Origin of the sequence: Collinsella ihumii, from assembly GCF_030385545.1 — a bacterium.
Classification (GTDB): domain Bacteria; phylum Actinomycetota; class Coriobacteriia; order Coriobacteriales; family Coriobacteriaceae; genus Collinsella; species Collinsella ihumii.
The window spans coordinates 1-57,671 of sequence record NZ_JAUEIQ010000013.1 but is presented as its reverse complement, the minus strand read 5'-3'; the positions used below and the strand labels follow the sequence as shown (position 1 = coordinate 57,671).

Below are 57,671 nucleotides of genomic sequence, written 5' to 3'. Positions count from 1 at the left end.
CGCGCGTCGCAGGAGGACCACCATGAACATCTTCACCCGCTTCTCCCTGCGGTCGCTTTTCGGCAACCGCACCCGCACCATCGTCTCGATCATCGGCATCGCGCTGTCCTGCGCGCTCGTCTGCGCCGTGCTCACGAGCGTCGTGAGCATGTCGAACATGCTCTACGAGCGCACGGCGGCCGACGAGGGCTCCTGGCAGGTCGAGGCCGCGAACGTTCCCGCCGACGCCCACCGCGCGCTCGAGGGCGACGGGCGCGTCGCCGCGCGGCTGGACGTCGCCGAGCTCGGCGCGATCCAGATGGGCGACGACAACGCAGCCGACTACGGCAGCTACCTGTTCGCCAAGACCTGGCCCGTGAATCCCGAAGGCGAGCGCCTGGTCACCGGCCCCGAGATCACCGCCGGCCGCGCGCCCGAGGCCCCCGGGGAGATCGCCCTGCCCCACTACCTGGAGGGCGTGGAGCTCGCGCCCTGCGGGCTTTCCGTGCAGGGCGCCGACGACGCGTCCGCCATCGAGCTCGGCAGCACCGTCACGGCCGAGCTCGGCGAGCGCACGCTGCGCTATCTGGAGGACGACAGCGGCCTGACGGCAGCCGGCACCTCGCTTCGGGGCACCTACTTCCAGGATGACACGGTCGAAGAGACCTTCGACGCGGATCTCGGCCAGGTCAGCGGCACCGTGGTGGGCTTCTACCGCAGCTACGGCTTCTCGTCCACCCGCGCCCTGCAGGGCAACAGCGTCTACGTCTACCCCTCGGGCAACGAGGTCGAGGGCGCTCTCGCCGACGCATCGGACGCCACCTGCGTCTACTCGATCTTGACCACGCACGACCCGCAGGACGCCTTGTCGATCGCCGACGAGCTCTCCTCGGATATCGACCCCCAGGCTGGCGGGGTCGCCACCCACACGAGCCTGCTGCGCTGGCAGGGCGTCACCGGGAGCTCAGAGGTGTGGAACACGCTCTACATGATCGCCGGCGTGCTCGCCGTCGTCATCGCCGTGGCCGGGGTCTCGCTCGTGTACAACTCCTTCGCCATCTCGGTTGCCGAGCGCACGCGCCAGTTCGGGCTGCTGGCCTCCCTGGGAGCCAGCAAGCGCCAGCTCCGTCGCACCGTGCTCACCGAGGCGCTGCTGCTCTCCGCGGTCGGCATCCCCATCGGGCTCGTGCTCGGCCTTATCGGCTGCCTCGCCGTGTTCCAGCTCACTGGAAGCGGCCTTGCCGCCATGTTCGACGTGGACGCCTACGGCATCCAGGTGAGCGTGACCGTGAGCCCCGCCGTGCTCGGCATCTCCGCCGGCGTGGCGCTCGCGACCGTGCTCGTGAGCGCATGGATCCCTGCCCTGCGCGCCTCCCGCGTCTCGGCGGTGGACGCCATCCGCCAGACCCGCGACATCCACCTCACCCGCCGCGCGCGGCGCGCGCTCGCCCGTGCGGGAAAGAGCACGGCAGACGGCGGCACCGTCCACCTCCGCGGCCTTTCCGCGCGCCTCTTCGGCGTCCCCGGGTTCATCGCCCACCGCAACCTGACGCGCGCCACGAGCAAGGGCAGGGTCACGGTCGCCGCACTTGCCGTCTCGGTCGCCCTGCTCATCATCTCGGGTGTCATCGGCAGCGTCATGGACTACGCGAGCGGCACCGCGATCGACGCGGCGGACGGCACGGACCTGCAGGTGCGCATCGACGCCACGACGGCCGAGGGCAGCACGGGCACCATCGTGCGCGAGGACGGGAAGGTCGACAACGTCGCGCTGGCAGACGCGCTCGCACGCCTCTACGACGCCGCCGACGGCCTCGAGGGCACCACGCGCGCGGGCTACCATGCGAGCTACGTCGCCGACACCATCGTCCCCGCCTCCATGGTGTCCGACGGCTCCGATCACTTCTTCGGCACCCTGCTTGCCGACGGCTCGTGGTCTGGACCCATCTACGTCGACTTCATCGACACCGCGAGCTGGGAGACCTACGTCGACGGTCTCGGGCTGTCCCGCGAGGAGTTCTGCGACCCCGCGGGCCCGCAGGCGATCGCCCTGAACGAGTACACCTTGAACGAGGGCGGCACGTACGGGTACTACAGCCCGCTGTCGGGCACCGGCACCGTGGAGACCGTGTCGTTCGCGCCCCTTGAGGGCATGTACGTCGGGGGCGTGGTATCCGATACGAACGGCCAGCCGAGCGTCTGGTACAACGCGCCCGACGGGTCCGAGCGCTTCGTCCCGCTCGACGAGGGCATCACCGCGCGCAAGGAGATCGCCGTCGGAGCGCTCGCCGACACCGCGCCCACGGGCATCTCCACCAGAACGGGCACCCTGCACATCCTGTTGCCCGTCAGCGCCATGGCCGCGAACGAGACGCTGGGCTTCGCCGACGCCCAGATGAATTTCGATGCGGGCGGGTCGGCCGAGACCGCGGCGAACGCGCAGGACGCCCTCGAGCTCGTCGCCACCGACTTCCCAGAGCTCGATTGCACCTACACGAACTATGCCGACACCAAGATGCAGAACCGCATGATGTCCGATACGGTCCAGACGTTCATCTACTGCTTCACCGTCATCTGCGGCCTGATCGCCGTGGCGAACGTCTTCAACACGCTCACGAACTCGCTCATCCTGCGCCGTCGCGAGTTCGCGGTGCTCAAGAGCATCGGGATGGGCGAGTCGGCCTTCCGGCGCATGATCGCCTACGAGTGCGCGAGCTACGCGCTGCGCGGCTTTGCGATCGGCCTTGCGCTCGCAGCCATCGCGGCGGCCTTTTTGACCCAGGCGATGACGTACTCGTTCACCACCTTCACCCTGGAGCCCCCGATCGCCGAGGCCGCTGCCGCCGCCGGCATCGTGCTCGCGGTCATCGTGGTGAGCGCGGCCTACGCGCTGCGGCGCAGCCATGCCGCCAACGTGGTGGAAGCCCTGCGCGACGACGCGATCTAGAAGATATGGCCGATGAGCCATCGATCGTTCGAGGCGGCCGCGCGCCCCTCCTCGCCGCGACGGGGAGGGGCGCGCCCGCCAGGCACACCCATTCCCCACCGCTGGCCCGCTCGACCGCTTGCCAAAGTTTACAAAACCGCTGCCGGGCACACGACGCGCATAGAGTATCGTGTAGCCAGCGTTGAAGACACTGTTGGGATGACGAAACGAGGAAACCATGACCGACGATATCCGGAACGTCGCGGACCCGACGCCCCCTATCGAGCAGCCGGACACCGATCGGATGCCGGCTGAGGACACGGGCGAGCAGACGACCCAGTCCCCGATCCCCGTCCTTCCCGGCACCGAGGCACAGGATGCCTACGAGGGCCTCGACGCCTCGGATGCCGAGGCGTACGCCAAGCTCAAGGCGCGTCGCGCCGAGCGGCGACGCAAGAAGCTCATCAGGCGCGGCATCATCGCGGGAGCGATAGCCGCGGTCGCACTCGTGGGGGTCGTGGCGGTCAACCTGCTCACCCAGGAGCCCGAGGCCGTCTTCGAGCCCATAACCGATATCGCCATCGCAGGCACCTACACCGATTCGGTGGATGCGCGCGGCTCGCTCGAACCGCTGTCCTCCACCGTCGTGACGCCCGCCGTCTCGGGCACCATCGCAGAGGTGCGCGTCGCCGCCGGCCAGCAGGTTCAGGCGGGCGACGTCCTCATGATCATCGACAACCCCGAGCTCGACCTCGCGGTCAACGAGGCGCTGCGGTCGCTGCAGGCCGCCGAAGCCGACCTTGCCGCAGCCAAGCGCGCCCGCACCGACGCCTACAACGAGTGGTACGCCTACGACGAGGTCATCGACGAGGAGGGCAACGTCATCCCCTACGCCGGCGCCGACCCCGCCGCAGCCGAGGATTCCGTCGCGGCAGCCGAGCGGGCCGTGGCGAGCGCCCAGGCGAGCTACGACCAGGCCGTCGCCACCGCGGGCCAGCGCACCGTCACCGCGCCGAGCTCCGGCAGCATCGTCGCCATGAACGCCCAGGTGGGAGCCGACCCCAGCGAACCGGCCGCGAACTCGACGGGCGCCTCCGGGCCCCTCGTGCAGATCGCTGACCTGTCCCAGATGAAGGTCACCATCCAGGTGAGCGAGGAGGACATCGCGCGCGTGGCCGTGGGCCAGACCGCACAGGTGAGCTTCCCCGCCTTCGACGACATCATGCTCCAGGGCACCGTGCAGAACATCGCGTCGATCGCCTCGGGTTCGGGGGACATGATGTACATGGGTGACTCCTCGGTCTCCTTCGCCGTCGACATCCTGATCGACCAGCCCGACCCGCGCCTCAAGCCCGGCATGACCGCGCAGGTCACCCTCATCACCGAGCAGCTCGACAACGTCGTCATGGTGCCATCCATGGCGCTGTCCACCGATGACGGCATGAACTACTACGTCATGGTCGAGACCGACCCCGAGACGCATGAGGCGGAACGCCGCGACGTGACCGTCGTCACGCAGAACGACAGCTACGCGGTCGTCGGGCGCGTGGAGGGCGCGGGGCTGCAGACACCCGAAGACGGGCCGGAGATACCCCCGTCGCCTGTCGCCGACGGCGAGATCATCGTCATCTCGGGCGGCTCCATGAGCATGGGCGACGGAGCTGTCGGCTCAGGCGCCGCCTCTGCGGACGCGCTGTAGGGCGTGGCCATGAGACCCGTCATCGACATGCGCGGCATCCACCGCATCTTCGAGACCGAAGCCGGATTCGCGCATGTGCTCCACGACATCGACTTCACCGTCGATCCCGGCGAGTTCGTCGCCATCACCGGCCCGTCCGGATCGGGCAAGTCGACCCTCATGAACATACTCGGCTGCCTGGACACCCCCACCTCGGGCACCTATCTGCTCACGGGCCTCGATGTGGCCGAGCTCACCGACGACGAGCTCGCCGAGGTCCGCGCGACCCAGATCGGTTTCGTGTTCCAAAACTTCAACCTGCTGCCGCGCATGACCGTGCTCGAGAACGTCATGCTGCCGCTCGCCTACACCGATTGCCCGCGTGCCGAGCGCGAGCGCCGCGCCGTGCGCGCCCTGTACTCCGTCGCGCTCGCCGTGGACCATTACGACCACCGCGTGAACGAGCTATCCGGAGGCCAGATGCAGCGCGTGGCCATCGCCCGCGCGCTCGTGAACGACCCGGCCATCATCTTGGCCGACGAGCCAACCGGAAACCTCGACTCCCACACCGGCGCCATGGTCCTCGAGACGCTGCACGCCCTGCGGCGCGCCGGAAAGACCATCGTGCTGATCACCCACGACCCCGGCGTGGCCGCCCAGGCGGACCGCACCGTCACCATCCGCGACGGGCGGCTCTACCATGAAGATGAGCGGCATGGGACGAAAACGAGGCGCCGCGACGTGACCTCGCCCGCCGAGATCACGCAGGTGCTGGGCCGCCGCCCGATCGCCGATACGCCAGACCCCGGAGCGGGCAGGCCGGAAGCAGATCCTTCCGCGAGGCGCCCGCTTTTCGCCGTCCCGTCCCCTATGGGACACCCGCACCGGAAGACGGCCGCCGTCTTGGGAGGAGGTGCTCTCTCATGAGCCTGCGCGACCTGATCCGCGAGGCGCTCCGCTCGCTCGAGGCGAACCGAGGGCGCAGCCTGCTCACCATCCTCGGCATCGTCATCGGCATCGCGGCGGTCATCGCCATGACCTCGCTCATCGGCGGGGTCCGCAACATGCTCGTCGAGGGGCTGGGGCTCAACGCCGCGCGCGCCGTCTACATCTCCCCCATGTACCAGATGACCCAAGACGACGTGGACGACCTCAGGCGCCTCATGCCCGAGTACGAGCTGATCGAGGGGTCCGCGTACGGCTACGCCCAGGTCTCGTCCGACAGCGGGACCGTCGACGTGGGCATCACCGGCGCCAACGCGTCGTACCTCTCCATGACCGGTCAGGTCCGCCTGGCCGAGGGACGCCTGTTCACCACGCAGGAGGAGACGAGCGGCGCACGCGTCGTGATCCTTGACCGCGCCGGCGTGCAGGCGCTGTTCGGCAGCGCCGACGCCAGCGTCGTGGGCAAGACGGTGCGTCTCGACAACAAGGACTACACCGTCGTCGGCATCGACGAGAGCATGCCCATGACGGGCAGCGGGAGCGGCAGCACCTACATCACCGTGTACATGCCGCTCGCCACCGTGCTCGCCGACTTCAGCGGCGGATACGAGTACCTTTCGCAGGTGGTGGGCATCGCCTACGAGGGCGTGGACATCGATGCGCTCATGGAGACCACCAAGACGCAGGTCGCCGCCGTCATGGGCATCCCGGACGATCAGATCGACGAGGGCGTCTACGTCTACTCGATGAAGTCCCAGATCGACTCCATGAACGGCTTCATGAACTCCTTCTCGCTCATCATGGGCGCCGTCGCTGGCATCTCGCTGCTCGTGGGCGGTATCGGCATCATGAACATGATGCTCACGAACGTGACCGAGCGCATCCGCGAGATCGGCGTTCGCCGAGCCCTGGGCGCGACCCGACGCGACATCACGTCGCAGTTTCTCGTGGAATCGTCGGTGGTGTGCGTGACCGGGGGCATCATCGGTACGGTGCTGGGATACCTCATCTCCTGGGGACTTTCCATCGGCGCGTCATCGCTGGGGCTGGTGAGCGCCATGGGCGGCATGGAAGGGGCCTCCATCTCCCCCATGATCTCCCCCGAGGCAATCGCCGCGGCGGTGGGGCTAAGCATCGCCATCGGACTCGTCTTCGGGTTCTATCCGGCTCGCCGGGCGGCACGGCTCGATCCGGTCGAATGCCTGCGGTATCAGTAGGTTGCGTTGCCGCGTAGCGGTCGGCTTGCCGTGATTACGGGGCCGAACGGCTTGCTGCGGGGTCTCTGTGGAGACCCGGGCATGCCGTTCGGCCCCTCTTTGCGTTCTGCTCCCGCGCAACCATCGAGCCCCGCCCGGTTTGACTTCCCGCTCCGGTCGTGCTATTAGTTTGCATGCACACTGTTTGTATACAAACTGTTTGGAGCCACACGTGGAGCACCGTCGATCCGAAAGCCTTCCGGGGGATATCCGACCCATACACCATGAGCTGCTGCGCGCCTTCTCCCATTCGAATCGCGCCATGCTCTCCAGAACGCGCGCCCTCGGCCTCAAGCCGGGCCAGCCGAAGGTTCTTGAATACGTCGTCGATCACGAGGGGTGCACTCAGCGCGCCATCGCGGACGCCTGCGTGATGGACCGCTCGACCACGACCAGCATCCTCGCGCGCATGGAGGCGGAAGGCCTCATCGCGCGCAGATCGGACGAAGTCGATCGGCGCAGCTCGAGCGTCTATCTCACCGACGCCGGACGCGAGGCCGCACGACGCGTTCTCGCCATCTGCGACGAGGTGGATTCGCTCGCCTGGAACGGTTTCACCGACGAGGAGCGCTCATCGCTCTCCGACCTGCTCGCACGCGTCATCGACAACCTGTCACATGATGAGGAGTCCCTCTAGCATGAACGATTCAACTGCATCGACCGCAGGCGCGGCCTCCGGGCTGCGCGCCTCTCTTGGCGGCGACCGCCTGGCCCGCCGCTACCTCTGGTTCATCCTCGGCGTCGCCATCAACTCGTTCGGCGTCGCCTTCATCACCAAGGCCGCCCTCGGCACATCGCCGATCTCGAGCATCCCCTATGTCCTCGACCTTGCCTTCGCGCCCACCTTCGGTGAATTCACCTTCATCCTCAACACGGTCTATGTCGTGCTTCAGATCGTCCTGCTCCGTCGCGACTTCAAGCCCGTACAGCTCCTTCAGCTCGTCGTGAACCTCGTCTTCAGCGCGCTGATCGATGTCAGCATGTCGCTGCTGTTCTGGCTTGATCCGACCACCCTTCCCCTTCAGGTCGCATCCCTGCTCGGAGGATGCGCGATCCTCGGCTTCGGCATCGCGATGGAGGTCGCGCCGAACGTCATCGTCGTGCCGGGCGAGGGCATCGTCCGCACGATCTCGGCGGTCACGCGCAAGCCCTTCGGAACGTGCAAGGTTGCCTTTGACGTCACGCTCGTCACGATCGCCGCCATCTTATCCTTTGCGCTGTTCGGGCGGCTGAACGGACTCGGCGTGGGAACGATCGTGTCCGCCCTGCTCGTCGGGCGCCTGTGCAACCTCATCAACCTGCACGTGCCCCTCATCGCGCGCATCGCCCGCCTCACGCGCTCGGCACACGGCGCCCCGGAAGACGCGCTGTAGGAGTCCCGGTGCATCGCTTTCGAGGCGGACCATCGCACGGCAGATGCGCACAAGCGGATACGGTGACGCTTGCACGGCTCGGGCCCTCGCTCATTCATGAATGAGCGAGGGCCTGTTCTACGTTTCCGCAGGATACGTTTGTTTGACACCCCTGTTCATTCATGAATGAGCTGCAGGCGATACCCATAGCGAGCGCGGAACCTATGGGACTGAGTTCATCTCTGTGCCGAGGGTGCCCGCTTGCCCTGCCTCACAGGTAGCGTGTGAGGAAGTCGAACACGAGATTCCTGTAGCGGACGGGGTCTGCATAGCTGCACGCCCCGTGGCCCGCGCCCTCGAACACCGCCTTCTCCTTGATCGGGCTCGCGCAGGCGCTGTAGACCTCGTCGAGCATGCGGAAGGGCACGAACACATCGTCGGTGCCGTGGATGAACAGCATGGGAACGCGGGCACGCGCCAGGCGCTTGACGGCGCTCGCCTCCTTGAACCCGTAACCGGCGCGCACGCGGCACACCGCTTCGGCGGCATCGAGGAGCGGATGGATCGGCAGGTGCATCAAGTCGTTCATCTGGACGACGAACTCGTCCCAAACGCTCGTGTATCCGCAGTCGGCAACGATGCAGCGTACGTTGTCGGGGAGCTCGGCGCCCGAGGCCATCATGACCTCGGCGGCGCCCATCGAGACGCCGAAGAGACCGATGCGCGCCTGGGGGTCGAAGGCGACGAGCGCATCGATCCACCCCAAAAGGTCGCGCGCGTCGAGCCATCCCATGCCGACATACCGGTCGCGGTTGCGCTCGAAGCCGCGCGCCGCGGGAAGAAGGACCGAACACCCCATGCCGTGGGCCGCACGGGCCTCGCGCGCAAGATCGCTCGGCTTCCCGCTATATCCATGGCAAAGGACCAGGTAGCGGTGCGCGGTATCGGGGCTCGCGCTATCGCGCCGACCGTCATCGCCGGGTATGACGCCGGATCCCCAGATACGCCACCCGTGCAGCTCGCCCCCGTCGTGAGGGCGAATGGAAATATCGCGCTTGGACTGCTCGAACCACCGGCGCGCATCGGCCAGCGCGGGGTCGGAGCCCATGGCGGCGGCATCGACCCCGGTCACCTCGCCATCGTTGATGCGCGCCATGATGGAATGCTTGGCACGGGGATTGAGCGCAAAGTCGAACAGCGCGTTGCCGGCGACGGCGAGCCCGGCGCCACCTGCTGCGGCCGCACACGCTGTGATCACCCCAAGAGCTTGAATCATAACCATCCCTTCAATAAGGAAGCGCGCCCCGGGCGGAGCGCGCAGATCGTTCGTCTACGGTTGCGGATCGTGAGGACGCTGCTTCGCAAGCCTGGAAGGCGACACCGTGATGCCGTCGACCGCGCGGCGCACCTGCGTCCCTCGCTTGCGAGGCGCGCGTTTCGGCTGCCGTGCAGCGGGTGCGGCACCACCGGGGCGCCCGGACGCATCGGCACCCTTCACGGCAGCGGCCTCGACCTGCTCGATAGCCGCCGTCTCCGCGGCGGAAGCCGCGGCGGCGACAGCGGAGGGGGCGGACTTGACGTGCTTGTCGCGACCGAACCGGGCGATCGCGCGATCCCAGCGGTCATGGATGCTCGCGTTGTGCGAGCTCTTGAGACCGAGCAGCGGAGCGGCCAGGATCGTCGGCGCGATGAACGTGATCAGGCGCCACAGCAGATAGCCCGCCGTGGCGGCGCTGCCGTAGAAATGGCCCAGAAACAGCGCGAACCCGCCCTCGGCGCCACCCGTTCCGCCGGGCAGGGGCACGGCGGAAGAGAGCAGCTGCACAAAGGCGCTCGCCGCCATGACCGAGAAGAAGTCGACGTCGTGGTGCCCGAACGAAAGCATCAGGAAGTACGGCACCAGATAGAAGAACGCGAGCTGCAGCATGGTGATCACGACGGTGAGCGCCATGGAGCTCAGGTGGCCTGCGGCAAGCTTGAACTTATCGGAGAACGACATGACCTCGCTGTCGACGAACTCGTGCCAGCCTGCGGTCTTGTCCTTGGCCACGCCCACGCGCGCGAGCAGCGAGATGAGCCAATGCGCGACCCGCATCACCGTGCGGGGCAACAAGGCGATGGCGAAGATCGCGAGCAGGATGCAGATATGCCCGCCGAAGCTGAAGACGCTGATGAGCGTGATGTTGCCGTATTGCTCCGTGAAGAACGGCATACGGGCGATCAGCAGGATGGCGCCCCAGGCAACGAGGCCGAACTGATAGACGATGAAGCGCGTGAACTGGATGGCGCCCGCCTCGCCCACGTTCTGGCCCGCCTTGGTCAGGCGATAGATCTGGGCCGGCGTGGAACCCATCATCATGGGCGTCAGGTTTCCGAAGAAGATGCCGCTCGCCTCGACGGAGATGAGGTCTCGGATACCGACCGGAGAGGCCGGGTCGAGCCACACGGCGATCGCGTAGGCGGCGATTCCGAAGATGAGATAGAGCAGCATGCTGATGCACGCGACCACGAGCCACCCGGTCTGAACGCTGCCCATGGCGTCCAGGAACTGGGCGACCTGACCGGTCACGACAAGGTAGACGACGTAGGCGATCAAGACGATGCCGATGAAGATGGCACCGCGACGCGCACCCTTGTGATCGTCTCCCCCGGAAGCCTCGGCGGCTACCCTGGGCTTGGAAGCCAGCTTGTTAGAAGAATCCGACATGCGTCTCCTCAGATAAGCATCCGCGCGCATCGCGGACGAGAACTCTAACCCTTCTATTGTACGGTTCTTTTTCCTGCCCCTGAAGAAATCCAAAAGGCCCCCGACGGTCGTCATAGCTGTCGACAAGATAGTTGGGGGCGGGGCGAGGTATGAAAAAAGGCTCCGAAGAGCCTTTGAAGTTCTTGGTAGCCCGTACCAGATTCGAACTGGTGATCTCCGCCTTGAGAGGGCGGCGTCCTAAACCGCTAGACGAACGGGCCATATATAACGGACGAATGGCTGGGATGGAGGGAGTCGAACCCCCATTGACGGAACCAGAATCCGCTGTCCTGCCATTAGACGACATCCCATTGATGCATCCGTTGCGCTCGTGCGTTGCCGCCTTCGCGCAAGAAAGTATATTAGGGGACGATGACCAGAGGCGCAAGTACTTTTTTGAAAAAGTTTGCGGTCGTGGGGAAATCATGCAGACGCCAGGTCGGATGGGTTGGTTGGGGACGGGTTCATTTCAACCCACAGAGCAGCCTGCCACGCCAAGGGGTGTCCCCAGTATGCAAAAGTGCATACAAAAGGTACGTCCCCGATTTGCACTTAGGGCGAGGTGGGATTGGATTGGTATCGAGATATGAAAAAAGGCTCCGAAGAGCCTTTGAAGTTCTTGGTAGCCCGTACCAGATTCGAACTGGTGATCTCCGCCTTGAGAGGGCGGCGTCCTAAACCGCTAGACGAACGGGCCATGTGGTGTAGCGCCTTTGCGCAAAGAGAATATTACGGGATGACCGTCGCCGAGGCAAGAACAAATTTCAAGAATCTCAAAGTTGTGAAGCTCTTGCGAAGTGCGCAGGTCAGACGGCATGGCTCGAGCGCACATCAGGGGCGTCGACGTCCAGCCCCACCGATACGCGCCGCGTTGCGATGCGATCGAGAAGGGCCGGGGCGTGCGAGACCATGACGATCCCCATCCCCCGCTCCTCCGCGAGAGCCAGCAGAGCGCGCCACACCTCCGCCTGCGTCACCGCATCCAGCATGGCGCTCATCTCGTCGCAAATCAGATAACGCGGATGAGCGAGAAGGGCCCGCGCGATACAGAAGCGCATGAGCTCGCCGCCCGACAGCTCATGGGGCAGACGGCTCAACCACTCATCCCGAATCCCGAACGCATCCATGAGCCCCTCGTCGCGCGCAACCTTCACGGCACCGTCGACGCTGCGCGCGCACGCGCCCTCGGCGAGAGAACGGCCCATGCGCATGCGCGGATCGAACGCCTGCTCGGGATGCTGCCAGATCAGCTGAACCGGACGCGGCCCCCGTATGCGCCCTGATGCGACGGGCTCGCCATCGACCAGGACCTCCCCTGTTTGCGGCGCCAGATACCCCGCGAGGATGCGGCAAAGCGTCGTTTTGCCCGCACCCGAGGGAGCGCACAGCGCCACGCGCTCGGCGGGTTCGACGGAAAGCGACCAATCGCAATACAGGCTCCTGCCGCACGGATAGCCAAACGAGATGTTCCTCGCCTCAAGGCTCATCTTATCCCCTCCCGTCCTGAATCGAAGTCTTTCGCGCTCCCCCGGTCGCGCGGCACCGCAAAACCGTGCTGCGGCATCGCGCGCCACAGAGCGCGAGAGAAGGGGTGCACCAACAAATCCGGGTCATCAAAGCTCGACGACGCCGTCTCCTCCACGATCGTTCCGTCACGGAAGACCGCCACGCGGTCGGCGACCGACAGCGCCAAGTCGATATCGTGCGTGATGAGCACGACGCCTCCCCCGCGGTCGGCAAACGAGCGCAGATCGCCGAGCGCATGGACGGCAAGCTCGAGATCGAGGCCCGGCGTGGGCTCATCGGCCACGATCAGACGGGGCTCGTCCATGAGCGCGCACATCAGCAGCACGCGGCGCGCCATGCCGCCGGAGAGCTCATGCGGATACATCCGCTCGACCTCGGGGGCGAGACCGTAGGCGGAGAACAGCTCGCGCATGCGCTGCTCGCGGCGTGCCCGCTCCGATTTGGCGCACGCCCCGACCACCTGGCGCCCGATGCGCATGAGGGGATCGAGATGCTTCACGCTCTGCGGAACCAGCGAGATCCCGTGACCGCGCAGGCGCGCGAGCGAGGAGGCGTCCATGGCCTCGCCGTCGAACCAGATGCGCCCCGAAACCCTCGCGTTCGGCTCGTAGAGCCCCAAGATCGCATCGGCGAGCAGGGTCTTGCCCGATCCGCTCGCCCCCACGACGGCCACCACCTCGCCCTCGTGAACCGACAGCGACAGATGATGCAGCTGCTCGCGCATCACCCGCTCGGCGCGAAAGTACGGCTGAGTCTCGTCGTACATCGAAAACGAGACGGTCAGGTCCTCCACCGTCAGCAGATGATGGTTGCCGGGATGCCGCGAGCGGACGGCATGCGTATGGTGATGATGCCACTCTGCGTCCACATGGGGGCCGTGCGGCATCGCGGGGGGTTCCGCTCGCTCGATCATGACTGCACCCCCTGGGGCGAAACCAGGCGCCGAAGGCCCGAACCCATACGGTCGAACATGAGCACGACGAGCAGGAGCACGAGGCCGGGAAACACCGCGAGCCACCAGGAACCGGCCGTAAGGTAGCCCATGGCCTCGGATAGGATCACGCCAATCGCCGGCTGCTCCGGCGACAGGCCGAACCCCAAAAACGTGATGGACGCCTCATGAAGGATCGCATGGGGGAACAGCAGCACAAGCCCCACGAGGTACTGCGGAAGCACGTAGGGAACGGCATGGGTGAGGGCCATGCGCATCCCCGATATGCCGAGCGCACGGGAGCACGCCATGAACGGCTGGGCGCGCAGCTGCATGATCTCGGCGCGCAGCACGCGCGTGAGGCTCGGCCAATGCGTCAACGCCACGCCCACCGTGACACCCACCGCCCCACGGCCGAGCGCATAGCTCACCAGGATGATCAGGATCAGATGCGGAATGCCCATCACCAGGTCGATGAGCCAGCTCACGACGGCGTCCGCGCGAGGTCCGCCCAAGGCGGCGACCGTGGCGAGCGCGAGCGCGATGACCGAGGACACCGCGGCGGACAGCGTGCCGACGGCAAGCGAGGTGGCGATGCCCGCAAGCGTGCGGGCGAGCATGTCCCGACCCATCCAATCGGTTCCGAACAGGTGGGCGGCGCAAGGAGCCAGGTTCTTCTGGGCGAAGTCGGTCGCACCGGCAGCGGGCGCGAGCAGCATCCCCGCGACCGCCACGCACACCAGCGCGACGGCGGCAAGCACGCACCCGGCAAGCCACGCGCGACGACCGCCGCGCGCATACGGCCGCTCGACATCGTGGAAGAGCGTCAGGCCGTCCGCCTGGGCCCCAAGCGGCCCCGGTGCACTACCGAACATGGCGCACCTCCCGACGCATCCGGGGATCGATGACCCCGTAGAGCAGATTCGCCGCGAGGTTGCCCGCGAACACGACGGCTGCCGTGGCGAGCGCCAGTCCCACGAGCAGCGGGGCGTCTCCGCCCAAGCCCGCCGTCACCGTCGCCTGGCCGAGTCCGGGGTACGAAAACACCTGTTCCACGAGGACCGACCCTCCCACGATCTCGCTGATCGACGTGAACTGCAGCGTCACGGCGGGCAGCAGCAGGTTTCGCAGCACATGGCGCACAACCAGCGACATCCCTCCCTCGCCGCGCGTCCGCGCGAGGCGCACGCACTCGCTCGCCATGACGTCGATGGCCTTTTCACGCGTGTGCAGCGCGATGTTTGCCACCTCGGTCACCGACAGCGTGAGCGCCGGCAGTATCAGGTGATGCAGGCGCTCGGCCAGCGAGACGGTCGCCGCCGACGCGCCAATGGGAACGGAGAAGCCGACGGGAAACCATCCGAGCTGGACGGAGAACACCATCAGCAGCACGATCGCCAACCAAAACGTCGGCGTCGCCGACAGCACGTAGCAGTACAGGCACACGGCCCGGTCGAGCAGGCTCCCCTGCCGAACCCCCGCCGCGATGCCGAGTACGAGCCCGAGCGCACCCGAAATGAGCCACGCGGAGACAAGCAGCATCGCCGACCCGGCGAGGCGATCGGCGACTACCTCGGTCACGGGCGCGTTGAAGCGCAGGCTGTCACCGAAATCCCCCCGAATCGCATCCGAGGCCCACTGCCCGTAGCGCTCCCACAGCGGCTCTCCCACGCCCCAGCGCTCATCGAGCTGCTCGCGCTTCTCGGCGCTCATCGACAGCAGTGCGGCCTGTCCGGTATTCGCCTGGACGGGATCGATGGGCGACGCACTGACCAGCGCGAACGTAACGATGCTGACCGCAACCATCAGCAGGGCGAAACGCGCTATCTGGACCGCGGCGTACCTCAGCGCGCCGATCATGCCTCGCTCCAGCTCCAGCGGTCGACGTTGTTGACGAGCGACCAGCCGTGTCCGTGCGGGTGCGGCTTCTGGTCGGCCACGTCAAGACCCGTGCGCTTGAAATAGAGATGGTCGACGTTCGCGATCCAGCACCACGTCGCCGCCCCCTGTGGCGCGATCCCCTCGGTACCGTCCCACTGGGCGCGCTTCCAGTATTCGTACGAGGCCTCGATATCGGTCTGGGCGAGCGCCTGATCGAGATAGGCGTCGACCGTCTCGCTCTCATAGCACGCGTAGTTGCCCCAGCCGAAGGAGTAGTTGAGCTCGTAGACCTCGACGGGCGAATTGGAGCCCCATCCCCACAGGACGGGCTGCTCGAACTCATGCGGGTAGATCTCATCCCAGCTCCCGCCGCGCGGCGTGACCTCGAATCCCAGGTCGGCGAGCTGGTTGGCCATCTCGTTCGCAATGGCCTGGCGGACCGAGTCGTCAGACGAGTACCACAGGTCGAAGGCGGCCCGGACACCGTCCTTGCTGCGAACGCCGTCGTCCCCGAGCGTCCAGCCCGCCTCGTCGAGCAGGGCACTCGCGGCATCCGCATCGAAATCGACGCGCATGTCATCGCTCGACCACGGCATGCCGTCGCCCACGCTGTACGCGAGCCCGCCGAAGCCGTTGATCACGTGATCGATGACCGCTTGGCGGTCGATGCCCATGTTGATGGCGCGGCGCACGCTGACATCGCAGGTCACGTCGTTGCCCATGGGATACTCCGCGTCGCTGTCCATCTTGGTGCCGCCCGCGGGCACCGTCGGCAGCGACATGCCGCGCGAGTCGACCGTGTTGTAGGCCACGAGCTCGTAGCCGTCGAATGTCTGCTCGGAATGGGTTGCGTAGGTGTAGGCGATATCGACCTGGCCGGCGCGGACGGCGGCAAGGGCCGCATCCTCGTCCATGAAGACCACGACGACGCGCTCGATCAGGGGGGCGTCGCCGTAATAGTCGGGATTCGCCCGGAATATCGCCTGCTGGCCCCGGTCCCACTGCTCGAGCATATAGCGGCCCGACCCGATGGGGTTCGCGCCGTAGCCGTCGCCGTAGGCATGCTCCGGGACGATGCCCAGCACGGCAAGCGTGTAGAGCAGCGCGTTGTAGGGCTTGTTCAGGTGGATCTCGACGACCGTATCGGAGACCGCCGTCGCCTGGTCAACCATGGAAAGGTCCGCCTCGGACGTGGTTCCCTTCGCGACGGCGTTCACGGTGAAGGCAACGTCGTGCGCCGTCAGCGGCTCCCCATCGGTGAAGACCACGTCGTCTCGAATGGTGAACGTCCATACCAGGCCGTCATCCGAGCACAGGTACTCGGTGGCCAAGTCGTTGACGAAGTTCAGGTCCCGGTCGGTGGTGATGAGCGTCGACTGGATGAGCGGCTCGTGCACATGCTCGCCGCACCCCCAGGCAACAAGCGGGTCGAATCCCGCAGCCGGCTCGCTTCCTGCGTTCATGGCAACGATGACCTGCGATGTCGCTTGGGCGGCAGAGGACCCTGCCGCCGAACCGGAACCGCCCTGATCCGAGCAGCCGGACACAGCGCCCGTCACCGCGACCGTCGCGGCGATCGAGGCGCCCAGAAAGCCGCGGCGCGTCAAGATCGTGTCGGTTGAGCGCATGGCGTATCTCCTTGATAAGTGTTACGAGTAGGTCCATTCGTGTTACGGGCATATCCTACTACTGACACTTTGTCAGAACAAGGGTACACGAACCACGCCGATGCGACGTTCGTTCCCTATTGCACGCATTCGCTCCCGAAACGTCGTGCAGGCACCCGACACGCGGTAAGATGGGCGCGACCCGAGTAAGGAGCAGACCGTCATGAAAAACATCATCCCGTTTATGATCGCCCTCGTCATCTCCGCCTGCCTTTGCGCCGGCTGCACGATGACCGAAAACGAAGTGACGAGTACCGGCAGCGGCGTCAGCGCCCATATTGAATTCGAGTTCTAGACAGGCCCGTCATACAGCGATGCTGCGCCCGTCACCCGTAACGAGCGCAGCGTCGTATGCAGTCGGGATGGCCGGAGCCATCCTACAGATCGAGGAATGCCAGCAGGTCGTCGGTGCGGTTGGGCACCCTCCCCTGCATCGTCGCCTTCAGGGCCCGGCGCAGCAGCTCCCCGATACGCGGTCCGGGCTTGACGCCAGCGGCAATCAGGTCGCGCCCCGCAAGATGCAGCGTCGCCATGCTGTACGCCTCGTCGTTCGCGATGAGCTCTCGCACCATCTCGCGCATGCGCTCGATCTCCTCGACGTAATAGAAGCACGACGGAGCCTTGCCCAGCGCATCGGCGCGCTTGATGTCGAACAGCTCGCCCATGAGCCGCGGGGTGTCCATCCCCTCGCCCGAAAAGATGTGCATGACGCGCAGGAGGTCCTCCCGCTCGGCCATCATGGGAAGATCGTGATAGCGGATGAGCATGCATGCGTCGCGGATCACGTCGCCGGGCAGGGCGAGACGGCGCATAAGGTCCCGCGCCATATCGGCGCCGACCTCGGGATGACCGTAAAAGTGGCCGCGTCCCCTCTCATCAACCGTAAAGGTTTGGGGCTTGCCGATATCGTGCAGCAGCGCCGCCCACATGAGCGACGGCGAGGGCGGTTGGTCGGGATCTCCGCCGTCGATGCGGAAGCGGGAAAGCTCGCCGGCGACCGTCAGCACGCGCGCGATGTGCTCGTACACGTCAAAGGCGTGGTAGGGGCTCTGCTGGTCGAAACCGCGGCACGCGGCGAGCTCGGGCACAGCGGCGCACATGAGCTCGGGGTAGCGAAGCATCGCATCGCCGCCGTGGGCGGTGCGCAGGATGCCGTCGAGCTCGATGCCCACGCGCTCCCGCGCCACCGCATCGAGCAGGGGTGCGCACGCGGCGAGCGCCTCGGCCGTACGCTCCTCGATCCAGAAATCCAATCGGCATGCGAACCGGACGGCGCGCAGCATGCGCAAGGCGTCCTCCTCGAATCGACGGCGCGGATCTCCCACCGCACGGATGACCTTGCGCGCAAGATCGCCCTGGCCGTCGTACAGGTCGAGCAGGCCGCGCTCGGGATGCCACGCCATGGCGTTGACGGTGAAGTCGCGCCGCGCGAGATCGTCCTCGACGCAGGTGGCGCGCGTCACCTCTTCCGGATGCCGTCCGTCGGTATAGAACCCGTCGAGCCGGTAGGTCGTCACCTCGATGCGCTCACCGTCGATAACCGCCGTGATGCCGCCGAACTTGATGCCCGACTCCACGACCATGATGCCCGCGGCGCGCAGGGCCGCCTCGTTTTGCTGCCATGTTCCCGCGCAGCACAGGTCGACATCGTGGCCGGCGCCGCCCATGAGCGCATCGCGCACCCAGCCGCCCACAACCCAAGCCTCAAGCCCCGCCGCCTCAAGAACGCGCAGTGCACGCTCGCCCGCATACGAAAGCACGGTGCCGTTCAGCTGCGGTCGCACGCCGTTTTCCATGATGTCTGCCTCTCCCCATGGTCCCTCTCGACCAAAGTATACCGTTGACACGCTCCCGTAAGGCAACGGACGGTCCCTTCGGGACAAACTCGCCTGAGTTTTTCGGCTCGCAGGGGAACATCGGGGCCCCTCCCGCGTTACCTGTACATGGAGGGCAGCTTCATGATGGAGGTTGGTTGGGGACGGGTTCATTCCAACCCATCCCGATGAGCTGGAATGAACCCGTCCCAAACCAACCCCACTGGACATCTTCTTAGGCGCGGCGCATCGCCCCCCCCGCCGCCGGGAACGCATTCGCCTCCTCAGTCGTATAGGATGTATGGAGGTGATTCATATGACAATCCCGACTATGCGCACCGATGCGTTCATGAACCACGCCATCGATGCGCACGGAGACGCCGTCTTGCGGCTCGCGCTGAATCAGCTGCGCAACGTATCCGATGCGCAGGATGCGGTGCAGGAGACGTTCGTCCGCCTGCTGACGAGCGGAACATCTTTCGAGAGCGACGACCATCTGCGCGCATGGTTGCTGCGCGTTGCCATCAATATCTGCCATGACCACCAGAAAAGCGCGTGGAGCCGTCGCGTCGACGCGCTTGACGACAGCAAGGCCGGCGGCGATACCCGCGAGTTGTCCACGGTATCCGCCGAGGACATCGTGCTGCGCAACCTGCGCGACCACCCGGTGTGGCATGCGCTCGCAGACCTTCCCGAGGATCTGCGCCTTGTCATCCATCTTGCCTACGTCGAGCAGCGAGACACCGCCCAGATCGCACAGCTGCTCGGCATCAAGGCCGCGACGGTGCGAACGAGGCTGTTCCGAGCCCGCAAGCGGCTCCGTGACGCCCTGAGCGCGGACGGCGCCTCCCGCCCTGCCGCCGAGAATCAAGCGCGCGTCTCCGTCCAACCCGGCGACGCGTCGCCCCATGGACCTCCTGTTCGCTGACGGGCACTGCACGCGAACCAACAGAAGGAGCAACCATGGCATCCATCATGAACGACTATGCAACCAAGATGAACCAAATCGCACTTACGCCGCGGATGCGCTCAGCGCTGGCCGAGCGGATCGCTGCGGAGCGCGCCCGCGTCCAGCAGCAGCCCCGCACCGCTGCGAGCCAGCCGTCGGCCTCCACCGAGCGCAGGCGCGGCCGCGTCTTCACGCGCCGCCGCGCGATCGCCGTCGCCGCCTGCACAGCCGGCCTCGCCCTGGGCTGCACGGCGCTCGGCATCCTGTGGGCGCCCTCGGAAGATCCCGCATCCGCCCCATCCGCAACGCAATCGGACCAAACGGGCGGCAGCTCGAACTCGTCGGCCGCAGCGGCCGCACAAGCCTCGTTCGTGCTTGCTGCCTATGCAGACGGCACACCGGTCGAAGACCGCAGCGACACCGTGCTCGCCGGCCCCGGATTCTTGGATTCCGTCAGCAGCTGGGAGGCAGGCCCCGATGACGATGACAACAACGTCCTGCGCGCCCGAAGTGTCTTCAGCATCGACCTTACAGCCTATGGCGATGACATCACGCAGCTCGACTACCGTATCGACGGTGACGAAACCGTGCAGCTCTGTTATCTGGGCAGCCGCAACTATCGCACTCCCGATGGGAGCTTTGAGGACATGCACGGGCAGAGCATGACCATCACGCAGGACATGCTCGAACGAATCGGAACCATCGACGGTGGCACGTTCTCGGTCGAGCTGAACTACGCGCTTCCCGATGATTTTCGAGCCATCTACGAGCGAGCAAAACAAGAGTCTACGGACGAATTCCGGTTCGAATCCATCGCGTACGGAGCGCAGCTCCTCGCCGGACGCACCATCACCATCATGGCGACCTTCGTCGACGGCACGACCCTCACCCATGAGTACCGAATAGATCCCGTCGATACCTTCAAGGAAACGCTCATGGCAAACGACCAGGCGTTTCACGATAGCTTTGACGATGAGAGCACCGATGAGTTCGTTCCCGAGCCGCTCTTCACAATCGAGCAGGTCAGCTAGGGTCCGGCGCCGGCGGAATGGAATAGGGGTTGGTTGGGGACGGGTTCGTTCCAACCCATCGGGATGTGTTGGAACGAACCCGTCCCCAACCAACCCATTCAAAACGTGCCATTTGGGGTATGCTACGTCACGGACTGTTCAACCTACCGGATGCACCGGCAAATCGAAGGGAGCATACCGTGGATCGCACCCGTTCCATCACGCCCGACGCCATCGCCGCCGCACACGAGTCGTTTATCGGCTGCCGCAGCAACCAGATCGCGCGTAACGCGGTCGCGGCATCGGGGATTGCCGCCGCAGCGCGCAACCCGCAGGTCGCGGCGCTCGGCACCACCACGTTCGACATCCAGCTCGAGCAAGGCGAGATCACGAACCAGAAGCGCTCGGGACGCTGCTGGATGTTCGCCAGCCTGAACACCATGCGCTACCGCATCATGAAAAAGCTCGGCCTCAAGACGTTCGAGCTCTCCCAAGCCTATCCCCTGTTCTGGGACAAGTACGAGCGCTCCAACTGGTTCTTTGAGAACATCATCGCCACGGCCGACCAGCCGCTGACGGACCGCGAGATCGCCTACCTCCTGTCCGATCCGTTGTGCGACGGCGGCCAGTGGGACATGTTCCGCTCCCTGGTCAAGAAGTACGGCGTCGTGCCCAAGGAGGCCATGCCCGAGACGTTCCACTCCTCCAACACCGGGACGATGAACCAGTACCTCACGCGCTACCTGCGCGCCGGCGCCAAGCAGCTGCGCGACGCCCATGCCTCCGGTGCGGACGTCGCCGCCATGAAGGAGCTCAAGCAGCAGCTCATGGACGGCGTCTACCGCGTGCTCGCCATCTGCCTGGGCGAGCCGCCCGCGACGTTCGACGTCCGCATCCGCGACGAGAAGAACGAGCTCAAGGCCTCGGGCACCTATACCCCGCAGCGGTTCTTCGACGAGTTCGTCGACATGAATCTCGACGACTACATCTCGATCATCAACGCGCCCACCTCGGATAAGCCCTATATGCACAGCTACACGGTCAAGTATCTCGGCAACGTGGTCGAGGACGGCGGCGTGCGCTACGTCAACCTCCCGATCGAGTCGCTCAAGCGCGCCGCCGTGGCGCAGATGCGCGACAACCTCCCCGTGTGGTTCGGCTCGGACGTGGGGCAGAGCTTCCTGCGCGAAGACGGCGTGCTCGACCCGAGCGCCTTCGAGGTCGACACCCTGTTCGATCTGCCGATCGAGGCCGGCCTGGACAAGGCCGCGCGCCTGGATTACGGCGAGTCGCTCATGACGCACGCCATGACGCTGCAGGGCGTGAACCTCGACGCCGACGGGAACCCGACGCGCTGGCGCATCGAGAACAGCTGGGGCGAGGATGCCGGCAAGAAGGGCTACGAGATCGCGTCCGACGCCTGGTTCAGCGAGTACGTCTACCAGGTCGTCGTTGACAAGAAGTACCTGACGGAAGAGGAGCTGGCCGCCTACGAGAGCGAGCCGATCGAGCTTGCCCCCTGGGACCCCATGGGTGCGCTCGCGCGCTAGAAACGCCGCGATTCCCACCTGCGCCCCGCGCCCCGTGCTCCGCATCCGCGGGCGCGGGGCGCATCCGTACGGGAGCTCGACCCTGTCACTGGGGCAGAGCTCCCCTCATTTTCGGCCTATCGGATCTGGCGAATCTCGACGTGGCCTCGGTACTCCTCGACCCGGGCGAAATCACCCTGACCGGCGCATTCGACGACATTGGCTCCGGTTGCCATGGCCAGGCGCAGACCGTCTTCCACCCGGGAGCGATCGCGGTACCAGACGGACAGAAACGCACCGAGCGTCGAGTCGCCGGCGCAGACCGTCGAAAGCACCCGCACCGGATACGTGCAGCGCGCAAACCACGCATGCCGCCCGTCGCTGAAGTACGCCCCCGCGCCGCCCATGGTGAGCAAGACCGCCTGCGCGCCCTCCTCATGCAGATGCTCCAAGGCGCACAGAGCCCCTGCATCGTCGTTCGCGCTCACCTCGAGCCCGAAGATGTCGCGCAGCTCGTCATCGTTAGGCTTGATCAGCAGCGGCCTCTGAGCAAGAAGCCGGCGCAGAAGCGGCGAGGAGATGTCCACAACCACCTCTCCCCCGCGCTCGCGCACCTTTTCGACAACGCGGTCCAGAAAGCCGTCGGACGTTCCCGGCGGCAACGAACCGGAGATGCTCAGGCACTCGAGCTCGGGAAGCGACGCGATGAGCTCGATCATGGCGTCCTCGTCGTGCCTCGAGATCGGAGCCCCGGCGTTCACCATGTTGTACTCGTGCTCCCCTGAATTCAAGAACACGTTCACCCGCGTGATGCCGTCGACCCAGACGGGAAAGACCTCGCATCCCCGCTCGCGCGCGCCGTCGACGATAAAGCGCCCCGAGAACCCCGCGAAGAAACCGAGGATGCTGGACGGTTCGCCGAAATGCTGCAGAGCGAACGAGACGTTGAGCCCCTTGCCGTTGGGGGTGTAGACCGCATCGCGGGTGCGGGTCACGCAATCCGGCGCGAGCCCGTCGCACGTCACGTTGTAGTCGATGGCAGGATTGGCGGTAAGGGTGTAGATCATCGAACGGCCCCCACGATAAGGACGGATGAGCGAAGGCCGCCCCGCGCAACACGAGACGGCCTTGCAAACGTATGCGATCGAAACCCCGCGAAAGGCGGGGAGCGCCTACTTGCGCTCGAGCTTGCGCACCGCGATGCGGCGGCTGTACTCGTCGACGCGGCCGAAGTCGCCCAGGCCGACGCTCTCGGCGACGTTCGCGCCGGTCGCAAGGGCCAGCTTGAGGGCCTCTTCCACGTTCTCGCGGTTGTGGTACCACTTGAGGATGAACGCCGCGAGCGTGCAGTCGCCGGCGCAGACGGAGGACACGAGGTTGATGTTGAACTCGCGCTTGGCGTACCAGATGTCCTCGCCGTTGGAGAAGTACGCGTCGCCGCGGCTGCCGCGGGTGAGCAGGACGTTCTGGACGCCGATGTCGTGCGCCATCTTCATGGCGACGCGGACCTCGTCATCGGTGTTCACGGGCACGCCGAAAATCGCCTTCATCTCGTGGTGATTCGGCTTAATGAGCAGGGGCTTCTTGGCGGCAAGCGTCTTCAGCTTGTCGCTGGAGATGTCGAGGATGACATCGCAGCCGCGATCCTGGGCGTGATCGATGACCTCATCGAGGAAGTAGCGCGAAGCCTTCGGGGGCAGCGAGCCGGAGATGATCAGGCACTCGAGGTCGCCCGTCGTGTCAAGGATCTTGTAGAGCTCGCGCTCGCCCTCAGGCGTCAGCGGGGCGCCCGCGTTCAGGATGCCGTACTCGTTCTCGCCGTCGTTGAAGTACGAGTTGATGCGGGTGATGCCGTCGATCCACACCGGGCGGCAGAGGCAGCCCATGTTCATGGTCTCCTCGACGATGTACTTGCCGGTGAAGCCGGCGAAGAAGCCGAGCGCGACCGAGTCGACACCGAACTTCTTGAGCGCGTACGACACGTCAAGACCCTTGCCGTTCGGGGTGTAGCTCGAGGTGACCGAACGGATATTTTCGTTCGGGATAAGCGGCGGGCACGTGACCGTCATGTCGACGGCCGGGTTGGCAGTCAGCGTATAGAACATTGATACTCCCCTTTCCAAAGAGACCGCGCAGCTCCGACGCTCCGTCGGGACCACGCGGTCACATAAAACATTATCCGAAAGCAAGTCCGAACAACATGCTTACCGAAACCTTACTTTGCAGCGGCCTCGAGCAGCGCCTTGACCTCATCGGCAGTGGTGCACTGGACCGCCTTGTCGGCGAGCTCCTTGGCCTCCTCGACCGTCCACTGGGAGATGGTCTTGCGGGTGCGCAGGATGCTCGGGGCGGACGTGGAGAACTCCTCCATGCCCCAGGCGATCAGCAACGGCGTGAGCAGCGGATCGGCCGCGGCCTCGCCGCACATGCCGACCATGATGCCCTCCTTGACGCCAGCCTCGATGATACTCTTGATGGCGCGCAGGACCGCCGGGTAGTACCAGCTGTACAGGTAGGCGACCTTGTCGTTGCCGCGGTCGGCTGCCATGGTGTAGCCGGTGAGGTCGTTGGTGCCGATCGAGAAGAAGTCGGCCTCCTTGGCCAGCAGGTCGGGAATGTTCGCGGAGGCAGCGGTCTCGGTCATGATGCCGACCTCGATGTCCTCGTTGAACTTGTAGCCCTCTTCGCGCAGCTCGTCCTTGCAGACCTCGACAAGGTCCTTGACGGCACGGATCTCCTCGACGCAGGTGACCATGGGGACCATGATCTTGATGTCGCCGAACGCGCTCGCGCGCAGCAGGGCGCGGAGCTGGACCTTGTACTCGTCAGCGTTGTCGAGGCAGTAGCGGATGGCGCGATAACCCATGAAGGGGTTCTCTTCCTTCACGAGCTTGAGATACGGGATCTCCTTGTCGCCGCCAACGTCGAGCGTGCGGATGATGACCGGGGCGCCCTTCAGGGCGACGGCGACCTTACGGTAGGCCTCGAACTGCTCCTCCTCGGAGGGCAGCGACTTGGCGTCCATGAACAGGAACTCGGAACGGAACAGGCCGATGGCCTCGGCGTCCTGATCGAGGGCGCCCTTGACATCATCGGGGCTGCCGATGTTGCACGCCATGATCTTCTTGAAGCCGTCGGCGGTGATCGTCGGCTTGCCGCGGAACGCCTCGAGGGCTTGCTTCTCGGCGATGAAGTCCTCGCGACGCTGGGTGTACTCGGCCAGGGTCTTCTCGTCGGGCTCAGCGATAACGAGGCCGCGGGAGCCGTCGACGATGGCGGTCATGCCGTTGTGCAGCGCGCCGCACGCGTTGGAGACGGACAGGACGGCCGGGATCTCGAGGGCGCGCGCGATGATCGCAGAGTGCGAGGTGCGGCCGCCGACCTCGGTGACGATGCCCGCGACGTTCTTCTTGTCGATCGTGGCGGTCATGGACGGGGTCAGGTCGTGGATGACGATGACCGTGCCCTCGGGCAGGACGGACAGGTCGACGACCTCGCGGCCCAGCAGCTCTGCCAGGATTCCGGTGCGGATGTCGGCGATGTCGGCGGCGCGAAGGCGGAACATCTCGTCGTCCATGGACAGGAACATGTTCTCGAACATGGTGCTGGTCTCGGTCAGCGCCTGCTCTGCGCAGGTGCCGCCCTCGATGGAGGCCTTGATGGCGCCACCGAGCTCAGGGTCCTGGGCCAGCGTCACGTGGCCGTACATGATCTCGGCCTCGGCCTCGCCGACGCTCGTCTTCATGTGCTCGGCCTGGGCCTCGGTCTTCTTGCAGAAGGTTTCGAGCGCCTTGTCGAAGCGAGCCTTCTCGGCTTCGGTGTCCTCGACCGTATGCGGCGTAAACGTCAGATCGGGCTCAACGGCAACCGCGACGGTACCGATGCCGATGCCCTCAGATGCGTTAACTCCCTCGTACATTGATCTTCCTCTCCTGTCAGCCCGACCATGAGGCCGGACCCCCTGCAAAAGCCGCGCGGAGCATCTCACGGCGATACCCCGCGCGCACTATTAAATAAAGAAAGGTTTCCGGAATCGGGCGTTACTCGCCAAGACCGCTCTTGATGAGCTCGAGAGCAGACGCGAGGGCCTCGTTCTCGTCGCTGCCGTCGCAACGGACCTCGACCTCGGTGCCGCACGGGATGCCAGCGGCCATGAGGGCCATGGGGCTCTTGCCGTTGACCTCCTTGTCAGCGGTCAGGATGGTGACGTCGCAGGCGAACTTGCCCATCGTGGAGGCAAAGAGGCCGGCGGGACGCATGTGCAGACCCTGCGGATTGATAAGGGTGACCTTCTCAGAAACCATAGTGTTCTCCTTTTTGATCTGTGCGCACCCCAGACATCAGGACACGCCAAAGTACACGACTAGTTTAACGCAATAAAGGACAAAAGAAATGCAAAAGCGCGAGGAGGTGGCCGAAAGGTCCGTCTGGCGCGCAGGAGGTCGCGCGAAGCATGCTGGACGGGCACGTCTGGCGGGTCGGCGAGCGGTCATCTTCCCGTCAAGCGCATCCGTTGCGCGGGGCACCTGATCGCATCGTCCTTGGGAAGCGATGATATATATCCCGATGCGCCCCCACATCGGCAAAAACCACGGGATTACCCGGCAACGGTACCCGGTAACGGTACCCAGAACTGAGGAAGAGGGCCCCTTAAAAGGCCCTCTCCCTCAGTTCTGGGTACCGTTACCGGGCCCTATTAGCGGGTAGCCTGGTAGAGGGCCCGGCGCGAACTAAACCGACCGGTCGTTCCCGAAGGGGCTACGACAGGCGCTCGCTGACGACGCGCGCCACGCCTTCCGGATCGTCGGCATCCTTGACCGCCACGCGGAACCCGTCGTCCATCAGCGCCTCAGCAACGCGCGAAAGCAGCTTGAGGTGCGTCGTTCCCGACTGGCCCTCGGGAATGAGCAGGGCGATGGCGATCCGCACGGGCACGCCGTCCATGGTCTCCCACTCCTCGGCACCCTGCGCGAGCTTCGCCACCATGACGGCGGCGCGCTGGACGGTCGCCGACTTGGCGTGCGGGATGGCAAAGCCGTCGAGCATGCCCGTGGTGCCCTCAGCCTCGCGCTTGAGGAAGGCCGCCATGAGCTCATCGGCGTCCTGGGCGAGCCCGAGGTCGACCGCGCAGCGCGACAGCGTCGAGAGCACCTCGTCTCGCGTGGAGCAGCGAAGGCCCACCAGCACGTAGTCGGCGGAAACAACGCTCTCCGCGAACCCGGAGGGCGCCTGCGCGCGCGGGCCCGCCTCTTGCGGGGTGCGCGCAAGCTTGCGGCGGAGCTTTGAGCCGAGCGTCTCTTTACACGAGGGCGAACCGGAGAGCGCAGCCTGGTTACCGGAAAGCCGCGCCAGGGCGAGCGCGCCGTCGATCAAATCACCCGCCGCCTCGACGGTAAGGGGGCATGCCGCACCCGTCGAGATGAGCGGAACCCCTGCAAACCGTTCGGCTCCAAACGGAGAACCCCCGATGATGAGGGCGGCATGCGCCGAGGCGATCTCCTCGCGCGTCAACTCGTCGACCGCCCCGTCGGCAGCGTACAGCTCCGTTCTCACCGCAAGCGAACGCCCGCGCGCCGCCTCCTCGATCGAAGCGGCAGCCTGCTTTGCCCCGCGTTCAACCGAGACAACAAGATCGACCCGATGAGCCATACGCCCTCCCCCAACAACCAGGTGCCCGCACCCGATGCGCCCATGCGCCTCCAACCAAACAGCGTATGCGCCAGCATACCACGCGCGGCCCCGGCTTCCATATCCCCATGATGCGCAAATCGGTGAGAACGCGCGGTGCCGGCATCCGCCGGCCCCGGTGCGGCGACGCGCGACTGCACTGCAGGAAACCAGCAGGTGAGCGGCACCTACGGGGGCGCCGAGCCGCCGGGTGCGCGACGCTGAAGGGGCGGATCGGATGGATAATTCGACATCTCCCGCTCAAAACGCGTCGACAGACAGCCCGCATCAACTATAATTGCCATGTTTTGCGCCATTAGCTCAGCTGGATAGAGCAGGGGACTTCTAATCCCAAGGTCGTTGGTTCGAATCCGACATGGCGCACCATCCCGCGAACAAGGGCGTCGGCGACGGCGCCCTTTTGCATGCCGCCCCAGGCATACATGAGGCCCGCCCGCGCATGGGCGGAACGTGGACTTTCATGCAGAATCGCCGAATGTTCCCATCCTTCATGCGCTTGCTGAGGGCAACGGGTATCCTGACCTGTCGGACGACGACGGAGCGACCGCAGGCCCGCGATGCGAAGGAGGATACATGGGCGCCCTTGATTCCCATGCGCGCATAGCCGTGCTCATACCGTGCTACAACGAGGCCCCGACCATCGCGAAGGTCATCGACGACTTCAGGCGCGTCCTGCCCGATGCGAGCATCTACGTCTACGACAACAATTCCCGCGATGACACCTCCGCCATCGCCCGCGCGCACGGCGCCATCGTCCGCCACGAGGCGCGCCAGGGCAAGGGCAACGTCGTGCGCCAGATGTTCCGGGACATCGACGCCGAGTGCTACCTCATGGTCGACGGCGACGACACCTACCCCGCAGAGGCGGCGCGCGCCCTGTGCGACCCGATTCTCGACGGCTCGGCCGACATGACCGTCGGAGACCGCCTCTCCAACGGCACCTACGGCAAGGAGAACAAGCGGGCGTTCCACAACTTCGGCAACAACCTCGTGCGCCGCATGATCAAGCTGATCTACGGCTACTCGTTCGAGGACGTCATGACCGGGTACCGCGCGTTCTCGCGCGTGTTCGTCAAGACGTTCCCCGTGCTGTCCGACGGCTTCCAGATCGAGACCGAGCTGTCCATCCATGCGGTCGACCGCCACTGGCGCATCGTCGACGTGCCCATCGCCTACCGCGACCGCCCGGAGGGATCCGTCTCCAAGCTGTCGACGGTCTCCGACGGCATCAAGGTGCTCGCGACCATCGGGTCGCTGTTCAAGAACTACCGCCCGATGAAGCTGTTCACGCTCGTGGCCCTCGTGTTCCTGGCCCTCGGCCTTTGGCTCGGCATCCCGGTGGTCGTCGAGTTCCTGCACACCGGCCTGGTGCCCCGCTTCCCCACCGCCATCCTCGCGGCTTCCCTGATCTTCCTGTGCGGGCTGTCGTTCGCGACGGGGCTCATCCTCGACTCGGTCGCAAAGGTCGAGCGCAAGCAATGGGAGCTCGCCGTCTACCGCGAGATGGACCGAGAGGGTCGCGGCGGACGCGCATAGGCGCGCCTCACGGGGCCGACTGGCGCGAAATGAATTGGCCGGCGGTTCCTTACGACTCGAGCCCGAGGTACTTGGTCCAGAATTCGCGCGACGTGAGGTATGGGAAGGCGTCCTTCCACGCCTGCCTCACCTGCTTGCCGATCGTGCGGTGGCGGCGCAAGAGCTCGTGCTCGCGCATGCGGATGGCGCGGAAGCGCGCACGGTCCATGTGCCGGATCGTGCCCTTGGTGCGCGTCGGGTCCAAGAACACGAGCGTCTCGCGGGCAAGCGACTCGCCCTCGATCATCGCGGCGCCGTTCTTGACGACGTACCCCGGGCGCGTGCCGAGCATGGGCTTGGGCAGATAGTGCTTGTCGTAGGGCAGCGAGCGGAGCACCTTCATGAAGCGCGACGCCTGCGACTCGACGTTCGCATGCGACAGCACCTCGCGCGTGACGCCCGCAGCGCGAAGCAGCTCGGGATCCATGTCCTCGACCGGCATGAGCCGCTCGTTGCGCGCGCCGTTTTGCCTCATGAGCTCGGCGCCGTCGAGGCTTTCCAGAAACTGCGGCCCCTTGAGGTAGTCCTCGAACCCGTCGAGCAGCAGCTCGGCCGCACTGTAATCGAGATCGCGCAGGTCCTGGCGCACGCTGCGGCGGATGCGGACGATAAAGAGCCCCTCCGACGCGCAGTCGTCCACCGCGATCATAGCCATGAAGTTGCGGATGTACTGGTAGCAGTCGACCGACGCGCGGAAGCGCCCCTCGAAGCTCTCGTGCCACACGCAGATGCCGTTCATGGTCATGAACACCGGCTGGTTGCGCATGCCGAACTCGACGTCGTCGCAGCGGATGAAAAACGGCATGGGCAGGCCGTTTTTCTCGATGGCCGCCGTCGGGATGCAGCTGTACCACCAGGCGCCGTACGCGTTGGGGACCTCGACGTTCGTGCGCTCGTTGACGAGCAGGTCGGAGAGCGACCCCATGTGCAGGTCGGTTTTGACGCGACGGTAGGCGCCCGAGTTCAGCACGAAGGAGACGTCCTCGAACTGGCGGACCGGGTCCTCCAGCGACAGCATCGCGCCGTTGATGAAGGCGTCGCGATAGGGCCCCTGGGCAAGCGCGAGCAGGTTGTACGTGCGGATCAGGCTCTCGGGCATGATGTGCACGTCATCGTCCATCACCAGCACGTGCGTGAACTCGCCCAGATGCTCCGTGGCGGCCATCATACCGCGCGCAAAGCCGCCCGATCCCCCCGTGTTGGGGTTCGGAAGGACGCTCACCAAATCGTCGGTGAGCGCGTCGACGTCGAGCGTCCTGCCGTTATCCACCACGAACATATGGAAATTGCCGAGGATCGGCACCCCTTCCGCGCGGATGCCCGCTTGGACGAGGTCGATGTTCGCCGTGATGTAGGCCTCCTTGTTGAAGGTCGTCGTGGCAAGCGCGAGGCGGACCTCGTTGATGCGCTTGGGATCGACCTTGGCATACCAGTACGCGCGCGCGATGACGAGCCGCTCCCCTTCAGCGGGAACGGCGATGAACCCGATGAGGTCCTCGCCCGCGGTGGGCACCTCGATATCGAGCGCAACCGGCGCGTCGGGGGCGGCGTCCACGGCATGCGCGGAGAACACCTGGCGATCGGACGCATCGGACGCCACCGCATCGATGCGGATCTCGCCCGCGCCCGCCACCTCCACATGGAGCCAGACTTCCTGAAGGCCCGCATACATGCGCCACTTGCAGGCAGAGCATCCGTTGACATACGTCAGGAAGTCCGCCGTGCCCGTGAGCTCGAGTCCCGCACCGTCCTCGTACCGGGCCGCCCCCGCCTGCGCACGGTAGTACAGCTCGGGATGGTCGGCAGCGTGGTCGTCGACCGTGAGAACGACGTTGGAAAGTTTGAAATCGACAGTCATTCGTACTCCAGGGGACTCGTGCGCGCATACGGCGCAAAGCGTTTGCCTCAAGTCTACTTGAAGCATGCCGCGCCCGCGGCCATTTCATGCGAGAAGCGAAAATCGAGCCCCGCCGAAACGGAGGCCCTGTGGACGGGCCGCCGCCTTGAGCGACTCGGTCGCGCCTCGGGTAAGCTATCATGAGGCGCAGATTGCTTATCCGTGCGGAGGTTACCCCATGCCGTTTCTGAGCGTATTGATCCCCGTCTACAACGGCGAGGACTATCTTGCCGACGCGATCGAGTCGGCGCTGAACCAGCCGTGCGACGACCTCGAGGTCGTCGTGGCCAACGACGGATCGACCGACCGGTCGCTCGAGATCGCCCGCGGCTACGAGGAGCGCGACGGCCGCGTGCGCGTCCTCAGCCACGAGAACATGGGGCCGGGGGCGACGCGAAACAAGGCGATCCCCCAGCTCAAAGGATCCTGGATCCTCTTTCTCGACTGCGACGACATCATCTTGCCGAACTTCTACACCGAGCAGGTGCGCGCGTTCCTCCAGTTCTGCCGCGCGCACGAGGTGGAGACCATCGTCCCGTGCCGCCTGTACGGAGACGTGAAGCTCAGCTGGGCGAACATGGAGTACGTGCCCTTCGACGAGGTGTTCGGCCAGGGCAGCGACGCCTCGTGGCGCGTCGACTACGAGTTCGCCACGCTTCTGTACTCGGCCGAGCTGCTGCGCCGCGAGCGCATCGAGTTCGGGATCACGCGTCCCGCCGAGATGGAGAGCATCTTCCGCCACAAAGCGGTCTTCTGCTCCAAGCGCACGGTGTTCACGAACCGGCTGTGGTTCGCGGTGCGCCGCGAGAACCCGCACCAGGCAACACGTGACCGCAACTGGAACAGCGTCCATGTCGACCGAATCCGCTATGAGGGGTTCAGCGACCTGATCGAATGGCACCGCCAGCGCGGAACGACGGGCTTCGTCATCGAGGAGGCGGCGCGCCGTCGCGACGCCGCGAAGGCCTCCATCGACCGCGGGGAGCAGCCCCGCACGCTCAGGCGCCGCATCGAGGAGCACCGGGCATATCGCCGCTGGAAGCAGGATCGCCGCCGCGCCTCCAAACCCCTGGGCGAATGGATGCTCGACGAAGATCGTCAACGCGAGGCCATCGAGGCCATCGAGCACCAGATCGAGCAGTCCTCCTGACGCCGTGCAAATCGGGGACGTACCTGCCGCGTGCATTCTTGGGGTGCCCTGCATATCGGGAACGTACCTTTTACGTATATTATTATGCATGTCGCATATCGGGGACGTACCCGCTGCGCCAAAAGAATGCACGCGGCAGGTACGTCCCCGATTTGCATACATGCACGCGGCGGGTACGTCCCCGATTTGCACGGTGTGGAACGTTACTGGCGGCGGTGCTTGAGCAGGCCGGGCAGGTACATGAGAGCCGAGCCGATTCGATAGGAGTTGGACTGCTCGAGGTCGACGACGCGCTGGCGCGCCTCCGCGAGTTCTCGTTCGACATCGGCGGCATGCCGTTCGGAAGCCTCGGCGCGCCGCCGCTCGTCAACGAGCATGCGGTCGGACGCCGCCTCGCGATACAGGTACAGCTCGTGGCACCCGTTGTCCTGCTCGCAGGCAGGACTCGTCTCCCCCACGAGCTCGACGAGCTCGTCCTCGCCCTGCTGCGCGAGCTCCCTCAGGTTCGCCACGCCCTCCTGGACGATGCGGGCGAGCGCCTCGCGCTCGTCCAACGCGCGCCCGAGCGCGTCCGCGATCTCGTCTGCCGACGCATCCATGGCGAGCAGGCTCGATCCCATGTGCGCCTCCTCGTACAGCGCGCACACCTTCGGCAGGTAACCGAGGCCGACACACGGGATGCCGCCGCGAAACATCAGCAGCGAGGCATGGTAGCGCATGGAAAGGCCCGCGGTCGCCCGACCGATGAAGTCGGCCATGGCATCGATATCGTCGCCCGCCGAGAACAGGTGCACGCGATCGATACGGCTCATGGCCTCGACCACCCGGTCGGAAATGCCGCGATCGGCCGCATCGAGCATCGCGAAGGCGAGATGGGCGCGCGGGCGGCTCGCCAGCACGCGGTCGCAGGCACGGGCGACGCGCTCGGCGAAATCATCCGACACGTTCTCGTACTCGCGCAGCGACACCACGATCAGGTCGGTGTCGACAGGGTCGAGCTCCTGGTTCGCAAACCAGGAATCGACCGCCTCCGTCACATGCGAGGAGCCGGTGAACGCCACGTCCGCGCGGCGCACGACCTGCCCGGCGGGAACATCGCAGGCGGAGACGAGACGGGCGGTCTCCTCGTCGCGGCACGCGAACCGGGCGCCGAGCGAACCCATGAGGCGCACCAGCCGCTTGCTGTGGGTGCGCTCCAGCGGACCGGCACCGATGCCGTACAGCACGACCGGCGTATCGTTCAGGGCCGCCAGCTCAACGAACGCGGCGATGCCCGGAATATCGGAATGGAGCACCGACGAGGCGATCTCCGCCTTGCCCATGGTCCAGCGGATGCCCTGGTCGAACAGGAGCCCCGCCATGACGAGGGCGACGGAGGAGCGGGCGAGCATCCCGTCGAGCTCGCGCTTGGACGCCAGCGCGATCGCGTAGACGCCTCGGTGCACGAGGGTGTGCCACGGGTTCTCGCTCACGGCGACGCTCACGGTGCCGGGGCAGCGCTCCTCCAGGCGCTCCGCAATGGTGGAAAGGATGTACTCATCACCGAAGTTGCCGCAGCCCACGTATCCGAGCACGGTCGCCACGCGGCACGGCTCGAACGATGCGCCCTCGACGCCCAGTGCCTCGGCGGCATGGACGACCGAGCGCTCGAACCCGCCGCGCGCCGCATGCATGCCCTCGGCGTCGCCGCGCCCCGCGCGGACCGATCCGAACGGCGCGTCGTCTGCCGTCGAGGCGATTGAGGCGCGCACGCGGCGCGACTCAAGAAGCGCCGCCGCCCGCTCGGCCATCCAAGCGCCGGTCGCACCCGCATCGGGACGAAGGATATCAGCCCCAGCGAACTGCTTGGTCGCCTGGAGCACGTACTCATCGTAGGCCGAGCGCCCCTCGGAAGACGGGAACCGGACCGCAATCGACGTGAACCCGAGCGCATAGGCGGCACCGGCGTCGGCACCGTCGAAGCGCCACTCATCGGGCCACCCCTCGCCTGCGCAGCGAACCGGCGTGCCTTCCGGCATCCCCTGGGCGGCCGCCCTCATGAGCTCGATGCGCTCCGGCGTCGCCTCCTGGGCGCAGGAAAGCCCCCGCGGGTAGACAATCTCGTTGGCAAGGTCGAGCGCAGACAGGTCCGGAACCGTGCCCAGGGTGCGAACGGCGCATCCCAGCTCGCGTGCCGCAGGCGCGGCCATGCCGTCGAGCACCCAGCAGGTATCCGGCGCGGCCCCCCGCATGCGCTCCAGGGAGCGCGCGAGCTCGTCCTCGCGGGAGGCGAGCACGACGAGGCGGGGCGCCTGCACGACGCATGCCGACGTATCGATGGAAAGGCCGTCAGCGACCACCACGGCGTCGACGGCCCAGCGACGCATCAGCGCGTCGAGGTAGCCGAGCTGCGCCACGCCGTCGGCGAACAGCTGGGGCCACAGGCGCGGCGTGAACCAAAAGACCGCGTATCCAGCCTCTTCAAGCGCCTCCTTCGAGCGCCAGGACGGGGAGATGACGCCCAGGGCGGGGTCGGCGAGCAAAACGAGGCAGCGCGCACCGTGCGCGTTCGCATCCATAGTGAAGACTCCTTTTCGGGATGAGACGGTATGGGGAGGACGGGGCGGCATGCCGTGCGCGACGAGCGAGGCGATGCGCACGGCGCCGGACCGATCAGCTGCTCAGCCGGCGCTGGATGGCGCGCGGGATGCGCAGAAGCGCCGTGCCGTATCGATACTCCGCGGACCTCCGCAGGTCATCGAGCTGGCGCTCGACCTCCTCGCGGGCACCCTGCGCCTCGACGACCGCGCCGTGCGCCCGGTCGACCTCCCCGTGCAGGCGGTCGATCTCCGAGCGGGCCTCCTCCAGATCCGCCTCGACGCGGTCGAAGAGCTCCTTGTCGTCATCGACGAACGCGCCGTGGTTGCGCATCCAGAAGAACAGGTACCCCTGCGCATCGTTCGCCTTGATCAATTCGAGCGAGCGGCGGTCGAGCGGATGGGTGTAGGCGTCCAGGGGGACATCGAGCAGTCCCATGCGCTCCGCCGCCCCATCGTGCAGCTCGGCGAACGCCCGCGCGAACGAATCGACGCGCGTGAGGGAGTTGAGGTTGTACACCGCGCCTCCGAGCGCCCAGCGGGCATGGCTCACGCGATACGTCTCGTATAGGCCCTCCTCCTGAAGCCGGTCCCGCAGCAGCGCGAACGCCTCGATGAAGTCGAGGGCATGAGGGTCCTTGTTGTCCATGGACGAGGAGCCCGTGCGCATGCGGTAGTGCGACAGGCGCTCGTAGATCACCGACATACGGCGCGCCTTGACGAGCGCCATGCACGTGAACGGCAGGTCCTCGGTGCGGAACAGCGCCGGGAAGCGGATGTCGTTCTCGACGAGCAGCGAACGGCGGAACAGCTTGTTCCACGGCCAGTTCTGAAACGACGTGAAGACGGCGTCGGGGTTGTCTGCCGCGCTGAACGCCAGGGTCTCGTGTACCGGGAAGTCGGCGAAGGCGGGGAAATCGAGCGTGCCGACAGCCGGATGCTGGTCGCGCTGGACGCGGTTGTTGTAGAACCACGCATCCCAGATCACGATGTCGCAATCGAGCTGCTCGGCGCGGCCGACGGCCTTCTCGAGCAGCGTGGGCTCGATGAAGTCGTCGGCGTCGAGGAAGTACACGTAGGTGCCGGTCGCGACGTCGAGCCCCTTGTTGCGCGCGCAGCCGGGTCCCAGATGGCGCTGGGTCAGGATGCGCACCGCGGGAAAGTCCTCATCGGCACGGTAGCGCTTGAGCACCTCGAAGGAGTCGTCCGACGAACCGTCGTCGACGCAGATCAACTCGAAGTCCTGGAACGTCTGCGCCTTGAGGCTGTCGAGCGCTTGGCACAGGTAGGGCTGGGCGTTGTACACGGGCATGATGACGGAAACGCAAGGCGACGACACGGCTACCCCCAAGATATCGTGAACGCGGGCACGCCCGCGATGGCTTCGTAGGGATAGTATACGGCACCGCGTCGACGCGCCCGCGCCCATACGGGCGAACTCGCGGAACGGGCAGAACACGCGACGCCTTCAGAAAGCTAGAAAGGGGCCGCCTGCACTCCCGCCAAGCGGCCCCTTCTCAACAAGCACCACGTGATAGCAACGTCGCGCGGGTTACTTATCCATCCCCAGATAGCGCTTCCAGAACGCGAGCGAGGTCAACTCGTCGCGACGCGCGGAGTAGTCATGGCGCAGCTGCTTGATGTTGCGCTTGTAGGCCTTGAGGTCCTCCTTGTAGCGCTTGGAGATCTGAGCGTAGCGCTCAGGGTCCTTCTTGCGCAGCGCGCCCATGCGGTTGTACCAGTCGATGATGATCAGGTACTCCTTGCCGCGGATCGCACCGGCGGGATACGCCCAACCGATGACCGGGATGACGGCGTAGCCCTTGCCCTCCTTGACGATGAAGCGCTGGTTGTTGTCGGTGGCGAGGTCGTTCAGGCGCTGCAGGCGCGTGCGCGGGGCGTCGGCGTCGACGAGCTGGCGGTCGATATCGGCGATATGGAAATCGGTCAGGCCGGCGGCGTGCACCTGGCGCTCGAGCTCATCGAAGGGGACGAGCTTCTCCTTGTTGCGGTTGGCGGCCATGAACGTCTTCTCGGCCATGCCGGGCGTGGCGATGAAGTCGGGCCCCTTCATGAAGTCCTCGAACGCGTCGAGCACGAGCTCGGCGTTGTCGTAGCCGAACTTCTTGAGCTCGAGGCGGATGTTGTTGTGCATCTCGCGCATGAAGTCGGACTTGGGCGCGAAACCGGTCGTGCACTGGGCGATCATCGTGTTGCGCGTGGTCTGGTAGCGCTCGACGGCGGCGTTGTAGCGCACGTGGAACGACATGTGCCAGATGCACAGGCCGTTCATGGTCATGAACTTGGGCTGGCAGCGCACGCCGTACTCGGCGTCGTCGCAGCGCACGAAGTACGGCAGCGGCAGCCCGTTCTTCTCGATGACCGAGATGGGGATGCAGCAGTACCACCATGCGGCGTACCGGGAGTTCAGCTTGGTGATGGCGCTCGGCACGCGGAACGTCTCGTTGAAGACGACGTCCTCGAACTTGTTGAGGCGCAGCTGCGGCTTGGCGGGCGCGAACGTGCCCTCCTTGGTCATGAAGCCGGTGTCCTCCCACAGCTCCTCGCCGATCTCGTAGTTGAGCATGGCGCCGCTGATGAACGCCTCGGCATACTCATCGTTGACCAGGCGCAGCAGGTTGTAGGTGCGCTTGATGCTCTCGGGGGACACGGCGACGTCATCGTCCATCAGCAGGATGTGGGTCGCGCGCGGCGTCTGCTCCATGGCCTCGATCATGCCGCGCGTGAAGCCGCCGGCGCCGCCGACGTTATCGTTGGGAGAAATGATCACGCGGTCGCTCGCCAGCTTGCCGGCATCCAGGGTGCGCCCGTTGTCGATCACGCGCATGGTGAAGTGCTGGGCGATATCCTCGGAGCTGTCGATGATCGACTCCTTGATGAGCGCGATATTCGCCTCGATGAACTCCTCTTTCTTGAACGTGGTGGTCGCGAGGACGAGCTCCACGTCGCGCAGGGGGCGATCGATCTCGACGGAGTAGTAGCTCTCCCCGATCAGCACGGGGCCGTCCGTCGCGAGCTCGAAACCGACGATGACCGCGTCGGAGGGCACCGTGAGCTCGACATCGATGGCCTGCCACTCATCGGAAGCGGGAAGCTCGCGCTTCGTGTCGTCGAGCTTGATGGGATGAGCGGAGAACGCGTCCGCGGCGGTCTGCACGTACGTGCACGCGGCGCCCTTGACCTGCAGGTGCAAGAAGAAGCGCTGCGCGCTGGTATAGCGCCTGAGCTTGCCCACGGACAGCGCGTTGAAAAACGTCGTGAAGTCAAAGACGCCGGCGTCGTAGAGCATCCACTCCCCCGTCATATGGTCGCGCACGAACGGCTGGGTGGATCGGCAGTACAGCGCGGGATAGCTCGTGGAGCGCGGGTTGCACTCGAGCAGGATGTTGGCGAACTTTATAGCAGGCATGTGCCCTCCTAGATGGCTAAACATATCCTGCCCATGATACATGAAATGCGGGCATGCCCCCGAATGCACCGAAAACGGGCACAAGAGGCTGCGGTGGGCCCTCCGGGGGGGTGAGCTTTTGGGGACAGTCCCTTTTGGACCGCGGCGGCGCACATACGCCGCCGCGGTCCAAAAGGGACTGTCCCCAAAAGCTCACCCAGACCGCGTCAGTCGTTGTAGTAGGGACGCGCGAAGCCCGTTATCGAACCCTCGGGAATGTAGAGGTCCTCGTAAAGCAGCTGGACGCGGCCGTAGATATGCTCCCAGACGTAGAGCGTCTGGCCGTCGGGCGCCACCGAGGCGACGATGCCCGCATGGGTGCCCTCCGACGCGCCGGCCCACGGACGGAACGCCGGCTGATCGATCAGCCAGATGTCTCCCGGCTTGGGCGTGGACTCCAACCTGCCCTGGTTACGGTACCAATCGGCGATCTCGTGCGGGAACGACGAGGCGGCACCGTTCATGAACTGGTATTTCATACCGGCTTCTTGGAAACACCAATAGACGAACGCCGCACAGGGGCCCATATGGTTCATCGTTCCGCCGTCGGCAACGACGCGGTCCTGGTAGCGCCAACCGTCGGTGATGCCATTTTGCGATGCCGCCGTGGCAATCACGCGGGCGGCCACCTCGTCGCTCGACAGACGCTCACCGGTCGCAGGGTCAAGGTAGTAGGGCTTGCCCTCGATCATCAGGCTGCCGTAGCACATGCGGCCCGTGACCTCGTGGTAATAGACCCACTTGTTCGACTCGGGCAGCCATGCCCAGCCGTAATCGACCGCGCCGGTGATGGGGTCGAAATACATCCAGCCGGCCTCATCGCCATGGGAGTCGTCGATGTAGCGCTCACCGTGCGCCATCTCACCGGTCACGTAGTCGCAAAATACCCATTTCTGGCTGCCGTCCTCATCCGTGATGAGCAGAAATCCGTAGTCGACGGCGCCGTCTTCGCCCAGATGGACCCATTTGCCGTGCTCGATGCGCCATTCGTCGGTCGCCTGCTCCCACGCCTCGCCGGCGACGTCGTTGTCCACCGGAACGAACGCCTCGCGGTCGCGCGCGATGGTGGTGTCGGCCTCGGCCCAGTACCACGCGACCGTCTCGGGATCGTAGAAGAACTTCGAGCGCGCCGGTACGTCCTCGTCCAGCCAGCCGACGGCCTCGGCGGGCTCGCACGGCTCGCCGTCCTCGTCGACCCAGCCCGTATAGGCCGCCTGCTCCGGCGTATCCACGACCTCGGAATCCGGTGCCGCCAGGGCACCGGACGGAACAAGACCCGCCATCAGCGATGCCAGCAGGCATGCTGAGACCTTCCATCGCGAGCAACGCATACGCAACCCCTTCCCATTTCTGCAGCGATGTCGGAACGCGGGACCCTCCTCACCCGTCAGGCGAAGATGATCGGCGGTTCCGGGGGAACGCTGACCGATTGCCGTCGTGCTGCGCACCCCCGTGGCGCGGAATGAATCGGTCGGTGTTTCCCTAAGGAGATTCTAGCGTTTCACGGTGTCGAGCAGGGAGCGAAGGCCGTAGGCGGCAAACGGCAGGAGCAGCAGCGCGAACGGCATGGTGTAGACGCTTTTCGCCTCCCAGAGCAGATAGCAGGCGACGCCTCCCAAAAACGCGATGACCATGAGCAGCGCCGCGGGCGACACGCTACCGCGATGCCGGAATGCACACACGAGGCCGGTGAACGACGCGATGTAGAACAGCGACTGGTAGGCGTCCATGGCGATCGTCAGCACGCGGTTGGCCGTGTAGCCGTTATACATGACCTGCTCGGCAATCGGACTCGTCGCGTCGGAAACCGACGTCGCGGAGTAGTACAGGGACTGGAACGTGGGATCGAGCCACTCGGTCATGACCTTGTAGACAAAGAAGCGGATGCAGTAGAGCGGGTCGGCCAAAAACCTGCCCAGAGCGGTCTTGATGGCCTCCATCGCAAAGGCCCCCTGCGCCGCCGTGTCGCCATCGACCTGCGCGAAGTGCGTCGCCTGGACAGGCGACCACCAGCCCGGCCGGTTGAGATAGGGATCCCAGGTGAGGCCCATCGCGATCCACGACGTCTTGGGCATGCCGTCACCGAAGCTCAACCCGACCGTGGACTCGAGCAGCCGGACCGGCACGGACGTCAAGGAGTTGATCACCACCGCGACGGCAAGCACGATCAGGATCTGGGGAGCTCGGCGCTCGCGCACCAGCACGATCAGCCAGGCGAGCACGAGGGCGATCAGCATGATCACGAACGTCGATTTGACGATCAGGGCGAGAAGCATGACCACCGCGCCCGCCGCGAACAGGCCCCAGCGGCGCGGAAGGCTCTCGTCCTGCTGCATCGCCGCGACGTTGAGGGCGAGCGAGGCGCAGCCCAGGCCGAATCCGATCGCGTTGCCGTAGACGAACGCGGCCGAGAACGTCAGCGGCGCGAACAGCACGACGAGCACGCTCGCCAGCGCGACGGTGCCCTTGCCGGGGAACAGGCGCCCCGTGATGAAGATCAGCGATGCCGCGGAGACCACCACGAACACGGCGCTGAGCAGCTGAAACGCCATCTCGTTGCCCACGCCGAACAGCGCGTAGACGCCGGCGAGCAGCCAGACCGACCCGCTCTGAAACGGGTAGACGCGCAGGTACGACACGCCCTGGTCGCCCAAGTCGGCACTGAACACGCCGAAGTCACCTGAAAGCAGGGCGCGCGCGTACTGATCGAGCCGGATCGAATCGTTGTAGAAATTGGTCTTCGTGCCCAAAAGCACGATCCACGCGACCGAGGCCGCGAACAGGAGCAGCAGCGCGCACGGCACCACCGCGCGCGCGGGGGCGCGCCGCAGGCCGTTCCAGATGAACAGGAAGAACAGGGCGAGGCAGACCAGACCGAGCGCGGGGAACATGAACGCGATGAACGCGCCGCCGTTGAACGGCGTGAGCAAGTTCATCACGTCCGCACCGACGCCCTCCGGCCCCATGTTGATGAAATAGCCCGTGATGAACGGTGCGGCAAGCGCCAGGCAGCCGAGAAAGATCGCGGCCAAGACGAGAAGAAACGCCTCGAACACCCGGCCTGCCCGTTGCGGCTTCGTGAGCCCTGCGGCCTTCATATGCTGAGCCATATCCGTACCGTTTCCTCTCCATACGGGTCGCCGTCACCGTCATGCCATTCTAGCGTGTTGCCGCAAGCGGGCGCTTGGTACTTTTCAGGACGGGCAAAAACAGCCCCGTCCCAAAAAGGCACCACGCACCCATGACGTATAATGGCACATTGCATCGCAAGCGGAAAAACACCTAAAGGCGCTGGTACATGAGCACAACAACCCGTCGTATTCCTGAGCTGGACATCGCGCGAGCGATCGCCGTCATCGCCATCATCGTGTACCACACGGGCATGGTCTTCAGCGAACCTTTATACCCGGGCGCCGGCATGCCGGAATGGCTCCCGAAGTTTCTCGATACCTTCCATCTCTACACGCTGTTCATCGTCTCGGGCTATCTGACGAACTTCAACAGGCCGCTTTCGGGAAGCCTCGTCGTAAAAGCGGCGCGCTCCGCCCTGCTCCCCTATGCGATCTCATGCCTGTTCATCATCGGAGGGTCCGCCGCGTGGGCCTGTGCGCTGTGCACCGACCCCGCCGAGCAGGCGCAGCGCTGGTTCGAGGCCTCGCTGTGGGGCGCCGGAGCCCAGCACCCCCTCGCACTCGTCCCCGACCTCGAGCGCATCGGCGGCATCTGGTTTCTGCCGGCGCTGTTCTGGGCGAAGCTCTACATCGGGGCCACGGCGAAGCTCGGCGATAAGGGCAAGCTCGTGGCCATGCTCGCCGCCCTTGCATTCGGCATGGTGTCGGCGAACTATGTCTGGCTGCCCCTGAGCATCCAATCGGGCATCGCCGGCGCCGCGTTCATGTACGTCGGATGGCTGTTCCGCACGCATGCCGACGCGCTCGCCGCCCGTCGCATACCCGTCACCGTCGTCTCCGCCGGCCTCTGGATCGCCGCGATCGCCTATGGTGGAAACTCCTCCATAGCGATGTGCGCCTTCCCCGCGGGAATCATCGACATCGCAGGCGGCATCGGCGCGAGCTGGTGCATCCTGCGCGCATCGGCGCTCATCGCCCGCCACGCGCACGGCCTGTCGCGCGCGCTCGAATGCGCCGGCCGCAACACGCTGCCGCTTTTCGCCCTCCACATCGTGGAGGACAACACGCTGCCCATGTGGATCATCCTGCCTACGCTCATCACGAGCTGCGGCGCGCACCCGTGGTCATGGGTTGCGCTCGCCTGCGCGCGCCTGCTGTTCGACGCCATGCTCGTCGGGCTGATGTACGTGACGCCGCTTTTGCGCACGGTGTTCTTCCCGCACATCCGCGTGCGCCTGCGCGAGCGCGCGGCGACGTTTTGGAGCAGCCTGTACGCGGCAAGCGAGTAGCTCCCCTTGACGCGACGGCTGATCGCCGCCCTCGCCCTCAGATCGCAGAAAACAGCGAACGGGGCTCAAGCTGCGCGCCGCGGGTCCCTTCAAAACCCTCGACACGCCGCTTGAGCCCCGTTGCGAAACGGACGACTCGACGCTTCTAGTCCTCGGCGCGCTCACCCTCGTCGTAGGTGCGCTCACCGATGATGAAGCGCGGACGATGCTTGCTCTCGAGGTAGATGCGGCCCACGTACTCGCCGACGATGCCGATGCCGAGCAGCTGGATTCCGCCAATGAAGCACACGATGGACACCATGCTCGCCCAGCCGGCAACCGAGTTGCCCATGATCGACACCACGATGGCCCAGATCACGCCGATGAAGCTGATGAACGACACGATGAAGCCGAGCGCCGTGATCAGGCGAATCGGCTTCACCGAAAGGCTCGTGATACCGTTCATGGCGAGCGCGAGCATCTTGGACAGCGGATAGTGGCTGTGGCCTGCCACGCGCTCGTGGCGCTCGTAGTACACGCTCGTGGACTTGAAGCCGACAAGCGGGACCATGCCGCGCAAGAAGAGGTTGACCTCTTTGAAGTTCGCGAGCTCGTCGAGCACCCGGCGCGACAGCAGGCGGTAGTCGGCATGGTTGTAGACGGTCTCCACCCCCATGCCGCTCATCAGCTTGTAGAACGCCTGCGCGGACGTGCGCTTGAAGAACGTGTCGGTCTCACGCGAGGAGCGGACGCCGTACACCACATCGCACCCGTCGAGGTAGGCGCGCACCATCTCGTCCATCGCGGAGATGTCGTCCTGGCCGTCGCAATCGATGCTGATGGACACGTCGCAAAACGCGCGGCACTCCATCAGGCCGGCAAGCAGCGCGTTCTGGTGCCCGCGGTTGCGCGACAGCGAGATGCCCCTGAACATGCCGTCCTGCGCGGACATCGACTGGATGATGTTCCACGTCGCATCCGAGCTGCCGTCGTTGACGAACAGGATATGGGAATCGTCCGCCACGTATCCGAGGGATTGCAGGTGCTCGAGCTCCTCCTTGAAGCGGGGAGCCGTCAGAGGGAGGACCTCCTCCTCGTTGTAGCACGGGATCACGATGCAGAGGGTGGGCTTGTTCATAATCGGGGCACGTACTCCTTTATGCGTTGGTCAGCGGGCGCGCGACCGCGGTGACGGTGAAGCCACCGGAATAGGTACCCGCCATGCGGACACCCGTCGCGGGCGTGTAGGCTTCGATGATCTTGTCGTTGCCGACATAGATGGCAACATGACCGGGATAGAAAATCAAGTCACCGGGCTGACGCTCACTCAAAGAGACATGTTTGAAGCGGGCGTCGGCGGCCATGTTGTTGGCGTCATGAGCGTGCCACGGATCGTACCAGTGCATATAGGGGTTGTAGTCGTCCAGGTCCATGCCGCAGGCGAACAGGCACTGCATCACCAAGCCGGAGCAGTCGACGCCCTGGCTCGGCGACAGCGAGTAGTTCCACACGTACGGCGCGCCGAGGTACTCGTAGGCGCGCGAGACCATGGCGTTCACGCAGTCCTGGCGCGAAGCGTCCACGTCGATGCGCGACGGGGTCACGTACGAGTAGGGCGTGGAGTAGGCGGCGGCGGGCAGCGTGACGTTGCGGCTGCTGACCTGGAAGTACTGCGACGGGTTCTGGTAGCCGATCTTGTCGCAGGCGCCGGTATAGGGATCGAAGTAGCGCGAATAGCCGTCGATCGTGCGGCGGCCGTAGACCATGCGGCCCGTGACGTCGTCGTAGTAGACCCACTTGGTCCCGCCGTCGCCGTCGGAGATCTCGAGCCAGCCGTACACGACGGCCCCGGTGTTCTCATCGAAATACATCCAACCGGCCTGATCACCGTGCGAGTCGTCGACGTACTTCTCGCCGTGGGCCATGATGCCCGTCGCGTAGTCGTAGAACACCCACTTGGAGCCGCCGTCGGCGCTCACCAGGCGGAACCCGTGGGCCATCTCGCCGGTCACGAGGTCGAAGTAGTACCACGCGTCCTTAGAGGCGACGTAGTCCTCGCCCTTGATCATGGCGCCGTCGGCGCCCAGGCGGACCCACTTGCCGTTGTTGACGCGCCAGCTCGTGGAGGCGTTCTCCCAGGCATCGCCCGCGACCTGGTTGTTCAGCGGCACGAAGGCGTCGTGGTTCTTGGCGATGGAGCCGTCGGCCTCGGCCCAGTACCAGGCGTCGGTCGAGGGGTCGTAGAAGAACTTGCTCGCGGCCGGGAAGCCGGCGTCGACCCAGCCGGTCGCATGGGCGGCGTCGCACTCCTCGCCGTCGGCGTCGACCCAGCCGGTGTAATCGCTCACGGGCTCGCTCACCGGCTCGCCGTACCAATAGTTCACGTCGACGTGCGGGTTGTTCCCGGTGTTGCCCACGATGCCGTCGACCAGACCGGAGCTCGTGTACTGCCACATGGTGTACTCGCCCTCGTACTGGCACACGGTGTAGTACTGGGCGACCCAGCGGTGCCACTGGTCGAAGCAGCTGTCGGTGAGGTAGTTGTTCCACCAGCGCGTGCTCGCGTACACGCCCGGCGTGTAGCCGGCGTCTTCGATCATGGTGCACCAGGTCGAGGCGACCTCGGCCATCGCGGCCTGGTCGTGCGCAGTGTCACCGGAGAGGATGGAGTTGTCCTCGAGGTCGTAATAGATGGGCATGTCGGGCGTCAGGCCGCGAAGCTGCTCGATGACGAAGTTCGCCTCGAGCGTGGCGCCGTGCGCGTCCTCGGCGTAGCTGTACAGATAGGCGCCCCACGGGATGCCGAGGCGCTCGCACTCCTGCACGTTGCGGCGCCACTGGGCATCGATGTGCTCGCTGCCCCAGCCGATGCGGATGATGGCGTAGTCAACGCCGGCGGCCTTGACCTTGTCCCAGTCGATCGTGCCCTGGAACTCGCTAACGTCGATACCCTGAGCGGTAACACCCTCGGGCAGCGTTGTCAGAGACAGCAGCGCGATGCCGTCGTCCTCGAGGTCGTCGCGCAGCTTGCCGTTCTCGTAGCGCCAGGAGTTGAGCGTGAGCTCTTCGGGTTGGTCGGACTCGTCGGCGGCATCGGCGTCTTCTGCCTCGGCAGCGGCGCTCGGGTCCGCCGCGTCAGCCTCCTCGGGAGACTCGGGCAGAACCGCCGCGTCGTTCGCGTCGGCAGCCCCATCGGCCGCGGAGTCCCCGGCAGCGGACTCTTGCGCCTCATCTGCGGCGACCTGATCCTCGGAGCCGTCGCCCTCGGCCGTTGCGGCATCGGCGGCGACCGGCTCCTCCTGCAGCGTCACGTCCGCATAGATCGACAGCGGCTGCAGCACGTAGGCCGAGCACATCACGGTCGTGAGCGCCACGGCGATTGTTCGACGGAATCTAAGCATAGCGACCTTTCTCATTCGGAATCGCATGTGCGAATTCGCATTTCCAGTACCGTACCACGAAGCGCTTTTGCGCCTCAACCGCGCCCGGCATTCTTTACCGGAACGCAAGAAGGCGCGCGGCCCGCAGGCGGCATCGCCGCGGGCCGCGCGCAGGTCATCAGCTGTTGTAGAACGGGCAGGCGTAGCCCACGAGCGTACCGTGGTCGTAGCGCTCGGTCACCAGGTGCACGTATCCGTTGACATGCTCCCAGCAGTAGATGTAGACGCCGTCGGAGGACACGTGGTCGACGATGCCCGCATGGGTGGCGGAGGCGCCGGCGAACGGGCGGCCGCCGGGGTTGTCGGTGATCCAGATATCGCCCGGCTGTGGCGTGTAGCTGCCCTTTTCCCTAAACGCGCCGCGCGCGGTGTACCAGTCGCGCACATCGTGCGGGTAGGTGGTGGCGGCACCGTCCATGAACTGGTACTTCAGGCCCGCCTCGTTGAAGCACCACCAGACGTAGGCCGTGCACGGACCCATGTAGTTGAACGTGGAACCCGCGTCGATGGCCGCGTTCTGGTAGCGATAGCCGTCGGTGATGCCGTTTTGCGACGCGCAGGTGGCGAGCAGGCGGCTCACCATGGCGTCGCGCCCCTGCCTGGCGCCCGTGACGGGGTCGAGGAAGTAGGGCTTGCCGTCGACCATGATGCTGCCGTAGCGCATGCGCCCGGTCACCTCGTCGTAATAGACCCACTTCGTTGCGCCGTCGCCGTCGGGAAGCTCGAACCAGCCGTACGTCGCCCCACCGGTCTCGGGATCGAAATACATCCAGCCGGACTCGTCGCCGTGGCTGCCGTCGATGACCTTCTCGCCGCGCGCCATCTTGCCGGTGATGTAGTCATAGAACACCCAGCGCGCGCCGTCGTCGTCGGTCACCAGGCGGAAGCCGTACTGCATGGCGCCCGTGACCTCATCGAAGTACCACTGGTCGTCGCCGATCGTGCTCACGCCCTTGACCATGGCGCCGTCCGCGCCGAGGCGCACCCATTTGCCGTTGGCCGAACGCCACTCGTCGGTCGCGGTCTCCCACGCCGTCCCGGCGACCGAGTTGTCCAGCGGCACGAACGCGTCGTGGTTGCGCGACACCGATCCGTCGGCTTCGGTCCAGTACCAGGCGTTGGTGGCCGAGTCGTAGAAGAACTTCGAGCGGGCGGGCACGCCCTCATCCACCCAGCCGGCGGCATCGGCAACCGTGCACGGGACGCCGTCCTCATCGACCCAGCCGGTGTAATCGGGGCCCGCCACATCCTCGTCGGAATCGTAGCCGGGACCTGTCGGCTCGTCGTCTCCGGCAACGGGCAGGTCCTCCTCGTCGTCTGCGAGGACTTCGACCTGCGTGGGCCCTTCCGTCGATTCAGCCGAAAGCGCGTCTTCTGCAGCCTCTCCCGCCGCGGGCGCTATCGCCTGCTGGGTATCGGCCGCAACCGCTTGGACCGACTCGATATTCGTCGGCTCCTCGGGAGCGGCCTGTGCGGCTGCGGGCGACGCGACCGTAGCCGCCGCCAGCGCGCACACAACCAGCTTGCGCACCGTCTTGTTCATGTCCTTCCCTTCCCCTCGATCATTCCCTATTGAATCGCCGCGCACGGCCCGTTTGGGACGTCTGCGCGATCGTGCATGTCAGCATCCGAAATCGGGCCGCGCGTACCCGATCAGCGTCTCATGGTCTGCGCGCTCGGCGACGAGATGCACGTATCCGTTGACGTGCTCCCAGCAGTAGATGGTCTGCCCGTCATCCGACACGTGGTCGACGATGCCCGCATGGGTGGCCGACGCCTCGGGAAACGGGCGGCCGGTCGGATTGTCGGTCAGCCAGATGTCCCCCGGCTGCGGCGTGTAGGAGCCCTTGGGCTCGAACGCATCGCGGGCGGCGTACCAGTCGCGGACCTCGTGGGGGTACGTCGTGGCGGCGCCGTCCATAAAGCACGGACTCAAGCCGGCCGCGTTGAAGCACCACCATACATATGCCGTGCACGGACCCATGCCGTTGAAGGTGGAGCCCGCCTCGATGGCTGCGTTCTGGTAGCGATCGCCATCGGTGATGCCCGCCTGCGAGGAGGCGACGGCGAGCAGGCGCGCAATGGCCACATCCTTGCTGCAGGGAGTCTGCGCCGTACCGCTCGCGTGCGAAATCGATGCGTCGGCGCCCTGCGACGTCTTCGCGAGAGCACCCGGAACCATATCCTCAAGCGCCGCCTCGACGATCTCGCAGCGCAGCGAGGGATCCGTCGTCTCCGCTGTGCCCGCGCGGGCAACAGCAGGAGCGAAGATCGCCGCCGATCCGCACGCGACGGCGAGAAGCAGACGGATAGCAACGTGACGCGAGTGAACCTGCAGCATCGGACCTCCCCCTCTTTGTGGCCGATGTATTACTATACTCACCCCCTCGCGACCAAGCGTTCATACTCGATAGGTATACACAAAAATCGGGGCGCTCTGTTGCGCAACATTCGGGTTCCAGGGCACCGCTCGGCATCGACAGCCTGAACTTTTAGGGACAGGCACCTTTGGTTCGGTGAACTTTTAGGGACAGGCACGTTTGATCCGCTTGATTCGGGTGCGTTTGGCGCGGCGGCGGATGCAGCCGAGAACAAGAAACGGGGCGCCCCGAAGGACGCCCCGTTTTGCAGCTGCTTGCAGGCGATACGCTACATCAGCGCACCGGTCACCTCGTTGAAGTGGTAGTTGCGACCGCCGATATTGCGCCAGCCGTGCACCATCTGGCCGGTCACATCGTCGTAGTAGACACGACGGCCATCGGGCAGCGTGCGCCAGCCCTTGCACATGGCGCCCGTGATCGGGTCGAAGTAGTACCAGCCGCCGTAGCGGTAGTCCTCGCCCTTGATCATCTCGCCCTTCTCGTTGTAGCGGACCCACTTGCCGCCGCTCGAGGGCAGATAGGCATCCTTGGAGAACGCCATGGTTCCGTCGGAGTCGTACCAGCGCCACGCGCCATCGACGAAAGCCTCCTTGGACTGCGCCATGACGCCGTTCTCCCAGAAGTACTTCTCCGTGACGCCGTTGACGACCTTCTCCTCGACGCCGTCCTTGCCGGCCTCATACACGAAGCCCGCCTTGGCGCGCGCCTCCCACACGACCTTCTTGGCCGTGGGGTCGGTGATCACGATGACGGTGCCGTGGCGGTTGGGGATGTCGCGGCCGTCGAGGTTCTTCGTGCCGATGCGGTCGTTGCCCCACCAGCCGCCGGAGAGACTCGAGGACTGCTGGACGAAGATGCCGTTCTTGCCGTCCGCGCTGCCCGCCGGATAGTCGGCGAGCTTGTCGGTGTAGAGCCAGTACTGGCCGTTGAACTTGACGAGCGAGGGGCCCTCGAAGCCGGTGAGCGCGTTGGCGCAGACCTTGGTCCACGCGTTCGGGTTGGAAACCTGGCTCATGTCCTTGATGGACCAGATCTCGTTGGTGACGCCGTCCTTCTTGATGATGTAGTAGTACGTGCCGTTCTCCTCATAGAACGAGCCGTCGATACGGTTGGAGCTCGATTCCGGAAGGTTGATGCGAACGGCGGTGCCGTACGACGTCTTGGGCGCAGCGCCCGGGTTGGACTCAGGCGTCTGCGTACCCGGCTCGAGGTAGTCGAGCTTCACGATGTAGGGATACATCGTGTCGTTGTGCAGGTCGCCGTGGAAGTCCCCGTAGTAGCCGGCGCTGAACGTGATGTACACGTCACCGGAGCTGGTCTGGAAGAACTCAGGCGCGACGATGTCGAACTTGCTGCCGAGCGAGCTGTTGGGGATCGGATCGAGCGACACGTTGGTGCTGCTGCCGCTGTTGGGGTATGCCCAGTTCACAAGGTCCTTGGAGTAGCCGATCATGGGGATGAACTTGCCCGGGCACGCATTGTGATCGGTGAATCCGGAGAGCATGTAGAACCACCCGTTGTGGTAGATGATGCTCGGGTCGCTCAACGTCGAGACGTAGTAGGGCGTCGTCGTCACCCATTGGTCCGAGGTGCTGTTCGGAGAGCTGTCTTGATACGCCACGCCGATCTTCTGGAAGTTCTTGCCGTCGACCGACGTGTAGAGCGTGTCGCTCTTGTCGGCCGCGCTGTTGAAGAAGCTCGCCAGCAGGATGTCGGGGTAATCCTCGGCCACCGCGACACCCGCGGTGCCCATGACGGTGCACGCCGCGACGGAAATCGCGACGAGCGCACGGGACGCTTTTGCGACCAAGCGTTTCGTGGCTGTCTGCGTCTTGCGCATATGGACTCCTTCCTCTTAGTCCAGCCGCAAATTACGGACACAGCAAGTATAGCATCCGTACCGCTTGCGACCCCTCGCCTCCCGCGGACGGGCGAGCGGTAATACGCCTGCGCGTCTGCCGCCCGCCTAATAGCTTAAAGAAAGATTCCCGCCCTGTTTTCGCAGCTTGAACCTCCTAATCCAACGTACACGAACTTGTGTTTGTAAACTATAGTTTACAGCTCGCCTTTACAGGTATGCACAATCGAAACCATGTGCAAAGAGCTTCAGATAAAACTCGGTCGGAACGTGAGGTCGGCTCGGCAGCGCGCAGAGCTGTCGCAGACTCGCCTCGCCCTGATGGTTGGCATCAGCAGGCCGATCCTGATCGCCATCGAGCAGGGTGATCAGAACATCACGCTCGAAACGCTCGATCGCCTTGCCAAGGGACTCGAAGTCGAAGCCTGGGAGCTTTTGCAATAGCCCGGGACGGTCGCACGCATCCGCTCCCGTTCCACCCTTCAAATTAGAGAAAACCGACGATCGATCGCCTTCGCACGCCGCCTTATGGAAAGCGTCGGAGCGCCTCGTGCAAATCCCGTGCCCAAGCAGGGCCTGTGCTACCATGACCCTTTGACGTATCCCGCACCGATTGCTCGAGGAGCACATTCGTGGCTGAACCTCTCAAGACGCTCAAGGCGACTCACGCCAAGACCGATGTCCAAAAAGACGCTTTTATCCTCAGGCAGCTCGTGACGCGCGACTTCAAGCGCAAGTATCGCCGTAGCGCGCTCGGCGTGGTCTGGAGCGTCCTGAACCCGCTGCTCATGATGATCGTCATGGCCGTCGTGTTCTCGACCATCTTCGCACAGGGCCGCAACGGCTCGGTCTCCCCCGAGATGTACCCGCTCTACCTCATCGTGGGCAACGTCACCTTCGCCGTGATGTCGGACTCGACCTCGCAGGCGCTCATGTCGATCATCGACAACTCGTCGCTGCTGAAGAAGGTGAAGGTCCACCGCTACGTGTTCCCCGTGCAGAAGGTCCTCTTCTCGCTCGTGAACTTCGGCTTCTCGCTCGTCGCGGTCGCCCTCGTCATGCTGTGGTTCCGCGTCATGCCCACGTGGCACCTCATCTGGCTGCCGGTCGGCCTGGTGCTGCTGATGCTGTTCTGCATGGGCCTCGGCCTCATGCTGTCGGCGCTCACCGTCTTCTTCCGCGACATCATGCACCTGTGGAGCGTCGTCATCACCGCGTGGACCTACTTCACGCCCATCTTCTGGACCGACGACTACATCCACGCCATGCCCTCCGTGGTACAGGTCCTCATGTACGGCAACCCGATGTACAACTACCTGAACTTCATGCGCCAGATCTTCCTGTGGCAGACGAATCCCGAGCCCATCACGATCGCCATGTGCGCAGGCTGGGCCATCGTGATGATCGCCATCGGCTACGCCGTCTTCCACAAGTTCGAGCACAAGTTCATCCTCTACATCTAAGGATCCCTCATGGCTTCATCTGTGAACGAGACCTCCGAGTACGCCATCGAGGTCAACGACGTCACCATGATCTTCAACATGGCGTCGGAATCCCTCACCAACCTCAAGGAGTACTTCATCAAGCTCATCCGCCGCGAGCTGTTCTTCAAGGAGTTCCGCGCGCTGAAAAACATCTCGTTCAAGGTTCGCCGCGGCGAGGTGGTGGGCCTTGTGGGCACCAACGGCTCGGGCAAATCCACCATGTTGAAGATCATCGCCGGCGTGCTGGAGCCGAGCGAGGGAGAGTGCGTCGTCCGCGGCAACATCGCCCCGCTCATCGAGCTGGGCGCGGGCTTTGACCCCGAGCTCACCGCCCGCGAGAACATCTACCTGAACGGCTCTCTGCTGGGATACACCAAGGAGTTCATCGACGACAACCTCGAGGGCATCATCGAGTTCGCCGAGCTGCAGGACTTCATGGACATGCCGCTCAAGAACTTCTCCTCCGGTATGACGGCGCGCATCGCGTTCGCCATCGCCACCATCACCGAGCCCGACATCCTCATCGTCGACGAGACCCTGTCGGTGGGCGACGTGTTCTTCCAGGAGAAATGCGAGCGGCGCATCCAGCGCTTCATCGAGTCCGGCGACGTCACGGTCCTGTTCGTGTCGCACTCGATCTCGCAGGTCGAGCGCATCTGCCAGCGCGCCATCTGGATCGAGAAGGGCGACCTGCGCATGGACGGCCCCGTCAACGAGGTGTGTGAGGCGTACCGCAACCAATTCAACTGATCGTCTGCCGGCGGTATCGCGGCGCTCGGCCCCTTATGCAGCTCGCACGGGCTGCATAAGGGGCCTTCTTGGTTTTCGGGAAGCGCACGTCGACCCATTCCTTGGGCGACCGGTCGGTTTCGTCCGTCTGCCGATAGAACCGCAAACGTACACATTGTCTCAACATCGCTCGGGCATACTCTACTCAGCAATACGTAATATAAAGTGCCCTCAAGGAGGCTCCTTCCATGGTTTCCGGCGACCGTTCTGAGCAGACGATGAAGTATCTCACCCTCCTTTCCAACCAGTTCCCCAACCAGCAGGCCGTGTTCTCGGAGATCATCAACCTGCAGGCCATCCTCAACCTGCCCAAGGGAACCGAGCATTTCATGAGCGACCTTCACGGCGAATACGAGGCGTTCCTGCACATCCTCAACAACTGCTCCGGCGTTATCCGCGAGCATGTCGACGAGGTCTTCGGCGACACGCTGACGCATCAGGAGAAGGGCGACCTGTGCACGCTGATCTACTACCCGCATGAGAAGCTCGCCCTCGTGCGCGCCGCCCATCAGGACTCCCCCTCGTGGTACAAGCGCATGCTCGACCAGCTCATCGCGGTGACGCGCCGTCTTTCGAGCCGCTACACGCGCTCCAAGGTCCGCAAGGCCATCCCCCACGACTTCGCCTACATCATCGACGAGCTCATGCACACCCATCCCGACGAGAACAACTACCGCGTGCGCTATCACGAGCGCATCATCGACTCCATCCTGGAGACGGACTCGACCGAGGACTTCATCTTCTCGCTGGCAGAGCTCATCAAGGTGCTCGCCGTGGACCACATCCACCTGGTCGGCGACATCTTCGACCGCGGTGGCGGCGCCGCCAAGATCATCGACCGGCTGCTGCACTGCACCCATCAGCGCACCGACATCCAATGGGGCAACCACGATGTGCTGTGGATGGGCGCCGCCTGCGGCGTTCCCGCCTGCATCGTGACCGTCCTGCGCAACAACCTGCGCTACAACAACTACGAGATCCTCGAGAACGACTACGGCATCTCCCTGCGCCAGCTGGTGAGCTTCGCCGAGGCCACCTATAAGGACGGCGAGAGCATCAGCCCGCTCATGAAGGCGATCAACGTCTTGCTGTTCAAGCTCGAGGGCCAGATCATCCAGCGCCACCCCGAGTTCGACATGGAGGACCGCCTGCTGCTGGACAAGATCGATCTCGATGCCGGCACCGTCGCGATCGAGGGCGTCTCATACCCACTCGTCACATCCGACTTCCCCACCTTGGACCCCGAGCATCCCTACGCGCTCACCGAGGACGAGCAGAAGATCCTGAACAAGCTGATCTACGAGTTCACGAACGCCGACCACCTGCAGTGCCATATCGACTTCCTGTACCGCCACGGCTCGGTCTACCTCGTTCGCAACGGCAACCTGCTGTTCCACGGCTGTGTGCCCATGTGCGAGGATGGGACCTTCGCCAGCGTGAACTGTATGGGGACCTGGCGCGCGGGCCGCGACTACATGGATTTCTGCGACGACGTCGCCCGCCGCGCATGGCGCACCCGCGACCCCAAGGCCATGGACTGGCTGTGGTACCTGTGGGTCGGCCACCGCTCCCCCATGTCCGGCCGCGTGGTCAAGACGTTCGAGCGCTCCTACATCGCCGACCAGTCGACCTGGGCCGAACCGATGGATCCCTACTTCGAGCTGACGAAGGACGTGTCAGCCTGCGATTCCATCATGCGCGAGTTCGGGCTCATCCCCGGCAGCGGCCACATCATCAACGGGCACACGCCGGTGAAGACCATCGAGGGCGAATCCCCGCTGCGCGCCGACGGGCGCCTCGTGGTCATCGACGGCGGGTTCTGCAAGGCATACCATCCTAAAACCGGCATCGCCGGCTACACCCTGATTGCGAGCTCGCGCGGCGTGCGCCTGAAGGCGCATGAGGCGTTCAAGAGCGTGGAGGAGGCGCTGACTCGCAACGCCGACATCCAGAGCGAGACGACCTTCATCGACGTCGCGCGGCGCCGCGTGATGGTTTCGGACACCGACACCGGCCAGGAGATCCGCGAGCAGATCAACGACCTGCGCCAGCTGCTCGAGGCGTATCGCACAGGCGTCATCCCGGAGCACTCCTCCAAGTAACACCGACCCCCATGCAGGGGCATGCACATCGGAAACGCACCTGATATGCATGCCCCCTATGCAGCCTGTATGCAATCGGCGCGATTCGCGGCACCGGTGGTATACAATGGCAGCTCGCATACGTGAGGAAGGTCATCGCATGAAGCATCTGCTCGCCCAGATCATGAAGTTCGGCGTCGTGGGCGTCATCGCCACGGTTATCGACTTCGGCGTCATGATCTTCTTGACCGAGGTCTTCGGCATCAACCCGGTCGCCTCGGCGACCGTCTCGTTCACCGTATCGGTCATCTTCAACTATCTCGCAAGCATGCGCTACGTCTTCAGCCACCGCGAGGGCATGAGCCGGCAGCGCGAATTCGTCATCTTCATCGTCCTGTCCGTCATCGGTCTTGTCATCAACGACGCGCTCATGTGGGTCGGCACGGAGATGACGCCTGTCGACTACCGCATCGTCAAGGTGCTCGCCACCGCGGTCGTCATGGTCTGGAACTTCGTTTCCCGCAAGATCTTCCTCGACGGCGGCACGCAGAGCTCCTAAATATGTGGCAACGTTCTGCGGACTTGGTATCGTTTTGACAAAGCGCTTACATTCCGCTGACGCTTGCCCTAAAGTATGGCAGACGCAACATTGAACGCGCGACGGAATGCGATCCGTCGCGCGTTCGCATAAAGGAGGCTTCGTGCGCAAGGCGCTTTCAAATCCCAACGTCCAGCAGTTCACCAAGTTCGCGCTCGTGGGCTTCACCTCCCTCGGCGTGGACTACGTCCTGCTGTTGGCGCTGGTCGAGCTCCTGCATATCGATGTTCTCGTCGGGACCACGGTCTCGTTCATCGTGTCGGTCATCGTCAACTACATCCTCAGCATCCGCTACGTGTTCGACCGCCGCGAGGACATGTCGCGCAAGCGCGAATTCACGATCTTCGCCGTGCTCTCCGCCATCGGTCTGGGTCTCACCGACCTGTTCATGTTCGTCGGCGTCGCCTTTTTGAGCATCGGTTATCAGGCCATGAAGCTCATCTCGACCTTCATGGTGACCTGGTACAACTACTTCAGCCGCCGCAAATTCCTGAGCGGCGGGCACGCCTAGCCCGACACGCCCGATCTCGCCTACCGCCGTCTGCCACCGTTCGCAGGCGGCGGTTTTTCGTGGCACCGTGCCGCCCGGACCCCTTCCGCCCTGTGAAACGGCCCGTCTGCCGCTGCAGACATTTCGCAGGTAGCGAGCGCGACGCGCACGCGACCCTAACCCTCAAGGTGAACTTGAAACTCCAAAGTTTCTTAACAATTCTGCATATGCCCAGCTACAAGCCAATCCTGAACCTTCAACTTGACCCTTAAAGAGGTCTAAGGTTCAAGTTGAACTCGAACCATGCCGTATAATCACGGTAACAGTAAGGTACGACTATTTTAGAGGCTGTGTATGCGAACCGATTGCTCTCGAATCTCTTTCGTGATGAAGAGGCCCGCGCGCATGATCACGTGTGCAGCTCTTGCCGTTGCGTTCGCGGCGGCGCCGGTCGTCTCCCCTGTTGCTGCCTATGCCGTCTCAAACGAAACCCAAACACAGCTGAACGAGACGCAGCAACGCGTAGAAGAGACCACCAAGGCCTACGAAGAGACCCAGAAGAACCTCGAGGACCTGCAGAAGCGAATCGAGGAGAACGAAGCCGCCATCGCCGACATCGAGGCGCAGCTTCCCGCCCTGCGCGCAAAGGCCGCCGATGCCATGCGCTCGCAGTACAAGTATCGCACGACCGCGAACACGCTGCTGAGCGTCGTGCTGGGCACGACGTCGTTCGATGACGCCATCTCCACGCTCGCCTATATGGACCAGATCCAGGAGTCAAGCAACCAGGACATCCAGCGCCTGAACGATGTCGAGGCGGAGCTCGAGGAGAAGAAGGCGGAGCTCACGCACGCGAAAGCCCAGACTGAAGAGGAGCAGAAGCGCGCGGCTGAGGCGCTCGAGGAGGCGCAGAAGCTCCGCAGCGAGGCTCAGGCCAAGGCCGAGCGCGAGGCCGCCGAGGAGCTCGCCCTGCTCGCCGGCGACACGTCCGCCGCGTCCGGCACCGGCGTCGACGGCGGCAACGCCAGCAATACCGCCAACCAATCCGGCCAGACGGCCTCGACCGTCGTGGCCGGCGCAGTGGACTGGAACATGAGCCGCGACGAGTTCATCGCCGAGTGGACCCAGCGCATCGACGCCTACCTGTCCGGAAGCCCGCTTGCCGGCTATGGCAGCGTGTTTGCCGCGGCCGCCTGGGATAACGGCGTCGACCCCCGTTGGTCCCCCGCCATCGCGTGCACCGAGAGCTCCATGGGCGCCTACTGCTTCCGCGACTACAACGCCTGGGGCTGGATGACCAGCCGCCAGTTCGGCAGCTGGGAGGAGTCGATCACCGCCCACGTCGCGTTCTTGGCAAAGAACTACGGTGCGACCCTGACGCCGAAGGCCGCCCAGACCTACTGCCCGCCCACATGGCAGCACTGGTACAACACCGTCGGCGGACAGATGAACCTCATCTAGATGCTTGCAAGCCCCTCTTCGGAGGGGCTTTTCTTATGCCGTTCGCCGATTGTGGCTAAAAAGTTCTGATTTGCTGTCAGGTCAATCTGTTGTCAGCGTCCGGTTTAGCCGTCTTGACGGTTTTCTCTGGTTTAGATGTCCCCGC

General features: G+C 64.9%; 44 protein-coding genes and 4 tRNA genes. 21 read left to right on the top strand and 27 right to left on the bottom strand.

The window, feature by feature from the left end; translation table 11 throughout:
- The first annotated feature begins 22 nt into the window (after positions 1-22).
- From QVN30_RS10970 to QVN30_RS10945, 6 genes are all read left to right on the top strand, one after another.
- A complete protein-coding gene (locus QVN30_RS10970) occupies positions 23-2,926 on the top strand; it encodes an ABC transporter permease (RefSeq protein WP_289836381.1) in 2,904 nt (967 codons plus the stop codon).
- Between the two features lie 217 nt (positions 2,927-3,143).
- Complete coding sequence (locus QVN30_RS10965) at positions 3,144-4,604, top strand: efflux RND transporter periplasmic adaptor subunit (RefSeq protein WP_289836380.1); 1,461 nt, start codon at positions 3,144-3,146, stop codon at positions 4,602-4,604.
- Positions 4,605-4,613: 9 nt separating this feature from the next.
- The gene (locus QVN30_RS10960) at positions 4,614-5,510 is read left to right on the top strand and encodes an ABC transporter ATP-binding protein (RefSeq protein WP_289836379.1); all 897 of its coding nucleotides are present in this window, start codon (positions 4,614-4,616) and stop codon (positions 5,508-5,510) included.
- Positions 5,507-6,745: an ABC transporter permease gene (locus QVN30_RS10955; protein ID WP_289836378.1), complete on the top strand. Its 1,239-nt coding sequence runs from the start codon at positions 5,507-5,509 to the stop codon at positions 6,743-6,745. Before QVN30_RS10960 ends, QVN30_RS10955 begins: the two co-directional genes overlap by 4 nt.
- A 301-nt stretch (positions 6,746-7,046) precedes the next feature.
- Positions 7,047-7,421, top strand: a complete 375-nt coding sequence (locus QVN30_RS10950; protein ID WP_239456095.1) for a MarR family winged helix-turn-helix transcriptional regulator — start codon at positions 7,047-7,049, stop codon at positions 7,419-7,421.
- Position 7,422: 1 nt separating this feature from the next.
- Positions 7,423-8,157, top strand: a complete 735-nt coding sequence (locus QVN30_RS10945; protein WP_289836377.1) for a YczE/YyaS/YitT family protein — start codon at positions 7,423-7,425, stop codon at positions 8,155-8,157.
- Positions 8,158-8,407: 250 nt separating this feature from the next.
- Here QVN30_RS10945 and QVN30_RS10940 read toward each other — a convergent pair whose 3' ends face one another.
- The 10 genes from QVN30_RS10940 to QVN30_RS10895 form a co-directional block, all read right to left on the bottom strand.
- Positions 8,408-9,412: an alpha/beta hydrolase gene (locus QVN30_RS10940; protein WP_289836376.1), complete on the bottom strand. Its 1,005-nt coding sequence runs from the start codon at positions 9,410-9,412 to the stop codon at positions 8,408-8,410.
- 54 nt (positions 9,413-9,466) lie between these two features.
- A complete protein-coding gene (locus QVN30_RS10935) occupies positions 9,467-10,843 on the bottom strand; it encodes a lysylphosphatidylglycerol synthase transmembrane domain-containing protein (RefSeq protein ID WP_204586682.1) in 1,377 nt (458 codons plus the stop codon).
- A gap of 183 nt (positions 10,844-11,026) precedes the next feature.
- Positions 11,027-11,103: transfer RNA gene (locus tag QVN30_RS10930), tRNA-Glu, on the bottom strand.
- Positions 11,104-11,119: 16 nt separating this feature from the next.
- A tRNA-Gln gene (locus QVN30_RS10925) sits at positions 11,120-11,193 on the bottom strand.
- A gap of 309 nt (positions 11,194-11,502) precedes the next feature.
- Positions 11,503-11,579: transfer RNA gene (locus QVN30_RS10920), tRNA-Glu, on the bottom strand.
- Between the two features lie 109 nt (positions 11,580-11,688).
- Positions 11,689-12,369 carry an ABC transporter ATP-binding protein gene (locus QVN30_RS10915; protein WP_289836374.1) on the bottom strand — a complete coding sequence of 227 codons (681 nt, stop codon included), beginning with the start codon at positions 12,367-12,369 and terminating at the stop codon, positions 11,689-11,691.
- Positions 12,366-13,277 (bottom strand): ATP-binding cassette domain-containing protein, encoded by a 912-nt coding sequence (locus tag QVN30_RS10910; RefSeq protein WP_289836373.1) that lies wholly within the window; start codon positions 13,275-13,277, stop codon positions 12,366-12,368. The genes QVN30_RS10915 and QVN30_RS10910 overlap by 4 nt, the downstream gene beginning before the upstream one ends.
- 41 nt (positions 13,278-13,318) lie before the next feature.
- Complete coding sequence (locus QVN30_RS10905; protein WP_289836371.1) at positions 13,319-14,215, bottom strand: ABC transporter permease; 897 nt, start codon at positions 14,213-14,215, stop codon at positions 13,319-13,321.
- Positions 14,205-15,200 carry an ABC transporter permease gene (locus QVN30_RS10900; protein WP_289836368.1) on the bottom strand — a complete coding sequence of 332 codons (996 nt, stop codon included), beginning with the start codon at positions 15,198-15,200 and terminating at the stop codon, positions 14,205-14,207. Before QVN30_RS10900 ends, QVN30_RS10905 begins: the two co-directional genes overlap by 11 nt.
- Complete coding sequence (locus QVN30_RS10895) at positions 15,197-16,849, bottom strand: ABC transporter substrate-binding protein (RefSeq protein WP_289836367.1); 1,653 nt, start codon at positions 16,847-16,849, stop codon at positions 15,197-15,199. Before QVN30_RS10895 ends, QVN30_RS10900 begins: the two co-directional genes overlap by 4 nt.
- Positions 16,850-17,051: 202 nt before the next feature.
- Between QVN30_RS10895 and QVN30_RS10890 the strand changes: the two genes are divergently transcribed.
- Positions 17,052-17,183, top strand: a complete 132-nt coding sequence (locus QVN30_RS10890) for a hypothetical protein (RefSeq protein WP_255375101.1) — start codon at positions 17,052-17,054, stop codon at positions 17,181-17,183.
- Between the two features lie 82 nt (positions 17,184-17,265).
- On the opposite strand, the gene QVN30_RS10885 is transcribed toward QVN30_RS10890, so the two are convergent.
- Positions 17,266-18,684: a CCA tRNA nucleotidyltransferase gene (locus QVN30_RS10885; RefSeq protein ID WP_204565288.1), complete on the bottom strand. Its 1,419-nt coding sequence runs from the start codon at positions 18,682-18,684 to the stop codon at positions 17,266-17,268.
- A 334-nt stretch (positions 18,685-19,018) separates the two neighbouring features.
- On the opposite strand from QVN30_RS10885, the gene QVN30_RS10880 reads away from it, so the two are divergent.
- The 3 genes from QVN30_RS10880 to QVN30_RS10870 all read left to right on the top strand — a co-directional run bounded on the left by QVN30_RS10880 (position 19,019) and on the right by QVN30_RS10870 (position 22,211).
- The gene (locus QVN30_RS10880; protein WP_289836366.1) at positions 19,019-19,630 is read left to right on the top strand and encodes an RNA polymerase sigma factor; all 612 of its coding nucleotides are present in this window, start codon (positions 19,019-19,021) and stop codon (positions 19,628-19,630) included.
- A 35-nt stretch (positions 19,631-19,665) separates the two neighbouring features.
- Positions 19,666-20,682 (top strand): hypothetical protein, encoded by a 1,017-nt coding sequence (locus QVN30_RS10875; protein WP_289836365.1) that lies wholly within the window; start codon positions 19,666-19,668, stop codon positions 20,680-20,682.
- Positions 20,683-20,861: 179 nt separating this feature from the next.
- Positions 20,862-22,211: a C1 family peptidase gene (locus tag QVN30_RS10870; protein WP_289836364.1), complete on the top strand. Its 1,350-nt coding sequence runs from the start codon at positions 20,862-20,864 to the stop codon at positions 22,209-22,211.
- A 116-nt stretch (positions 22,212-22,327) separates the two neighbouring features.
- Here the strand turns inward: QVN30_RS10870 and QVN30_RS10865 are convergent, their stop codons facing one another.
- From QVN30_RS10865 to QVN30_RS10845, 5 genes are all read right to left on the bottom strand, one after another.
- A complete protein-coding gene (locus QVN30_RS10865) occupies positions 22,328-23,257 on the bottom strand; it encodes a 1-phosphofructokinase family hexose kinase (RefSeq protein ID WP_289836363.1) in 930 nt (309 codons plus the stop codon).
- Positions 23,258-23,362: 105 nt separating this feature from the next.
- Positions 23,363-24,295: a 1-phosphofructokinase family hexose kinase gene (locus QVN30_RS10860; protein ID WP_066833387.1), complete on the bottom strand. Its 933-nt coding sequence runs from the start codon at positions 24,293-24,295 to the stop codon at positions 23,363-23,365.
- Positions 24,296-24,405: 110 nt separating this feature from the next.
- Complete coding sequence (ptsP, locus tag QVN30_RS10855) at positions 24,406-26,109, bottom strand: phosphoenolpyruvate--protein phosphotransferase (RefSeq protein WP_289836362.1); 1,704 nt, start codon at positions 26,107-26,109, stop codon at positions 24,406-24,408.
- A 121-nt stretch (positions 26,110-26,230) separates the two neighbouring features.
- Positions 26,231-26,494, bottom strand: a complete 264-nt coding sequence (locus QVN30_RS10850) for an HPr family phosphocarrier protein (RefSeq protein ID WP_066833398.1) — start codon at positions 26,492-26,494, stop codon at positions 26,231-26,233.
- 454 nt (positions 26,495-26,948) lie between these two features.
- A complete protein-coding gene (locus QVN30_RS10845) occupies positions 26,949-27,839 on the bottom strand; it encodes a PTS sugar transporter subunit IIA (RefSeq protein ID WP_289836361.1) in 891 nt (296 codons plus the stop codon).
- A gap of 328 nt (positions 27,840-28,167) precedes the next feature.
- Here QVN30_RS10845 and QVN30_RS10840 point away from each other — a divergent pair.
- A tRNA-Arg gene (locus QVN30_RS10840) sits at positions 28,168-28,244 on the top strand.
- A gap of 207 nt (positions 28,245-28,451) precedes the next feature.
- Positions 28,452-29,414: a glycosyltransferase family 2 protein gene (locus QVN30_RS10835; protein ID WP_289826516.1), complete on the top strand. Its 963-nt coding sequence runs from the start codon at positions 28,452-28,454 to the stop codon at positions 29,412-29,414.
- A gap of 49 nt (positions 29,415-29,463) precedes the next feature.
- On the opposite strand, the gene QVN30_RS10830 is transcribed toward QVN30_RS10835, so the two are convergent.
- The gene (locus QVN30_RS10830) at positions 29,464-31,311 is read right to left on the bottom strand and encodes a glycosyltransferase (protein ID WP_289836360.1); all 1,848 of its coding nucleotides are present in this window, start codon (positions 31,309-31,311) and stop codon (positions 29,464-29,466) included.
- Positions 31,312-31,528: 217 nt separating this feature from the next.
- Between QVN30_RS10830 and QVN30_RS10825 the strand changes: the two genes are divergently transcribed.
- Positions 31,529-32,500: a glycosyltransferase family 2 protein gene (locus tag QVN30_RS10825; RefSeq protein WP_289836359.1), complete on the top strand. Its 972-nt coding sequence runs from the start codon at positions 31,529-31,531 to the stop codon at positions 32,498-32,500.
- 203 nt (positions 32,501-32,703) lie between these two features.
- On the opposite strand, the gene QVN30_RS10820 is transcribed toward QVN30_RS10825, so the two are convergent.
- From QVN30_RS10820 to QVN30_RS10800, 5 genes are all read right to left on the bottom strand, one after another.
- Positions 32,704-35,058, bottom strand: coding sequence for a polysaccharide pyruvyl transferase family protein (locus QVN30_RS10820; RefSeq protein WP_289836358.1), 2,355 nt, complete (start codon positions 35,056-35,058; stop codon positions 32,704-32,706).
- A 94-nt stretch (positions 35,059-35,152) separates the two neighbouring features.
- Complete coding sequence (locus tag QVN30_RS10815) at positions 35,153-36,415, bottom strand: glycosyltransferase (RefSeq protein WP_289836357.1); 1,263 nt, start codon at positions 36,413-36,415, stop codon at positions 35,153-35,155.
- A 213-nt stretch (positions 36,416-36,628) separates the two neighbouring features.
- A complete protein-coding gene (locus tag QVN30_RS10810) occupies positions 36,629-38,506 on the bottom strand; it encodes a glycosyltransferase family protein (protein ID WP_289836355.1) in 1,878 nt (625 codons plus the stop codon).
- A gap of 206 nt (positions 38,507-38,712) precedes the next feature.
- Positions 38,713-39,828, bottom strand: coding sequence for a CHAP domain-containing protein (locus QVN30_RS10805; RefSeq protein ID WP_289836354.1), 1,116 nt, complete (start codon positions 39,826-39,828; stop codon positions 38,713-38,715).
- Between the two features lie 210 nt (positions 39,829-40,038).
- Positions 40,039-41,655 carry a glycosyltransferase family protein gene (locus tag QVN30_RS10800; RefSeq protein WP_289836353.1) on the bottom strand — a complete coding sequence of 539 codons (1,617 nt, stop codon included), beginning with the start codon at positions 41,653-41,655 and terminating at the stop codon, positions 40,039-40,041.
- A 188-nt stretch (positions 41,656-41,843) separates the two neighbouring features.
- Here QVN30_RS10800 and QVN30_RS10795 point away from each other — a divergent pair, with 188 nt between their 5' ends.
- Positions 41,844-42,965: an acyltransferase family protein gene (locus QVN30_RS10795; protein ID WP_289836352.1), complete on the top strand. Its 1,122-nt coding sequence runs from the start codon at positions 41,844-41,846 to the stop codon at positions 42,963-42,965.
- Between the two features lie 145 nt (positions 42,966-43,110).
- Here the strand turns inward: QVN30_RS10795 and QVN30_RS10790 are convergent, their stop codons facing one another.
- From QVN30_RS10790 to QVN30_RS10770, 5 genes are all read right to left on the bottom strand, one after another.
- The gene (locus tag QVN30_RS10790; protein ID WP_289826525.1) at positions 43,111-44,082 is read right to left on the bottom strand and encodes a glycosyltransferase family 2 protein; all 972 of its coding nucleotides are present in this window, start codon (positions 44,080-44,082) and stop codon (positions 43,111-43,113) included.
- A gap of 19 nt (positions 44,083-44,101) precedes the next feature.
- The gene (locus QVN30_RS10785) at positions 44,102-46,345 is read right to left on the bottom strand and encodes a GH25 family lysozyme (RefSeq protein ID WP_289836351.1); all 2,244 of its coding nucleotides are present in this window, start codon (positions 46,343-46,345) and stop codon (positions 44,102-44,104) included.
- A gap of 157 nt (positions 46,346-46,502) precedes the next feature.
- On the bottom strand, positions 46,503-47,927 hold the full coding sequence (locus QVN30_RS10780) for a CHAP domain-containing protein (RefSeq protein WP_289836350.1): 1,425 nt from the start codon (positions 47,925-47,927) through the stop codon (positions 46,503-46,505).
- A 78-nt stretch (positions 47,928-48,005) separates the two neighbouring features.
- Positions 48,006-48,725: a CHAP domain-containing protein gene (locus tag QVN30_RS10775; RefSeq protein WP_289836349.1), complete on the bottom strand. Its 720-nt coding sequence runs from the start codon at positions 48,723-48,725 to the stop codon at positions 48,006-48,008.
- Positions 48,726-49,033: 308 nt separating this feature from the next.
- On the bottom strand, positions 49,034-50,605 hold the full coding sequence (locus QVN30_RS10770) for a hypothetical protein (RefSeq protein ID WP_289836348.1): 1,572 nt from the start codon (positions 50,603-50,605) through the stop codon (positions 49,034-49,036).
- Between the two features lie 252 nt (positions 50,606-50,857).
- On the opposite strand from QVN30_RS10770, the gene QVN30_RS10765 reads away from it, so the two are divergent.
- The 7 genes from QVN30_RS10765 to QVN30_RS10735 all read left to right on the top strand — a co-directional run bounded on the left by QVN30_RS10765 (position 50,858) and on the right by QVN30_RS10735 (position 57,526).
- Positions 50,858-51,067: a helix-turn-helix domain-containing protein gene (locus QVN30_RS10765; RefSeq protein ID WP_066833443.1), complete on the top strand. Its 210-nt coding sequence runs from the start codon at positions 50,858-50,860 to the stop codon at positions 51,065-51,067.
- Positions 51,068-51,255: 188 nt separating this feature from the next.
- A complete protein-coding gene (locus QVN30_RS10760) occupies positions 51,256-52,086 on the top strand; it encodes an ABC transporter permease (RefSeq protein ID WP_066833446.1) in 831 nt (276 codons plus the stop codon).
- Between the two features lie 9 nt (positions 52,087-52,095).
- Entirely contained in the window at positions 52,096-52,857 is a 762-nt protein-coding gene (locus tag QVN30_RS10755; RefSeq protein ID WP_204587952.1) for an ABC transporter ATP-binding protein, read from the top strand.
- A gap of 227 nt (positions 52,858-53,084) precedes the next feature.
- Positions 53,085-54,998: a fructose-1,6-bisphosphatase gene (locus tag QVN30_RS10750; protein WP_289836347.1), complete on the top strand. Its 1,914-nt coding sequence runs from the start codon at positions 53,085-53,087 to the stop codon at positions 54,996-54,998.
- A gap of 139 nt (positions 54,999-55,137) precedes the next feature.
- Positions 55,138-55,536 carry a GtrA family protein gene (locus QVN30_RS10745; RefSeq protein ID WP_066833453.1) on the top strand — a complete coding sequence of 133 codons (399 nt, stop codon included), beginning with the start codon at positions 55,138-55,140 and terminating at the stop codon, positions 55,534-55,536.
- 142 nt (positions 55,537-55,678) lie between these two features.
- Positions 55,679-56,086 carry a GtrA family protein gene (locus QVN30_RS10740; RefSeq protein WP_087199394.1) on the top strand — a complete coding sequence of 136 codons (408 nt, stop codon included), beginning with the start codon at positions 55,679-55,681 and terminating at the stop codon, positions 56,084-56,086.
- A gap of 384 nt (positions 56,087-56,470) precedes the next feature.
- Positions 56,471-57,526: a coiled-coil domain-containing protein gene (locus QVN30_RS10735; RefSeq protein ID WP_289836346.1), complete on the top strand. Its 1,056-nt coding sequence runs from the start codon at positions 56,471-56,473 to the stop codon at positions 57,524-57,526.
- Positions 57,527-57,671: the final 145 nt, after the last annotated feature.

What these genes read in the sequence shown, in the direction of transcription:
- QVN30_RS10830 (WP_289836360.1), bottom strand. Translation starts at nt 31,311, where the DNA reads ATGACTGTCGATTTCAAACTTTCCAACGTCGTTCTCACGGTCGACGAC.
- QVN30_RS10775 (WP_289836349.1), bottom strand. Translation starts at nt 48,725, where the DNA reads ATGCTGCAGGTTCACTCGCGTCACGTTGCTATCCGTCTGCTTCTCGCC.
- QVN30_RS10915 (WP_289836374.1), bottom strand. Translation starts at nt 12,369, where the DNA reads ATGAGCCTTGAGGCGAGGAACATCTCGTTTGGCTATCCGTGCGGCAGG.
- QVN30_RS10780 (WP_289836350.1), bottom strand. Translation starts at nt 47,927, where the DNA reads ATGAACAAGACGGTGCGCAAGCTGGTTGTGTGCGCGCTGGCGGCGGCT.
- QVN30_RS10785 (WP_289836351.1), bottom strand. Translation starts at nt 46,345, where the DNA reads ATGCTTAGATTCCGTCGAACAATCGCCGTGGCGCTCACGACCGTGATG.
- QVN30_RS10825 (WP_289836359.1), top strand. Translation starts at nt 31,529, where the DNA reads ATGCCGTTTCTGAGCGTATTGATCCCCGTCTACAACGGCGAGGACTAT.
- QVN30_RS10790 (WP_289826525.1), bottom strand. Translation starts at nt 44,082, where the DNA reads ATGAACAAGCCCACCCTCTGCATCGTGATCCCGTGCTACAACGAGGAG.
- ptsP (WP_289836362.1), bottom strand. Translation starts at nt 26,109, where the DNA reads ATGTACGAGGGAGTTAACGCATCTGAGGGCATCGGCATCGGTACCGTC.
- QVN30_RS10805 (WP_289836354.1), bottom strand. Translation starts at nt 39,828, where the DNA reads ATGGCGGGTCTTGTTCCGTCCGGTGCCCTGGCGGCACCGGATTCCGAG.
- QVN30_RS10865 (WP_289836363.1), bottom strand. Translation starts at nt 23,257, where the DNA reads ATGATCTACACCCTTACCGCCAATCCTGCCATCGACTACAACGTGACG.
- QVN30_RS10960 (WP_289836379.1), top strand. Translation starts at nt 4,614, where the DNA reads ATGAGACCCGTCATCGACATGCGCGGCATCCACCGCATCTTCGAGACC.
- QVN30_RS10890 (WP_255375101.1), top strand. Translation starts at nt 17,052, where the DNA reads ATGAAAAACATCATCCCGTTTATGATCGCCCTCGTCATCTCCGCCTGC.
- QVN30_RS10900 (WP_289836368.1), bottom strand. Translation starts at nt 15,200, where the DNA reads ATGATCGGCGCGCTGAGGTACGCCGCGGTCCAGATAGCGCGTTTCGCC.
- QVN30_RS10965 (WP_289836380.1), top strand. Translation starts at nt 3,144, where the DNA reads ATGACCGACGATATCCGGAACGTCGCGGACCCGACGCCCCCTATCGAG.
- QVN30_RS10970 (WP_289836381.1), top strand. Translation starts at nt 23, where the DNA reads ATGAACATCTTCACCCGCTTCTCCCTGCGGTCGCTTTTCGGCAACCGC.
- QVN30_RS10735 (WP_289836346.1), top strand. Translation starts at nt 56,471, where the DNA reads ATGATCACGTGTGCAGCTCTTGCCGTTGCGTTCGCGGCGGCGCCGGTC.
- QVN30_RS10810 (WP_289836355.1), bottom strand. Translation starts at nt 38,506, where the DNA reads ATGCCTGCTATAAAGTTCGCCAACATCCTGCTCGAGTGCAACCCGCGC.
- QVN30_RS10765 (WP_066833443.1), top strand. Translation starts at nt 50,858, where the DNA reads ATGTGCAAAGAGCTTCAGATAAAACTCGGTCGGAACGTGAGGTCGGCT.
- QVN30_RS10880 (WP_289836366.1), top strand. Translation starts at nt 19,019, where the DNA reads ATGACAATCCCGACTATGCGCACCGATGCGTTCATGAACCACGCCATC.
- QVN30_RS10755 (WP_204587952.1), top strand. Translation starts at nt 52,096, where the DNA reads ATGGCTTCATCTGTGAACGAGACCTCCGAGTACGCCATCGAGGTCAAC.
- QVN30_RS10795 (WP_289836352.1), top strand. Translation starts at nt 41,844, where the DNA reads ATGAGCACAACAACCCGTCGTATTCCTGAGCTGGACATCGCGCGAGCG.
- QVN30_RS10845 (WP_289836361.1), bottom strand. Translation starts at nt 27,839, where the DNA reads ATGGCTCATCGGGTCGATCTTGTTGTCTCGGTTGAACGCGGGGCAAAG.
- QVN30_RS10860 (WP_066833387.1), bottom strand. Translation starts at nt 24,295, where the DNA reads ATGTTCTATACGCTGACTGCCAACCCGGCCGTCGACATGACGGTCACG.
- QVN30_RS10745 (WP_066833453.1), top strand. Translation starts at nt 55,138, where the DNA reads ATGAAGCATCTGCTCGCCCAGATCATGAAGTTCGGCGTCGTGGGCGTC.
- QVN30_RS10820 (WP_289836358.1), bottom strand. Translation starts at nt 35,058, where the DNA reads ATGGATGCGAACGCGCACGGTGCGCGCTGCCTCGTTTTGCTCGCCGAC.
- QVN30_RS10905 (WP_289836371.1), bottom strand. Translation starts at nt 14,215, where the DNA reads ATGTTCGGTAGTGCACCGGGGCCGCTTGGGGCCCAGGCGGACGGCCTG.
- QVN30_RS10800 (WP_289836353.1), bottom strand. Translation starts at nt 41,655, where the DNA reads ATGGCTCAGCATATGAAGGCCGCAGGGCTCACGAAGCCGCAACGGGCA.
- QVN30_RS10895 (WP_289836367.1), bottom strand. Translation starts at nt 16,849, where the DNA reads ATGCGCTCAACCGACACGATCTTGACGCGCCGCGGCTTTCTGGGCGCC.
- QVN30_RS10945 (WP_289836377.1), top strand. Translation starts at nt 7,423, where the DNA reads ATGAACGATTCAACTGCATCGACCGCAGGCGCGGCCTCCGGGCTGCGC.
- QVN30_RS10770 (WP_289836348.1), bottom strand. Translation starts at nt 50,605, where the DNA reads ATGCGCAAGACGCAGACAGCCACGAAACGCTTGGTCGCAAAAGCGTCC.
- QVN30_RS10875 (WP_289836365.1), top strand. Translation starts at nt 19,666, where the DNA reads ATGGCATCCATCATGAACGACTATGCAACCAAGATGAACCAAATCGCA.
- QVN30_RS10835 (WP_289826516.1), top strand. Translation starts at nt 28,452, where the DNA reads ATGGGCGCCCTTGATTCCCATGCGCGCATAGCCGTGCTCATACCGTGC.
- QVN30_RS10885 (WP_204565288.1), bottom strand. Translation starts at nt 18,684, where the DNA reads ATGGAAAACGGCGTGCGACCGCAGCTGAACGGCACCGTGCTTTCGTAT.
- QVN30_RS10950 (WP_239456095.1), top strand. Translation starts at nt 7,047, where the DNA reads ATGCTCTCCAGAACGCGCGCCCTCGGCCTCAAGCCGGGCCAGCCGAAG.
- QVN30_RS10935 (WP_204586682.1), bottom strand. Translation starts at nt 10,843, where the DNA reads ATGTCGGATTCTTCTAACAAGCTGGCTTCCAAGCCCAGGGTAGCCGCC.
- QVN30_RS10955 (WP_289836378.1), top strand. Translation starts at nt 5,507, where the DNA reads ATGAGCCTGCGCGACCTGATCCGCGAGGCGCTCCGCTCGCTCGAGGCG.
- QVN30_RS10750 (WP_289836347.1), top strand. Translation starts at nt 53,085, where the DNA reads ATGGTTTCCGGCGACCGTTCTGAGCAGACGATGAAGTATCTCACCCTC.
- QVN30_RS10850 (WP_066833398.1), bottom strand. Translation starts at nt 26,494, where the DNA reads ATGGTTTCTGAGAAGGTCACCCTTATCAATCCGCAGGGTCTGCACATG.
- QVN30_RS10940 (WP_289836376.1), bottom strand. Translation starts at nt 9,412, where the DNA reads ATGATTCAAGCTCTTGGGGTGATCACAGCGTGTGCGGCCGCAGCAGGT.